The organism is Paenibacillus sp. 7541 (assembly GCF_002276395.1).
GTDB classification, from domain to species: Bacteria; Bacillota; Bacilli; order Paenibacillales; family Paenibacillaceae; genus Paenibacillus_AQ; species Paenibacillus_AQ campinasensis.
In genome coordinates, this window is sequence record NZ_NQLZ01000018.1 from 1 (window position 1) to 57,671 (window position 57,671).

Consider the following 57,671-nt stretch of genomic DNA (forward strand, 5'->3'; position numbering starts at 1 on the left):
CCAGCAGCTGACCTGCGTTATGCGCGACCCCTCCGGCTACGCTCACCCCAATCAGGCTGAAGCTGCTCCTTCCCAGGCGCAGCATCGCAAACATCAACAGGAGGCTGCACAGAGAGCCGAGCAGACTGAACATAAAGGTCGAGAAGGTGCCAAGGATGAAGGCGGTCAGCAGTGTTTTTAGCAAAACAAGCCACAGCGCATCCCTTCCGCCCAGCGTGACCAGACAGGTCAGTACCATAATATTGCCCAGACCGAGCTTCGCTCCCGGAATCGTAACAGCAAAAGGAATGAGCGCTTCAAGCACCCCTAGAACGACGGACAGCGAAGCGCAGATGGCGATGATCGTCAGCCTGCGCAGCCCTTGCGGATCATGAAGCTGTGCCATCGACATCCACTCCTTGCCCGTCCGAAGGCTCAATCTCGATAAACATATGGTTCGGCAGACATACGATCGTGTCGCCCGGCGTATGCACGTGGCCAAAGCCGATGCACAGCTGGTCCGGACAATCCGCCTCGACTATCTCGATCCCGCCCTCGGATATTTTCAACCGATTATAGCCCCGCTCCGTACGAATCTCGATCTCCTGCACCTCTTCTGTCAATTGAACGGTCCGATACAGCTCCCCGTTGACCTGAATGCGGGCTACCGCCGCTTCAGCCGTCTGGGTGCCCCCAAGCAGCCGTGGAACTGCGAACAGGGCAACCGCAGCCAACAGCACAACGCCAATCCATACATCGCCACGTTTCATCGGTCCTCACCACTTTCTCTTTATATGTTCATTATCAACCGCCAAAGATGCGCCAGAAATGATATTTCTCACATGCAGCCGCATCATCGTCTGGTACGCTGGGATCATCAAAACAGATCATCAACCTTGAGCTTAAAAGGAGATGCTGCTATGTTTCGTTATCGCAGATGCTTGGGGATCATCGTGATCATTCTCGCGCTTCTGGGATCCACCGGCTGCGGTGCCCAAGCGGGTTCAATCGAATCCGAGTCCCGGCTGCCGATCTCCGATCACTACTTTATTTTTGATACGATTGTCAACCTCCGCGTATATGATGAGCGCATAACGCCGGAGCATTTTGCCGAGATGAAGGAGCTGCTGGATGGCATCGACGGGAAAATGAACCGTTTGCGGGAGGGCAGCGAGCTGGACCGGGTCAACCAGAACGCCGGGCGAAGCCCGACACCGGTGTCCGATGAAACGTATCGGATTGTAAGCACGGCCCTGCAGTATGCTGCAGCCTCCGGCGGACATTTCGATCCGACCGTCGGCCCCCTGGTCGAGCTCTGGGGGATCGGCAGCGAGTCAGCGGCCGTTCCCGACCAGCAGCAGCTGGCAGACGCCCTGCAGCTGATCGATTACACCTCCATCTCGCTGGATGAGAGCAGCCATTCCATCTCGCTTCCGCAGGCCGGAATGTCGCTGGATCTTGGCGCGATCGCCAAGGGGTACGCCGCCGATGTGCTTGCAGCTTATTTAAAGGAGCAGGGATTCGAGTCCGCCATCATCGATCTCGGCGGCAATATTCTTGCGCTGGGAGCCAAGCCGGACGGCTCCTCCTGGAGCATCGGCGTGCAGGATCCGGAGCAAGCGCGCGGCCAACACCTTGGCGTTCTGAAGGTCAAGGACAAAACGATCGTCACCTCCGGCGTCTACGAGCGCTTTTTCGAAGAGCAGGGAAAGGTGTACCACCATATTCTAAGTCCATTTGACGGGTATCCGGTGGACAATGACCTGCAGAGCGTCACGATTGTCACGGAGGGCTCCATGGATGCGGACGCGATGTCGACCGCAGCCTTCTCGCTCGGGATGCAGGAAGGGCGCAAATTCATTGAGCGTCTGGAGACCGCGGAGGCGATCTTTGTTACGAAGAATCGGGAGATCTATGTTACCTCGGGACTCAAGCAGGGTTTTCAGCTGACGAATGATACTTATCGGCTCATGAACTAAGGCACCCCGGACGCCGCAACATTCATATCCACGGCATCCGGTCAAAGCAGCCCTGCGTGTGCTTCACTCCGTTAATCATTCACGGCATTTATTATGATCATCAGCGAAGCTTGATCTGCCATTCATGTCTTCAGTTCCTTAGTTCCTTATCACGATGCCCATGCCGCACACCGAACACCATCGCTGAAGTACGATTCATGTTGAAGTACAGCTTCGATCGAAGAGAAACATTCAACCTGTATCAGGGAAAGGAGAGCCTATGAAAAAACACGCACAAACACAGACACGCTCGCGCAGAGAAACGCTGCCGCCTGCGGGTGGATCCACGGCCGTGTTCTCCCCGGCGCACCTCCAGACATTGCAAGATATAGCTGAGCCGGTACGGCTGCTTGCCGGGGACTATCTGTACCGGGAGAACGACCCGGCCAATCGCTTGTATCTGGTGAAGAAGGGAAGCTTCAAAGTATCCAAATTGCTTGCGGACGGCGCCGCTGTCACCTTGTCGCTTCATATTCCCGGCGATTTGTTCGGCGAGCCCGATCCCGAGCAGACCGCTGTTCACCGCTTTGAGGCCCGTGCTCTGGAGGACGCCGAAGTGCTGATCGTGCAGCGTGAGGATCTGGACAAGCTGATCGTTACCAGCGGTTCTTTTGCCTTGGAATTCACGAACTGGATGGCACTGCTGCACCGGACGACCCAGGCGAAATTCCGCGATCTGCTGCTGTTCGGTAAATCCGGCGCCCTCTGCTCACTGCTGCTCCGGCTATGCAATATGTACGGGACCTCCAAGGGGGATAGCGATTCCGCCATGATGATCAGCAAACGCATTACCAATGCGGAGATGGCTGAGATGATTGGCTCAACTCGGGAGAGCGTAAACCGGATCTTGAACGATCTGCGCGGGCTCGGCGTCATCACCACCGAGAAAGGGCGCATCATCCTGAAGAATCCCGAGTATTTGCGCAATATATGCCACTGCGAGGACTGTCCCAAGGAAGTCTGCCGCATGTAAAATACGACAGCCCGTCAATAACGAAGCCCCTCTTGGAACATGGATGAAAGATCCACGTTCCCAAGAAGGGCTTCTATTCTGCATTTCTATACCGCCCGGGTCATCCACGAACGGAACTTCTCTATAGGATTGCTCGTCTCTTCCCCTGTCCCGAGGCTCACCATTCCCTTGTTAGCCTTGGGCCTACTGCACAACAGGAGCATGAAGCGAAAGTGCTGTCAGGTACTTACTCGTCCTCGTAGAGTTCGCCCCCCGCCCCTTATCTGCGGACAGCCTGGATGGAAACCTCCTCCGGCCGGTATACCGTCCGGACGCGCCCATCCCCATCCGTCGTAAACATGACGGTGCGTTCACGCTCCAGCGTAAAGGCATACGCCGTTCCCGTCACCGGATCACGAACTTCAAGCTCCGCGCTCGCTCCATACTCGGATACAAAGATATACAGGCTTCCTTCATTAAATGTCAGCTTGCGGCCGTATACTCCTGGTAATCCGGCACCCTTAAGCCATTCCAGCTCCTGCTCCGCTCCGGCAGCCTGGATCGCTTCCTTGTACAGTGCCTGGATCGGCTCCCAGCGTTCGTTAAGCTCGACCGGCAGCGGACACCAGATGAATTGACCCGCGCCAAGCGATACCGTAACCGGCGCCAGTGCGCCTTCAGGGCGGTCAGGTGAGCGATCCACGGCCAGTGTGTTGATCTTCCGCTCCCCGAAGGAGACCGGATAGCTGCCTTCAGCCAGCATCAGCATCTCTTCCCGCACAATATTGCCGTTCACGGTCTCGCCGATCTCCTGCTTCAGCCGCTGCCCGGCATCGCCCCAGTACGCATCTGTACGAAGCGGGCCTGTCCACAGGACCGTGCTGCCCTCCTTCGCCAATGCGATCAGCTGCTCGAAGGCATCGTCATCGAAGTTATGAGCGCTCGGGACAATGATCAGCTTCGCCGGATAACGCTTCAGGTCCTCCAGCTGATATTCGCCGATGCCCCGCGGATGCACGTTCATGCCGAAGGTCAGCGTCCGCATCGCCCGGGTTGTAGCCTCATAGGCGAATTTGCGGCTGGAGAAGTCATTGGAGTACGGGAACACCACCGCGATATCCTCCAGCCTGCGGTCGCCGAACAGCTCCGCCGCCTCCGCCATAAAGCGGCCAAAATCATATGACACATCCGCTTCCGGCTTCTGGGTTCCATCTGCACGCAGCGCACCGATGTTCGATTCGTTGGCATTGTCCATGAAATAGTTAATGTTCCATATCCACTGCACCGCTCCTGCGCCGCCTGTCGAGAAGGCATACGCATATTTCCGTTCCAGAATATTGCGCAGCTCTTCCTCCGTACGCTTGGCGATGCCGTCAGCACGCTGTACATGCATGATGCCCGTCTCCTGAATCAGGTTGGGCTTGTCCGGCGTCTTGGTGAAGATACCGTCCCAGGCCAGATGATCGTTCTGCCACCAGGAGTGCACGGTCGTATAGTCCACGGCAGGGCCATAGAAGGACGGGGACGGACGCTGGGAGCAGATGCCCTCATCCTGCCCGACTGTCACAAGCTGATCCGGATCTGAGCGGCGAATCGTGCCGATCAGTTCCGAGGCCCACCGGTTGTGCATATCCATTGAGAAGAGCGTGAAATCGAGCCAAGGTCCCCATTTCTTCGGTTGAAGCACACTGTTGAACAGCTTGTCGTCCGGACTTGGCGCTTTGGCCGCTTCGAATGTCGGCAGTTCGTCCGGCGTCATGTTCCAGCGCTCCTGGAGCAAGCCGATGTCCCCGTTGTAACGCGCATGCAGCCACTCGGCCCACGCCTTGCGCTCAAAGCGGTCGCCAACCGAGACCGGGCCTTCGAAGATGCGCTTCGGATCAAACAGCGACGGCTCGTTGATCAAATCCCAGTGTACGTTGGTCGTCCCTTTGTGCCGCGTCACAATCGAAGCGATGAAGCGCTTCTGAGCCTCAACCGAACGCGGATCAAGGTACGGATTGACCCCTTCCCAGGCTTCCGGCGCAAACGAGAAGAAGGTAAACGTCACCTCGATTTCATGCCGCTTGGCTGTCAGGATGAAGGCATCAATCGCCCGCATGACATCCTCGGCCGCATGCCCGTCGGCAAACATGATCATGCGATACCCCGTCCAGATTCCCGTACGGATCAGATTGATCCCGGCCCGCTTCATTTCCGCCATATCCGCATCCCAGCGCTGCACGTTCGGCAGATGCAGGAATTTACGCGCCACATCAGAGGTCATATACGTCATGCCAACAATCGGCACCGGCTTTCCGCCCCGATAGAAATAGTCGCGACCGCAAGTAAGCCGTTCACCCGATTGCAGGAGCGGACGATCCACGCCCCAGATCGCCTGGGTCAATATTCTGCGTTCCCCGGCCTCCGACTTCGCTTCGCACACGATCCGGTACAGCCCTGCTTCCAGCGCAACCGGAACGGCCAGACGCAGCTGCTGTAAGTCCCGCTGATGCGGGCCTGCTTCACATTCCACCCGGGTTGACCACGCTGCCTTCGGAGCCCCTTCCTTCAGCACCGTCACCTGGAAATGCCAGGTTGTGGCTGGCGCTGATGTGCGGGACAGCGACTGCAGCTGAATGGTCACGACCGGCTGCTCGCCCGGCTCGTAGGAAGCATAGTTTGGCTTAAGCCATAGCTCTGTCACGCCGGTTGCTGCATACTGCGCCAGCTCCTTCAGCACCGCAGCTCCCTCTTCGTTCCAGAACGGCGCCCCGAGCTGCTGATGGATCAGAATCCAGCGGCCTCCGGCATAATCTCCCTTGTTCTGCTCCAGCATCACCACAGGGGCACTGCGCTCCCGATTGTCCTTGTCCACCCCGATAACAAGCGGAGAGATCACCGCATCCATCGGGCCGCAGGAACCCATCTCTGCCGGAATATCGCTCGATTTGGTCGGATGCAGCGTCAATCCCCAGGTCGGCTCGATCTCGAAGAGATGTTCGCGGCCCTGCAGGATTGGGAATTCGAACGACGCTCTCAAATGTCGAACGCGGGATACATCAACCGCGAGCGCGTCATGAATGTCCATCCGCTGATGATAACCGACCTGCTCCCGTTCGACGAACCACTGACCGTCCACTTTCCGCACCGGTTTCCGGAACGGGACGCCGCCGGCATAGACCAGCCCCCCGCCCTCCTTCAGATACGACTCGATGGCTGTCCAAGCCTGCTTCGGAAAATATGGACCGTGCAGGTGAATGAGCGCATCCCATCCGCCCTCCTGAATTCTCTCGGCAAGCTGCTCCGCATCGGCGAGATCGGCCCAACTCTGAATCTGGTTCAATACTTCTGCAGTCGGGCGCATCCCGTCATATGGAAATTTCTCATCATAAAATAACAGCATTTTCATCGACTATTCATCCCCTTGATTATGTTGTCCGTGATCCTCCTGCGCTGCTCGGACGACGCCGCGGTCATCCCATCAAGCCGCGCAATTCGAGGGCGCGGCTTGGTCTGCTCGTGCCAGATATGCAGCGAGCGCGACATGCGGACTTCCGGAAGCCGCTTGACCGCCCTCCGGCGTCAGCCCCCGTCCCAGTCCCGCTGCGGTTAGGGAGTAGTTATGGGCAAGCTGCCCGGATACACTTACCTCGGCTGTCCATCGACATAGACGGAGGTTCCCCGCGACCGGGCCCAGTCCGCAATTCTGGCCGGGTCTCCCGTCCACAATCGCTCACGTCCCCACTGATTCGTCTCCGGTCTGCCCTCACACTCGATACGGATCACCGGAAACAGCGCGGTAGGCCGCTCCTTCGGCAATCCTTCGATCCACAGCACATCGCCCTCCTGGCGGAATTCGAGCTTCTGCCCTGTCGTAAGCAGCGTAACGCTGCGGACAGGCGTTACCAGATCCGCCAATCGAAGCACAGGTCTGCCATCCCAGAAGCGGATGATCAGATACAGATAATTGTCCTTCATCGTCTGGCGTCCGTACGTGATGAACTCGGTCAGATTCCCGCCGTCAGAGCCATAGATCGCTTCCCCGTGCACCTCCAGCCATTGTCCGATCTGAAGCGCACGCTCCACAAATTCCGGCGGCAGCTGGCCGTCTGGCTGAGGCCCGACGTTCAGCAGAAGATTGCCTCCTGAAGCTCCGCCCTTCTCCGCGCATTCGCACAGCATATCCAGCAGCAGATCAGCCGGACGCCATCGTTCGCCATTCGTATAGCCCCACAGCCGCCAGGTCGTCACCTGGTTGGATTCCCACAAGCGGTGCTGGTCAGGCTCAATCACATGCTCCGGTGATCCGAAATCGCCAAGGACGTCGGAATCTCCGGAGCCTCCGCCGCCATCGGCATGCGCCTTTTCTTCCGGAGAGAGGCCCAGACGATTGTTCACCAGAATGTCCGGCTGAATCTGCTTCATTCGTTCCACCAGTCTGATGCTGTCCAGATCCTCCGCACTTCTTGGCCATACCCCGTCAAAGAAGAAATGGTCAATCCGGCCATAGTTCGTTACCAGCTCCTCAACCTGGGCATGCAGATAGTCCTTCATCACCGCCCAGCCCTCAGGGTCCTTCTCAGGTCCGTCAAAATAGGCCGGTATCCGCCAATCAATCCAGGAATAATAAAGGCCCACCCGCAGTCCTTCCTTCCGGAACGCCTCCGTAAACTCGCGGACAAAATCCCGGCCCGCTGCCTGCTTGGCACTGGAGTAATCGGTTGTCTTCGTATCCCATAGACAATAGCCATCATGATGCCTTGTGGTCAGGCATGCATATTTCATTCCCGCCTTGCGAGCGGTATATGCCCATAACTCTGCGTCGAAAAAAGCAGGGTTCCACTCGCATGCCTGGCGGGCGTATTCCTGCTGGTCCAGGTGCTCCCGGAACAGTACCTGCTCGCCCCGCCCGTACTGGGCATAAGGCCCAAAATGAATAAACATGCCGTAACGGCTGTCTGTGAACCACTTCCATCCCTCTCTGAACGTTCGCTGCTGTTCTGTCATATGTTATCCTCCTTCAGATGCACGCGCGCACCCTTTATGAACTCGCCGCTGACAACAGGGCCGCTATCATCTTCACAAATTTCATTTCCGCTTCGAACCTGCAAACTTCATCCCTTGCATATACAAACCTCATCCCGATCATTACGGGATCTAGGCATGGTTATGCCCATACTCTAGCTTGAACAGGGCCGGTTTGAACAGTTTACTTTTGAGGGAAAACTTCAATTTTGGCAAATCCCCGTAAATGCAACATAATCCCCGATTTTGAAGTCGATTCTGTGCCTGTGCATCCCCTCTTTGCACACGATAAAAAAGGGCGCTTGCCGTTGTAAGAACCGGCAAGCGCCCTTCGTTATGCATTCATCCTGATGCTATCATGTCGTTAAGCTCCAATTATTATTGGCTTGCTTTCCATTCTTCGAACTGGGTTCTGAATTCATCGACCACTTCATCCAGTCCGGCAGCCTTCATTGCCGACATCATTTTATCGTAGTTGTCCTCATAGCTTACAACACCGTGCATAATCGGATATACACTGGTCTTCAGCTCAGCCACAACGTTGGCATATTGAGACGCCACTTGTGTCGGGTCGAAGGTGAAGCCGATCGCCACACTGTTGACAGCATCATCAGCGATCGTCGTTCTGCGCTCCAGACGAGCCTTGTCCATATTGCTTGGATAACGGTTCATCTCAACATGACCAACCAGCCAGTAAGCCAGCTCATAGGCCGGAGATCCATTCTCTGTCTTGGCAAGAATGTCCTTGGTGTTCTTGCCTGTGTCCTCCCAGTGCACGCCCTTTACGCCGCTTTGTACAATATCCATGTTCTCCTGGCTGCTATACACCCAGTTCAGGAACTGGATCGCAGCTTCCGGATGCGGGGACGTTGCCGACACACCGTTCGAGTTGCGGATGGCATAGGATCTGAACTTCGGCTGATCTGCCAGATAGTAAATGTCCAGTTGGGCATTCGGGAACGACTCGCGAACGGTATCGCTAAGTCCCACATCGCCCGGACGGAACAGGTAGCGCCCTGCCAGCTCTTCCTGGTTGATGACCTCGCCCGGTGTTGTCAGCAGGTCGCTCATGATCAATCCGCGGCGATACGCCTCGTTCATGAACGCTGCATCTTGTTTGAACTCCTCGGTTTCCAGCCAAGACTGTACATTGCCCTGCTGGTCAATGTAGATCAGGTTGTCGATTACTGCAAACGGGAACGTATCGTACGTCCGGTGCAGGAAATATGCTGGCTCCTCCAGCACTTTCATGTATACATTCTTGTTGTCCTGAGGCCAATTCTTCTGGATCGCCTCAGCGGCATCCAAGAGCTCTGCCGGCGTAGTTGGCGCTTCAAATCCGTTGTCCTTCAAGAGATCCGTCCGGATGGTGAACATGCCATCGTTAAACGCCGTATCTGCCCAGAAGTTAGGCACATAGCTGATTTTGCCGTTAATCTTCGATGACTCCCAGATCCACTCTGGCATGGAAGCCTTCAGTTCGCTTCCGTATTGATCCAGCAGCTCGTCGATTGGAATAATTCCTCCGTTACCGGCAAGCACCGTTGGTCCTTTGGTATCATGCATGATGGCAATCAACTCAAATTCCTCGCCCGTCGACATCATCAGGTTTGTCTTCTGGTCCCATACATCCCATGGAATGTAGGTTGGCTCATAGGTCAGATTAAGACCGTCCGCCTCGAGCTTCTCGTTAATCGCCTTAACCGCGGTATCCAGATCCTGTGGAGCTGAACCCGGAAGCAAATAGCGAACCGGCAGCTTGGCACCGCCACTGCCATTGTCACCGTTGCCGCCGCTGGCCGAGCTGCCGCTTCCCGCGTCGCCCCCTCCGGAGCATCCTGCAATTACAGTGGCCAACATCAAGACAGCTAACAAAAGTACTGACACTTTCCTTTTTTTCATGCCTGTCTCCCCCTGACTTCAATTTTGTTTGACCTGCGGTACGATTCCTATCATAAGGAGACAACTTTAATTACGTATACTTCAAAATCGTGAATTTCTCGATTTTAAAAACGGCGAATATGTTCACTACTGCGCTTTTTTGGCGGCTATCGCATGTTGGCTTCGGAATTGCGCGGGCGAGATCTGATAGTGCTTTTTAAACAGTGTGTAAAAATAGGTCGTATTCATAATACCGACCTGTTCACTGATCGATTGGACCGATTCCTCTGTCGTGGTGAGCAGCTCCTTCGCCTTCTCCAGACGAACCGCATTCAGGTAATCGTTGAAGGACAGCTCGCAATGCGCTTTAAACAGTTTGCCGACATAGCTTCGGGAGAGCTTGACCTCCCCAGCGACCTGCTCGAGCGACATATCCGGCCGGGAATAGTGTTGCTGCACATAGGCCTGGATGAAATCAACAACCTCCGCATGCCGCACCGCCCCGGATTCCTCGGACAGGCTGCAGATTCGGACAGCAAGCTCCTTCAAGGCAGCTGCCGTCTCCTGCAACGTCTCAAAGCGTGTAATATCCCGGGTAAATTCGAGAAACAGCTCGGCACTCTCCCGGTTTTTTACGGAATGCACATTCAACTGCTTGTACAGACCGCCGATGAACTGATTGATGAAAAACATCACCTCATGGTAGCTGTATCCGCGAATGTCCTTCACCCACAAGTCGATTTCCTTCTCCAGCTTGTCCAGCTGCTGCAGCTTGATCGCCTCGACAATCCGCTTCTCCCGCTTATCCGGATATATCGCCTCGGTCTGACTGTCTTCCTCCACCACCAGCGGGTCACAGTGGAATACCTTGCCCTTTCCTTCAAAAAACCGCTGGCGGAAGCAAGACTGCGCATATCTGAACGATTCGCGGAGCTCATCGTAATTCTCCGCCACCGAACCGATTCCAATCGTGACCGACAGTCCAAGCGTGCGTGCAATTTCCCCTTGCAGATCCTCGAGCATCCCGACCAGATGGATCGGGAGATGCTGATGCTTCAGCGGCAGAATGACAGCAGCCGTGCCTTCTTCCACCGCGGCCACACTGGCCCCTTCGGACTCCAGAACCTGCTGAGCAAGGCGTGATATGGCTGCACAGGAATATGACTTCCGTCCTTCTTCGTCTCCTGCCGGCAAGCCGTCCTCACTATCAAGCAGAATGGCAATGGCCACGAAGCAAACGCCTTGACTGTGCTCCACCAGACGCTGGAACATCCGCTCATCGCCGCCCTTGAGCAGCCGCAGCACCAGCGCTTGTCGGGCGAGGGAGGCTTCCGATTCCATGGACCGCATCTTCTCGGTCAGCTCGGCATAGGTGGTGTCCAATAGATCGAACTCGTTGATCTGGCGGCGAACCCCCTTGGATTTGGATATGGACGTCATTTTCTCAAGCAGCTGACGGATCGGATTATAAGCGTTGTTCGTCAGCCAGAACGACAGCAGAATGCTGATCGCGAAACAAGCGAATGCCAGGCCAAGCGCAGCCTGCTTCAGCGCCTGCATGTTGAACAGCACATTCTGATATTTATTGACACTCATAAAGATCCAGTTTAAATCCTTGGATTTCACATAGGTGACAATGCTTTTGCGCCCGTCAATCGATTTGGTGAAATAGCCGCTCTCCTTATCGGAAGCCAGGATGGTCTGTACATAAGGCTCTTCCGACAGGTTATCGATGGAGGTTTCTTCCGAGTGGGTCATCACGTTGCCGTGATCGTCAATAACGTACAGGGAGCCGATCGCCTCATTTCTGTAGCCCCCGATCAGATCCTGAAGTCCGCTTGTGCTCATGTTGATGACGATGGCGCCTTTGGCAGACAAGGGGGAATAGTAGCTGGGAAGCAGGACAAATGTCAGTACATCCTCTTTTCCTTTGCCCATCGCGGCCATCGATAGCTGACGGCGGAACAGCTGGAAGTACGACGCATTCTTGCTGTTAATCTCCCCGAGCAGCTCTTCCTCCTCCTCAAGCGTGATGCCCTTGGTATTCAAATACGAGTGAGTGGAGCCATTGTATATGCCGATCGAATGAATGAATGGGTACGTGGACTGAATCTGGCCCAGCTTCGTGAATACCCCATACTGCTTCAGCGGTGTAGCTTCCTTGTCCAATAGGGCATTCACGATCTCCTGATCGCTAAGCAGCAAATTGCCGACATTATACACCTGCTCCCGAATGACGCTGGAGACGGCACTGTTCTGTTTCAGCATGGACTCGGAGATCTTTCCTACTTCTTTCGCCGTACTCCAGGAGAACAACACAAACAGGACTACAGTCACAAGAGCAATCATGGCCGCCGTAAGCAATACAAAGCTGAGAAACATGTTTCGGTACACAGCATAACGGAATAATCTCTGTCTGATCATTTTCTCCCCCCCTTGCTATCTTCGTTGAAGTTTATTTGCCGCCACTTTATTCTCTCTATAGTTGACAACAAACGTAAGGTATGAGTTAATTTCATGTAACTTCAATGTAACTACTATCAAAGTGAGATGGAGTATGGATCCGGTTGTGCTTTACTCTCATCTTACAATTGCTTATCCCATTGGGCAATATGAAAACGCATTCTAAAAAATGTCGGATATTGGCGACAAAAACGGGACACTCCCTCAAGAATGCTGTTATATCAAGGTCTTTCGGCCCATATTCAATATGTGAACCCCGTTTTTTGATGCTCAAATTTGAAGTTTTTATCGATTTTTAAAGTGATCTTTCTTCCCTTCCAATCCGCTCAAACCCTATTTTCATAGTTTACTGCTCACGGCAACTCTCTTTACACTGAAAGCAGAAACTTCGACCTGCAGACGACATACTCAAGTGAAAGGAAGTGCCTAGTTCATGAAAAAAAACCGCACCGGCCTTCTGCGGGAACTCCGCAATAATGGCTCAGCCTATCTGTTGGTCATTCCGGCTGCAATCTACACGCTGGTATTCGGTTATTTAACCCTCCCTTACATGCTGATTGCCTTTCAGAAGTTCAACTTCAAGACAGGAATCTTCAATTCAGAATGGGTGGGCCTCGATAACTTCAAGTTCTTCTTCTCGTCCCCCCGGGCGTGGGAGGTTACCTTCAATACGTTGAAGCTGAATTTCCTGTTCATTGTCGTCGGCACGCTGGCCGCGATGGCGCTCGCCATTTTATTTAACGAGCTTCGGAGCCGCTGGTTCTCCAGAGTGACCCAGTCCACCATTTTGTTTCCGCATTTTCTGTCTTGGGTCATCGTCAGTTACATTATTTACAGTCTGCTGTCCACCGATTACGGCATTATCAACCGGGTTCTGGCCATGTTTAACATTTCGCCGGTCAACTGGTACGCTTCTCCGGAATATTGGACCTGGATTCTGACCATTGCCGCTGTATGGAAAGACCTCGGGATGAATCTGGTCATATATTTGGCCGCGATTACCGGCATTGATGACAGCTATTATGAGGCAGGTCGAATCGACGGCGCGACACGCTGGCAGCTTATTCGCCATATTACGATCCCGTTGATGCTGCCGACGATCTCCATCCTCACCTTGCTGGCGCTCGGCAAAATTATGTACGGCAGCTTCGACATGATCTACGCTATCGTCAAGGACAACGGTCTCTTGTATCCGACGGTCGACGTCATCGATACCTATGTGTTCCGCTCCCTCCGTACGATCGGCAACCCGGCCCAGGCAATGGCCGTTGGTCTGTATCAGTCCGTCGTCGGCTTCATCCTGGTATGGGGCAGCAATAAAATCGTGAAGAAAATCAATCCGGATCATGCATTGTTCTAATCGATCCGCAACAGCTCGGAGAGGAGTGAGAACCTGATGACATCCACCAGACCTAAATTATTTGATGCCGTCAATGCGGTTATCATCGGTCTTATATCATTGCTGTGCATATTGCCTATGCTGCTTGTGCTCATGGTTTCCTTCACGGATGAAACCAGCATCCGGCAGTTCGGCTATCAGTTGTTCCCAAGCGAATTTTCACTAGATGCCTACAAGCTGCTCTTGCTCGGAAGCACCCCGCTGTACCGCAGCTATATGATCTCGATCTTTATTACGGTCGTCGGTACGCTCTTGGCTGTCACCATTACGGGGATGGCCGGGTACACGCTGGCCGCCAAGCATATCCGCTATCGCAACGGCCTCGGATTGTTCTTCTTCATTACGATGGTGTTCAACACCGGGCTCGTTCCGTGGTATCTGATCAACTTGAATCTCGGGATTAACAACACGATCTGGGCACTCATTATTCCGTCGTTGGTGTTCAATCCATTCAACCTGTTCCTGGTCCGCAACTACATGTCACAGATCCCGTCAGCGATGACGGAAGCGGCGAAGATTGACGGCGCGAGCGATTTCTATATCGCCTTCCGCATCTTCTTCCCGCTCTGTATGCCCGTACTGGCAACCATTACGCTTTTCTACGGAATCGGCTACTGGAATAACTGGTTTAATGCCATCATGCTCGTCGATAACGAGAAGCTGTATCCGCTGCAATACCTGCTGTTCAAGCTGAACTCCGAAATCAGCATGATTCAGCAAATGCAGAGCAGCGGCGCGCTGGTCGGTGTCGAGGCGCTGCCGCAGGAATCCGTGAAAATGGCCACGGCCATTCTGACCATCGGTCCGGTCGTGCTGTTCTATCCATTCCTGCAAAGATATTTCATCAAGGGACTGCTGATCGGCTCTCTGAAAGAATAGCAGCAATCCCGCAAAAATAGCTTCCTATTATATAATAGGCTCATGACCCCGTGCTTAATTTTCGACGAGATATGTGCCTCTGCGGGAATAAGGGGGGGACTTCCGATGCTCTTGCCCCCATATTTCTTCATTCACCGCCTCAGCGGTTGAAATCCGGGGGCAAAGGCGAACGCTCTGCTTCACGAGTCCCCCTCTTCCCCTCCGCTTCTAATGATGAAGGCACACACGGATGATGAGACTCAAGCTCAATCATAAGGAGAATGGCTCTCCTGTCGTAAAGTCATATTGCAGCTCTCACCCGCCCGGATAAGGTGTCCACCTTTCCTGGCGGGTGTTTTTATGAGAACTTCGCTTCTATCAAGAGTCGAAATTTCCACATGAAAACGGCGCTAATTATCCCGGTATTATTTTGCGCTTAATGCCATTATGCTAAAGTTGCCTATTCTTATTTCTGTCGGGAATGTGACAAGAACCGACAACCTTCTTATATATGATAGCGTTTACAAACAAATACCGCTACACATTTATTGAAGAAATGAGGTTTTCGACGATGAATTATCCTTTTAAAAATCCTGACCTTCCTCTGGAGGAGCGCGTTTCTGACCTGATTTCCCGACTGACCCTCGAAGAAAAAATCGAGCTGATGTGCCAATACCAAACGGACATTCCGCGTCTTGGCATTCACAAATACAAGCACGGTACAGAAGGTGCGCACGGGGTAGCCTGGCTCGGTGAAGCCACTGTATTTCCGCAAAATATCGGGCTTGCCTGCACATGGAACCCTGAACTGATGCACCGTATCGGCTCGGTCATTGCGGATGAAGCCCGCGTCTATTACCAGCGCAACCGGGAGATTAACGGGCTGACGATCTGGTCGCCGACCGTTGATATGGAGCGTGATCCGCGCTGGGGCAGAACCGAGGAGGCTTACGGGGAAGACCCGCATCTGACCGGCGTGCTCTCGACTGAATTGGTAAAGGGAATGCAGGGCGACCATCCTTTCTACTATAAAACGGTAGCCACACTCAAGCATTTCTACGGCAACAACAACGAAGTGGATCGCGGGAGCGCCTCGGTCAGTATCGACCCGCGCAACAAGCGTGAATATTATCTGAAAGCCTTCGAACCCGCCTTCCGCGAAGGCCGCGCCGGGTCCATGATGACTGCCTACAATGGCATTAACGGCACCCCGTGCAACCTGAATCATGAAGTGAACGACATCGTGAAAAAGGAATGGGGCATGGACGGCTTCGTCGTGGGCGATGCGGGCGACGTGCTCGGCACGGTGATGGATCATGGATATACCGCATCCTACGCCGAGGCGGTCGCCGGATCCGTGAAAGCCGGCATCGACAGCATCACCGACGACCAGGAGATTTCCTTCCAGGCTCTTCGGGATGCACTGGCCCAGGGCTTGCTTGCAGAAAGCGACCTTGACCATGCGTTGTCCAACACGTTCCGGGTCCGCATCCGGCTTGGCGAATTTGATCCGGATGACCGGAACCCTTACAGCCATGTGCCGGAAGAGAAGCTGTGCGCACCGGAGCATGCCGCGCTGTCGCTGAGAGCCGCCCGGGAATCGGTGGTGCTCCTGAAGAATGAGGGCTTGCTTCCGCTGAAGCCGGACATCTCCTCTGTTGCTGTGATCGGCCCGCTCGCAGACGAAGCATACACCGACTGGTACAGCGGTACTCCGCCTTACCGTGTAACGCCGCTTGCCGGCATGATGGAGAAAATGGATGGACGCAGCGTTCATTTCCATTCGGGTCTTGACCTTGTCCGTCTTCGCTGTGCAGCCACCCGAAAGTATGTTGTTGTCTCCGGCGATGAGAAGCAGCTGGTAACCGCTGTCGATGATTCTGCGCAGGCTTCGATGTTCGAGCGCTGCGACTGGGGCTGGGGCAGCGAGACGCTGCGGGAAGTCACCTCTCGCCTATATGTGACAGAGAGCGAAGCCGGCCTCCAGGCCACGGCGGAAGAAGCGCGCGGCTGGTTCGTCAAGGAAGCCTTCCGCTTCCAGACGCAGGAAGACGGCACTGCAGCCCTGATGTCGTGGGAAGGCAAACCGGTACTTGCAGACGAGCAAGGACGGCTCCTCGTGGCAGATCACAAGGAAGCCTCTGGCGCTTCGTTCATCGTGGAGCGGGTACAAGACGGCATCGAGCAAGCTGCCGCGGCTGCAGCGACTTCTGAGACCGCTGTTATATTCGCAGGCAACAGCCCGTTCATTAACGGCAAGGAGACCATCGACCGGCCGGACATTACGCTTCCGCCGTCCCAGCAGGCGCTGATTCAGGCTGTATACGCGGCCAATCCGAACACCGTGGTGGTGCTGGTAGGGAGCTATCCATTCGCGGTGAACTGGGAACAAGCGCATGTCCCTTCCATCTTGTACACTTCACACAGTGGTCAGGAACTGGGCCATGCGGTGGCTGACGTGCTGTATGGGGACTACAACCCGGCCGGACGGCTGAACATGACATGGTACAAGTCCGTTGATCAGCTGCCTGACCTGATGGACTACGATATTATTAAGGGCAAGCGGACATATCAATATTTTGACGGAGAGGTGCTCTATCCATTCGGACACGGACTTAGCTATTCCCGTTTCACGTATACCAACCTGCAATTGAGTGCTCCGCGAATCAACGGGGATGCTCACGTAACCGTATCGGTTCAGGTCCGGAATGAAGGTCCGATGGACGGGGACGAGGTTGTTCAGCTCTATGTGAAGGCCCAGCAATCCCGTGTTCCGCGTCCGCTCAAAACATTAAAAGGGTTCCGTCGCCTGCATCTTGCAGCCGGCGCCTCCGAGACCGTCACCTTCGAGCTGCGCGCACAGGAGCTCGCCATATGGGATGTGACACGGGAGAGTTATTGTGTCGAAACGGGCGCGTACACCGTCATGATCGGCTTATCCTCGGAGCAGATCGCGGAAACTGTCGTTCTTCATGTCGATGGCGAGACCATCCCTCCGCGTTTGCTGTCGGAGCCTGTCAGAGCGGTCAATTATGATAACTACAGCGGCGTATTCATTGATGAGTGTCGTGAAGGCGGCGAAAGTATCCGTCTCGCTCAGGACAACGGCTGGATCGCTTTCCATGACGTGAATCTCGGCGACTCCCCGGCAACATTCGAAGCGAGAGTATCCGGCCATATTAAAGGCGGAGAGATCGTCATTACAACCGGCAGCCCGGACGGCCCCGTCGCCGGAACCTGCAAGGTTATCCCAACCGGAGGACGCCAAGCTTGGACCACTGTTCAAGCGGAGCTGACGGGATTATCCGGACAGGCTGACGTCTTCCTCACATTGAAAGGCGAAGTGCAGATCAGCTGGTTCCGCATGGTTTGAGCAGAATACGTTATGCAGAAGTACGTTGACGCCTACGTCGACTTTTAAAAAAGAGTGCAAGATCAAGTTAAGGATGGGGTTCTGTAGCTGTCTTAATTGGTAAATACGTTTTATGATTTGGCTATGTTAAATTCAAATGTTGATTCTGGGTGAAAAATGAACCACCCTCCTTAGAAGGTGGTTCAATCTCATCTCAAATCATTATTCATAAGTTTTTCCCATTCCTCAAAAGACAACTTATCAGTAATTTTTTTAAAGTCATCTGGAACTGGAACATAACATATTAATTCTAAACTGTTACCATCTGGGTCATTAAAATAAACGGAAGCGTTACCTTGATTCGGACGAATAAATGGCTCTACAGATGTTCTTCTGCCAAACGGTACAGCTTCAACTTGAATAGATTCTAACCATTTTAAAGACTTTTTCAAATCTTCATATGATACTCCAAAAGCAATATGTCGTAATGAAGGATGGTAAGGAGTCTTATACTCATCTCCTTGCCATAAACCTAGCCAACTTTTTCCCTCTTCTATCCAAAAGAAAGCAGTGTCATCATCACGCCAAGCAAAATTTAAACCCAATTTTTTATAAAATTCTATCGAAACTTCTAAATTTCTTACTGGTAAATGTGCTTCATATAATCCTTTAATCATTTCACACACACCTTTGTTATTATGAATTTTCACAAGCATCGTCAGTTTATTCAGCAAGATAAAGCCGACAGTCACAGTTTGTTGTTCGTTGCGGTATCCCATAACGATTATTATATTCTATCACAATATGGATATTGGCGACCGATAACAGATTGATATCGTGCCTTATTGTATGAATTGCTATACTCTGAGCGTTTGGAGAACGGTATTCAGGCATGGCAGCCACCGACCCAGGGTACGAGCATGACGATGGCTTCTAAGCCTATCCACAGATCCACAGAACCTCTCTCCTTCTTATACGATGGGCAGAGGTTCTTTTTTGTTAGAATGGAATCAATACATAGCAAGGTATGTGATCCTTCAAAAAAAGATGAACCCTTTTCCGGGGTCAATTGTCTATAAGGCATAACGAAAAAGAAAGGGGTGCCTTGGATTGACGGAACGCGAGTTATTCGATGCCTATAACAAGGATGTGTACCGCACCTGTTATTACATGCTGCGAAATGCGCAGGATGCGGAAGATCTCTGCCACGACGTCTTCGTGACCGTATTTCGTCAGGATTGGAGAAATGTCGGGCATATCCGCGCCTGGATTATGCGGATCACGATGAACCATTGCCTGAACTTGCTTCGAAGGAATCAGACCCAGCGGGAGAAGCAGAGCCAAGTCGAATGGCTGCATGAGCAGACCGCCGCTGCGGTGAAGTCGGTGGATACTGTCGTGCTGGAAAGAGCAGCGGCGGCGGAATGGGAGCATCTGCTGCGGCAATTGCCAGACAAGCTGATGTCTGTCATCACACTCCGCTATATCGGAGAGCTGTCGATTTCAGAAATTGCCGAAACGTTGAACATTCCTGTCGGCACGGTGAAGTCAAGAATTCATAAAGCATTGAAAATTATGCGAAAAAAGCTCGAACGCCATAACCGCTATGGGGTGAAGGGAGAGGAACAATATGGAACGCCTTGAGAACAATCTGAAGCATCAGATGAAAACGGCCAATCATGTGCCGGAACCTGATTTTGACCGGATGTGGAGCAGCATCGAGCAGAACGAATTGAAGGTGGCAGTGGGTGAATCGCTTCCGCCTCGTCTGCGAAATCGCAAACGGATTGCCATCATCACGGGAATCTCCGTCGCCTTGATGGCAACACCTGTCTATGCGGCCTTGAACGTTGACTGGTCCAATATTCTATCCTACAGGGCCGGAATTCAAACTGCACTGGAGAAGGGGCTTGGACAAACGATTGAGCAATCTGTTACGAAGGACGGCATTACCTTAACGGTGCATACGGCGTTTATCGATGAGAACCGAACCTTTCTGCTGTACAGCTTGAATCCAGGTGCACAGACGGATGGTCACGCTGCCTTCGATCACATCGGGCTTAGAGATCAGGATGGGCAGTTTATCGAGGGCCGTTATTTCCATCAATGGAATGAGGAACTGGGCGTATTTCAGGGATATTTCGAAACCGATTGGGTTGCTGATGGACAGATGGCGGATGTGGCCCTTGTGATCGAGAATATCCATTTTACCGATGCTGGGCGGCAGCCGCTCGACTATGACCCTCACAACCCGAATACGCAGGTATTCACTATTCAGAAGGATGGCATTGACAACGTGACCCTGCAGTCATTCGACCAGCCCGATGGACAGGTAATGATTCAATCCGCGGTTACGTTTACCGATGCCAAGATGAAGGACAGAAGCTGGGTACGGATTGAGGTTACGAACGATAAGGAAGGTATCATCAAGGAAACACAGACCTCTGTATTTGGAACACCGGGAGCCTCCGGGGAGTACTTGAGTCAGCAAATATTCAAATCTAAGTCCTTGCAAGCGGAGGGGACAACGTTCCAGCTGACCTATGATCGAACACTCGAAACCGCGGACGGGACCTGGGGATTAAATATGGCCCTTTCCAAGAAACATATGGATAACAGCACCTTTAAGCAGACACTGAATATCCCTGTAGATCAGGTCGCTGATGGGACCATGATTCATGAAATGATCGTGACGCCGACCCAAGTCCGGCTCGTTCTGACGCACAAAGAAAAATATTCGCGTCTTCCGTATATGAACTATCAGCTGGACGTTGGCGGAAACATGCTAAGCGGAGGAATATGGCTTGTGGAGGGGAAAAATTACCAGACGGAGCTGCGCTTTGAAATGGCGGGACTCGATGCCTCCGATCTAGCGGATCAACCGGTATCTCTCGTTGCCAAGCACCGCGTCGATGAATATGCCGGTGACACGAGTCCGATCCGTCTAACCGATATTTCAGCTGAACGTCAAAGCTTCACGTCCAGCATTGCCGGTTATCCGATCACATGGACCTATTACATGAAGGATAATAACCTCTATGTGGAGTCCTTGAGTTCCGACCCCGACTTCGGCGGCGTCAATCAAACCTATTATTTGGACGGCAAAGAACGAAACTATGGCATGCCAGCCATGATCGGTATACTGGGCGATGACAACAATAAGCATATGGATGTCTATGAGAATTTCAACAAAACTGAGCTCGAGATCTATATTTGGAACTATACCACCCATAAACGTGACGATGTTCTGCGCATTCCGATTAAAGCGGAAAAGTAGCTTGTTAACGTTGCAAATAACAAGAACCCTCTTGGAGACCAGGAACGTATCCGGGACCGCACCTGACGGTGCTTTCCTGCTCGGATGTTCCGCTCAGCCTCCTGGGGGGCTCTTTTTTTTCGCTAGCATGTCACAATACGCTCCTGTCGGTTGTCATATGGGTGATCATCCACCATTTTACCGTAAAGGAGACATTACTATGAATCTTCGAATCAATTATCGAAAGCACAGCCCCGAGTCCTTCAAAGCGCTGCTGAGCTTAGAACAGTTCGCTGCGGGCACCGGTCTGGATCACAAGCTGTACGAATTGATCAAGCTGCGGGCCTCGCAGGTGAACGGCTGTTCCTTCTGCGCGGATATGCACGCCAAGGACCTGTTGAATCTGGGCGAAAGCATGGACCGGCTGCTGCTCCTGCCCATGTGGCGGGAGGTGCCGATCTACTCAGATGAAGAGCGAGCCGTGCTGGAGCTGACCGAGTACGTAACCTCCATCTCCGAGGCTGGTGTGCCGGATGAAGTGTATGCAAGGGTGCGTCAGTTTTTCGACGAAAAACAGTATGTTCATCTGATCATGGCCATCATCACGATCAATGCCTGGAACCGAATCGCTATCGCTAACGGTATGTTCCCGGGCTGCTTTGATTAAATTGTCGCAGCTTGTCCGGGTTTAACACCATGTAAATCGTCCGTATGCGGGAGCCTTCGGGCTCCCTCTCTGTGGTGATCACCATGGTGACCACGCCATCATCCCGCCTCGCGATTCCCGGCTCCCCATTGATGGAAACAGCCTCAAATCCTTCGCAGAATACCCCCTTGGCTGCAAGCCCCTCATAAAAGGCTCGCACCCGGTCAATCCCCCGAATCGGATTGAGTGCTGCCCGCACCTTGCCCCCGCCATCTGAGAGGAGTGTCACCTCATCCAGCAGCAGGGACAACAGCGGCTTGAAGTCCCCTGTGTCGCATGCCCTCAAAAATGCCTCAACAAATTGCTCCTGTGATTCCGTCGGCGTATCAGCCATCCGTGTCTGCTCTTCATGCTCCGTCGCTTGTGCTGTCTTCCGCCGCGTTCGGTTCGGCTTGTTATCCGTAGCTTCCAGCAGCTTGTTCCTCGCTCTGCTGAAGATCTTCCTGCAGTTCACCTCTGTCTTGTCGAGCATACCCGCGATATCGCGATACTCGAATCCCAGAGCCTCCCGGGATAAATATACAGCCCGCTCCAACGGACTTAAACGCTGCAAGAGCACAACATAGGCATACCCGATGTTTTCCCTGCGCTCCGCAAAATCATGCGTGCCCGTCCCGACATCAGCAGGCAGCGGCTCTGGAAGCCAGGGCCCCATATAAGCTTCGCGCACGCGTCTTGCCGACTTCAGCAGGTTGAGACAGCGGTTTGTTGTCATTTTGGCAAGGTAGGCTCTATCATTCACAATCCCGTCTCTATCCATCTGCATATATTGCGAGAACACATCCTGAACGATATCTTCTGCGTCTGACACACTCCCCAGCATACGGTAAGCGATATGGAACATGAGCGGTCTATGTGTGATATAAATATGATCGAGCATCAGAATCTCCCATCCTGTTCTTGAATTTGAATGCATGGCTCCAGCTATTCTTCAGACAGATCATGGTCCTATATTGTGACAATAGAGAATCATGCCATCTAAAATTCACTTTACCAAAACCGGAATCATCTTTTATGATATCAGTTATACAAGTTTGTCATGAGCATGTGTTCGCTTTCATCATTTTTTTATGCCTTTCATCCCAAACTTGCAATATAATAGAAGCACCTTGTATAAAAATTCGGGAGGTATTGCATGAATTTATCCAAATCCAAACCATCATCCGGGAGAAACGATCGCTTCTCATCGACCGGCTTTATACTGGCCGCGATCGGAAGCTCCGTGGGCCTGGGGAACATGTGGAAGTTCCCTTATATTACGGGCGCTAACGGCGGAGCCGCCTTCTTCCTGCTCTTCATTATCTGTCTCATCCTGGTGGGACTGCCGCTCCTGCTGGCAGAACTGGCCATCGGACGAGCGGGCCGCGGCAGTGCCGCCACATCGTTCGTGAAGGCTGGGGGTGCGAGAATCTTCGGCAAGCTAGGCTTCCTGCAGGTACTGGCTCCCTTCCTGATCCTGACCTTCTATGTGATCGTGGCGGGATGGACGCTTCATTATGCGGTGCTGTCCTTCAGTGGAACGCTGTACGACAACACCGATTTCAGCGGGCAATTCAACACCTTTGTCGGCGGCTATTTGCCGATAATCTGGCAGGTTATCGCCATTCTGATCACCTCGTTTGTTGTAGCCAAAGGCATTTCCGGCGGGATTGAACGATTCAACAAAGTACTGATTCCCGGGCTTGTCATTCTGTTGATCGTCCTGATGATTCGCGCGGTCACACTTCCGGGCGCAGGCGAAGGGGTATCCTTCTTCCTGAATCCTGACTTTTCAAAATTAAGTCCTGAAGCCGCCCTGGTTGCGCTAGGGCACGCCTTCTTCTCCCTCTCCTTGGGGATGGGGATTCTGCTTACTTATGGCGCATATGTGGACAAGCGTCAGTCCTTGGGTTCGGCTACGCTGGCCATCGGGGCAGGCGACTTGATCTATGCCCTGATCGCCGGGCTGATCATATTCCCGACCATCTTCTCGTTTGGCATTGAGTCGGATGCGGGACCATCTCTTGTCTTTATGGCGCTGCCGGCCGCCTTCTCGGCGATGCCTCTGGGCGCATTCTTCGGCGGACTATTCTTTGTCCTGCTAGCGATTGCGGCACTGACCTCGTCCGTTTCCCTGTTCGAGGTTCCGGTCACCTATGTGATGGACCGCTTCGGATGGGGCCGGGGCAGATCGGTGCTGGTGATCAGCGTCCTGGTGCTTCTGGTCGGCATCCCTTCGGCATTGTCCTTTGGCATCGCTCCTGCACTTACCAGTATGGGCGGCAAAAATTTCTTTGATTGGCTGGACTTCATTACCTCCAACATTCTGCTTCCGCTTGGAGGTCTGATCACAACCATCTTTGCCGGCTACTTCTGGAAAACGGCTGCCGAGGCAGCCGGATTGTCCACCCGCTGGTTCAGCATATGGCTGTTCATGCTGCGGTACGTTGCACCGATCCTGATGCTGCTCGTGCTGCTGCATACATCCGGTTTGATCTCGTTCTAATTCACCTGAAAAAAAGGCAATCTCAAGAGGTTCTATCGACCTTTTCGAGACTGCCTTTTTTTGCGCTCTGCAACCGGAACAATACGGCATAGGAATTACCTGCGTCACCTATATATTCAGATTGTAGCCATTATTGCTATTCCCTTTATCGTAAGTCACATTATATCAGCTTGTGCTCATACCACTTCTTGCCCCGGAAGCGCCACAGGAAGATGGCCCCCCGCACGCCCCATTCACAGTTCATCGCCAGCCATACCCCGAGAATGCCGAGGCCCAGCGTAATGCCAAGCACGTACCCGAGCACCACCCGGAACAGCCACATCGTCAACATGGACGTGATGGAGGTGAATTTGGAATCCCCTGCCGCCCGGAGCGCCGAGGGCAGAATAAAGCTGATAGGCCACAGCGGCACCTGGATTACAGCGTTAATCAGCAGAATCAGAAAAATATCGTCCACAATCTCCGCCGGCGGATCGAACAGGCCGACAAGCAGCTTGAACATCGGCATCAGAATTAAAGCAATGGCAGCAAGCAGAATGGAGCCGAGCCAGAGAAACGACTTGATGAACTTGCGCGCATCCTCGATGTGGCCGCGACCGATGCATTGGCCAACGACCGTCACCACGGTCAAGGAAAGCGCCACGGCTGGAATCTGGAACACCATCGCCAGTGAGCCGCTGATCGCATTCGTTGCGATGGCATAGGTGCCAAGACTGACGATAAATACTTGTGTCAGCAGCTTGCCACCGTTAAAGAACATCTGCTCCGCGGCAAACGGCAGGCCGATAAACATAATCTTACGCAGCATCGACAACGGAAAATGGACCAGATCCCGAATTCTCAAATGCAGTGAGGCATCGATCCGGAACAGATAGTACAAGGCGCATATCGCACCGACAAATCGTGCGATGTTCACCGCCACCGTCATACCGATAACGCCCATATTGAGCAGCGTAATAAATACGATGTTAAGCAGCACGTACAGCAGGTTCATGATCAGGGACAAGGCCAGGGACGCCCGCGTCCTGCCGATGCCCCTAAGCGCGGCGCACACCGCCTGAACAACCGCCAGCCCGACAAAGGAAATGCTACTGCCAAGCAAATAGGTCCGTGCACTGTCCAGCACATCCGGAGAGGCGGAGCCGAACAGAACCTGCAAAATCGGATTGTGGAACCCGATAATCAGAAGACCGATCGCCAGCGACAACAGCGTGACCGAAGTGACGGTTCCGGCCGCAGCGCGAGACACCATCCGATCATTGCCGTTGCCTTTATACTGGGCCACCACCACGGTTCCTCCGGTGGCGACCGCCACAAACACATTGATCAGAAAAATGTTCAGCGCATCCACCATATTCACGGCGCTGACCGCGGCCACCCCCGATGAGCTGATCATCGCGGTGTTCACAAGATTCAAACCGATAATAAATGACTGATCAATCAGGATGGGCAGGAACAAAGCCATAATCTGCCGATAATCCATCGTCTCTCCGGACAAATGCTTCTCCAGAAAGCTGTTCCTCTGCTCTCGCAAGCGAAGCTGCATAACATCATCACATTCTTTTCTGTTATATATTTTCTTTCATATGAAATCTGGGGATAAATCCTCTTCATTATAGACCTATAACCCGATCATGCATAGGCGAATACGTCCTTGCAAAAATAAAAAAACCGGAGGAAGCAAGCTTGTATGCTTGTCCCTTCCGGTTTCGAACCTTTGCTCATCCCAGTAAATGGCTGGTCGTGTTGAGGGGTCTGATCCTGCGAATTCGTGTTCATTCAGCTGACCAGCCACTCCATGTGATGATCCGAGCTTTCCAGTCGTTTACCATTCCAATCGAGCATAATATGCCATCCCTGCTTGTTGGCAATCGTTATCCGCTGTTCACCTTCTTGCTCGCCCGGGGCAATCCGGATATCCAGCTCAGCCTCCCCGATTCGCAGCCCGCTCAGGCTGCAGCTCCTGTCCCGCCACACCTTCGGCAGGCTGGGCTTGATCAGAACACGCTTCCTGTAGGCATCAGGCTTCACACCGAAGAAATGCCTGATCATCGGCACCGCGAACGCATAGATCGTCCAGGCCTGCACCACACAGCCATAATCGGGAGACATCTCGGTGAAGGAGCCTGGCAGCACCTTGGAGAATGTTCCCAGCATCTTTCGGAGCAGCTCCAGCGCTTCGTCCGGGTTCCCGTTAGCCGCCTCGGCAACTGCGTGAACGCCGGTCGATATCGTCATCGTCCCCTGTTGATATATTCCTGCCAGATAGGTGCCGTGCTCCCCAACAAAGGTGCTCGAGCGCATCTCCTGAAGCGCGCGCTTCGCCTTCTCCGGATCAGCAATCCCCGTCTCCATCGGAGTAACAATGACCCAGTTTTTGTTCAGCAGCCAGCCTTGCTCTGCCTCCGGATCCGATGCCGCCTCCAGCATCCGCTCCAGGTATTGGCGGTAGCCTTCAATGCCTCGCTGGTCTGCTAGCAAGACCATGTCATCCACCTTGCCGATCATATCCTGCTTGGATGCAACTGCATCGGCGTACAGCCCTTCCTCTTCACGCCAGAACACATCGTTCACTCCACGTACCGCCCGCCTGGCAAGGCTAGCGTATCGTTTGGCACCATCCTCGTCCCCGAGCTGAAGACTCATATCCACCATCGCCTGAAGCGCCTTTGCCGTATACACGGCACTGTCGATTAGCTCCATGTTCAGCCCGGCGATTTCGATAATGCCGTATCCGGAAGGAAACAGGTCTCCGTCAGGGTCCATTTCGGTCAGTAGCCAATCCATCCCCTTGACGCAGTAGCTGTAATGACGGCGCAGCAGGTCCTCGTCCCCCGTCCACTGGAACAGATCCCACACCATCGCGATATAATGCGCGGTTTCCTGAGTATTGCCTGGATTCGCTACCGCTCCCATCGTTGTGATCTCATGGACCATCCTGCCGTTGCCGTTGACCTCCTCCGACTTGCGAAGCAACAGATCCATTGTATCCTTGGCCAACCTGGCATCGCCGATGGCGAGGACACCCTGCAGGGCGTACGTATTGTCACACCCGAACCACCACGGATAGGTCGGACCTCCCCCGGTGAGCCCCCGGCCGATTCCGTCCACCGACTGCACCAGCCACTGATTGTTCCATTTTGCCCATTTAAACGCTTCGTTCAGTAGATCTTCTCCGTCAATCTCCAGCTTCGCATGGCCTTCAAGCTCGTGATAGAACCTCTGCTTCTCCCCAAACAATGTCTCATGTTCGGAGACAAGTCGGTCATATACCGCACTGCATTCCTCGCCAGAACGATAGGACCCGGCTACAAACAGACGGAAATTCAGTTTCTCATCCGGTGCAAGGAGCACTTCACCCTGGAAAGAAACACCCATTCCGGAGCCTGCCGTAAACTCAGGGCCGTACACCTTGCCCCCGGTCTCCACGATCCGGCCCGGCAGGTCTGAACCGATCTCGACATACCAGTCGTTGCCGCTGTCCTTCACCTTAACCCGCCGCTCGGCAAGGGCAATCACCTCATCCTGCTCCCCGTCCTCAATGCCTAATTGCTCGGAGAACCATACGGGCCTCAGATCGGTCCTCGCCAGCAGCTCCAGCTGCAAACGAACATCATCCCGCCCGTAGTTGCGCAGCGTATAATACACGATGAGGCCCTTTTCCTGCTCGGGTGCGAATTGAATACGCTCGAGCTCCACCGGAATATGGCCAAGGCCATGGTCATAGTGAAACCGACTCCCCCACGCCTCGTTCGTAAATCCGTCCGCTCTGGACCAAACCGCTATTTTTCGGTCTACATCGGTTATTTTCAGCCAAAATCCGTCCAGCAGCTTGATCGGGTGCAGCCAGACTCCCCCCATCTCATTGGGAACGTGATGGCCAAAATCAGGGAAGTAGCCATCCTGTGCTCCGCAGATTTTAATATATTCGCCAGCATTGTAATACAGATTGAACGGATGTCTGCTTGTTATTCCTGCCATATGGGCCTCCTATCTTTCTCTTTCCACCCCGTCAGCCTTTGATGGCCGAGGAAATCGAAATACCTTCAATAAAGTATTTTTGGGCTACAAAAAACACAACCAGCGCCGGCAGCATAATGAGAATGGTCGCCGCCATCAGCATGTTCCATTCAACATTGTACAGCCCTTTAAACATGGACAGCCCCAGTGCAAGCGTGTATTTGTCGTTGGAATTCAAATAAATGAGCGGGCCTTGGAAATCGTTCCATACCCCCATAAACGTAAAGATCGACACCGCAATGAGCGGCGGCATCGACAGCGGAAGAATGATGCGGCTAAAAATTTGAAACCGGCTCGCTCCATCCACGAATGCCGATTCATCCAGGTCACGCGGAATGCCGCGCATAAACTGCCGGATCAGAAAGATGTTAAAGGCTCCGCCTCCGAAAAACGCCGGCACGATCAACGGGAGGAACGTATCCACCCAGCCCGCTTCCTTAAACATAATGAACATCGGAATCATCGTTACCTGCGAGGGCAGCATCATTGTGGATAACAGCAGCAGAAACAAGGTGCGTTTGCCCTTGAACTGGAATCTGGCAAATCCATACGCGCACAGAGCAGAGGAGAACACGGTCCCGATCATGACCGGAATGAGAATAATGACCGTGTTTTTCAAAAATGTAAAGAAAGGCACCGCCTGCACTGCATCGCTATAATTCGTCCAGCGCCACACTTCCGGAACGAAATTGTCCTTGAACACTTCGGCCGGACTCTTCAGCGACGTGAAAAACGTCCAGAGCAGCGGGACGATCACGATGGCGGCACCCAGGATCAGAACAGCCATGGACAGCATATGCGGCACATTCCATCTCCGTCGTTTGACCGATTGATTCATCCTAATCCCTCCTTCTTAGTCCTTGTCGTCATCGCCTTGATAGTACACCCACATGGAGGAACTCCGGATCACGATCAGTGTAAAAACGAGGATAATGACGAACAGAATCCAGGACAGGGCTGATGCATAGCCCATTTCATAATCTTGGAACGCCTTGTTGTACAGATACAGGTTATAGAATAAAGTGGAGTTGAGCGGCCCGCCGTTGGTCATGACAAACGCCTGCGTGAAGTATTGAAATCCTCCAATGATGCCCATGATCAGATTAAAAAAAATCGTTGGTGAAATCATGGGAAGCGTGATGCTGACAAAACGGCGGAACCGGCCAGCCCCATCCAGTTCAGCCGCTTCATGCATCTCCTCCGGAACGCTCTGAAGACCGGACAGGTAAATAATAATTGTGTTTCCGACACCCCAGATCCCCATCACAATGAGCGCCCCCAGGGCATACGACGGGTCCTGCAGCCAGGCCGGCCCTTGGATGCCGAACCAGGACAAAGCCTGGTTCAAAATACCGTATTCCGGGTTGAAGATCATCACCCACATCATCGAAACTGCGACGACCGGAATGACCGATGGCATGAAATAGATCAGGCGGAACAGCTTCATGCCCCTGCTGCGCATATTAAGCAGCAATGCGATCAACAGGGATACGATTTGATACAGCGGCACGGAAACAAGGGCAAAAATAAACGTGACTTTCAGGGACTGGTAAAACAACTCATCCTTCAGAATCGCTTGGAAATTGTCCAGACCAACCCACTCGATGGACTGAACGCCAGTAATAATGTCCCACTTGCTGAATGCCAGAATGAATGAAAACAGCATCGGTCCGATCGTGAACAACAACAGGCCCAGAAGCCATGGCATGATGTACAGGTAGCCGGTCCAATCCGATTTCGTTTTTTGCATAACAGCCTCCTTGATGAAGCGGGTGAAGCACAGGAGCGCTTCACCCGGAAGTTTTACTTGATTTTGCTATCCACGTTCTTCGCCGCTTCATCCAGAGCGCTCTTAACGTCCTGCTGATCCAGCAAGATCTTCTCCATCGCCTTGGAAAATTCCTCGACAAAAATCGGGCCATGGGCTGAACGCAGCGTCACCGGCTTGCGGGCGTAATCCATCATGGCAATGACCGGCTGGTCCGACACTTCATTCGCTTTGACTTCCTCCAGTTCGGCAACGGTCGCTGGCAGCACCTTGTTGTTATCCGAACGCAGCTTCTGTGCCTCCGTGCCGGACAGCCACTTCACAAGCTCATAAGCCTCCTCCTTATTCTTGCTTGCGGCATTGATCGCCCAGCCTGCACTGGCGATAATGCTCGTCCGGGTCCCATCCTCCCCTGCAGGGATCAGTGCAGAGCCATACTCCACATCCGATTTATCCAGGTCGCTCTTGATCCAGCGGCCGGTAACCATCATCGCGAGCTTGTCCGTCATGAACATCGATGCGTCGCCGCCCAGCGTCTCGGTGTCCATCGGCGTTGGAGATACCCGTTCTTCTCCTTTGGACAACGCGACATATTTTTCAATGGCAGCCACCGTCTTCTCGCCGTTCATATAGCCCTCGGCCTGTGTGCCGTCTTCATTCGCAATATCGGTGCCGTGATCCCACAGGAACGTGTAGATCGGATACTCCCATTTGCCGGCATTGAAGCCAAACTGGGTATATTTATTACCTTCTTTATGGGTCAGCTGTTTCGCGGCCTCGATGAGATCATCCCAGGTCCAGTCATCCGATGGATAGGCGATTCCCGCCTCGTCAAACATCCGCTTGTTGTACCATAGTGCGAGCGGATTGAAGTCCTTGGGCAGGTAATACTGTTTGCCGTTGATATTCATGCTGTCAATCAAGTCCTTCTGGAAAATATCCAGGCTGAAAGAGCTATCGTTGCTCAAATAGTCATCCAGCGGCTCGACCACACCCTTATCCACATATTTGTAGTAGTCGCCCTCGCCGATCAGGAAGACGTCCGGTGCTTGTCCGGCCGCCAGAGAAGTCGTTAATTTGGTTCCGTACCCGTCGCTTGGAATCGGCTCGAACTTCACCTGAATGTTCGGGTGGGCCTTGTTGAACTCGTCAGCCAGCTGCTGTTCGTTCGCCCCCGTGTTTACGTCTCCCCAGACAGTGAAGGTTAAATGGACCTTTTGGCCTTCATTGCTGGTGTCGTTTGCGCTGCTGCTGTTTCCGCCGCCTCCCCCGCAGGCTGTTAATACAAGCGGAATCATGACGACTAAGTTAATCATTTTTGACCATATCCAATTTCGTTTCATTAAAAATATCCTCCTGTCATCTTAATAAGATAGCTGAAGCGCTCCGGTCAGCTTCACAGGATTGCCCCCGATGATAAGGGTGAGCTCCTCCTCAGAGTCGGTGTTAAGTGAAATGCGGGTCCGGTCCAGATGGACCTCAATTCGGTGCCCGCGCCAATACAGCGGGAAGGATACTTCCTCCCAGGCCTCTGGAAGGCGCGGATTCATATGAAGCGCTCCGCCCAGCATCCGCACACCGGCAAAGCCCATCACGATGCATTTCCAGATTCCGCCCAAGGAAGCGGAGTGCACACCGGCATCGGAAGAATGCATGTACGGCCCCAAATCAATTTCAGCGGCTCTCCTGAACAAGCGGTAAGCCAATTCCCTGTCGCCGAGATCATTGGCCAGAATACAGTGCGTGGACAGAGACAAGGAAGAGTCATGCAATGTTTTCTCTTCGTAGTAGTCATAGTTAGCTTTCTTCACATCCAGCGGGAATTGATCCTCCAGCAAGAAGAACAGCATCATGATGTCCGCTTGCTTGGATACTTGCATCTCCCCGACCTGATCCAGGTTGTAATCATCGAATATGCTACCGACCTTCGCCTGGGATTTGTACGGTGTCAGGTCGACGAGCTTCTTCTGCAAATACGTGTCGTCCTGCGGGATAATACCATCCTGATTGGGCTTTGGCAGATAGATCCTCCCGATCTTGTCCGACCACTCGTCCATCGCCGCTTCCACGCCTAGCTTCGAGTTCAGCCTATCGAACAGGGCAGGCTTCTGGACACGGAGCTCCTCGGCATACGTCATCGCCAGCCGAATGTTGAAATGCGCCATGTAGTTCGTAAAAGCGTTATTGTTGACATGCTCCTTGTATTCATCAGGACCTACCACATTGTTGATATGATAGGTTTGCTGTTCCTCATTCCACTCTAGACGGCTGGCCCAGAACTTCGCCGTATCCAGAATCATCTCGTAGCCGAAGCTGTCCATGAATTCCTGATCCCCGGTCGCCATGTAATAATGCCATACAGCATAAGCGATATCCGATGTAATATGCTGCTCGATCACCCCGGACCAGATCCGGGTCTGCTTGCCGGTGACAATATCCACTTGTCCCCATTCCGGCGTTACCTCGCCATCGCTTGGCCAGGCTGCCTCCCAAGGATACATTGCGCCGGAATAACCATTCTGCAGCGCCTTGGATCTCGCCCCCTCCAGCCCCAGGTATCGATACTCAAGCAACGAGCGGGCAACCGGAGGATTGGTATAGATATAGAATGGAAGAATGAATATTTCGGTGTCCCAGAAAGAATGCCCCTTGTATCCTTCCCCCGTCAGTCCCTTCGCTCCGATGCCCATCCGACGGTCATGAGACGGCGTCATAATGACAAGGTGGTAGATCGCAAACCGGACCGCAAGCTGGTCGAACGGTTCTGCCGACTTGATGGATACCCGGTACTGGTCCCATACCTTCTCCCACGCCCGGCGGTGGTCTTCAAATCGCCGCTCGTAACCGGCTGCATGCTGCTCCTTCAGCGCTGCCAGCATCATCTCGCGGATGTCGTCAAGCCGGGGACCTTCGGCAAACTCGAGGTCGCGGCTCGTGAATACGGCCGCGGCCTTCTCGAATTCCAGCGTCTGTCCTTGTTCCAGATCGACGGTATAGGTCACGGCTACCCTGCGTCGGTCGATGTCCATCTTCGGTTCAAGGTTGGCCTCCGTGCCGCCAATGAATAACCGGTGAGCCGCGCCCAGTACAAAGTCGATCTTCGATTCGGTCGTCGTCTGAATCAGTTCAATGTACGTTTTATCGTAGATTCGCTTCTCACCCTCGTGAAAGTGCTGGCTGCCGCTGTTGCTGACCTGCCCGTCGATGCCGGAGGTTACAGACAACGATATGCGGCCGTTTAGAGGCGTCACGGTCATCCTCATGCCAATTTCATGCTTGTGAGCAAGCGAAACATAGCGGCGGAATTCAAATCGGATCCGCTTCCCCTGGTACTCCCACACAAAACCACGCACCAGCTCGGCATCCCGAAGGTTCAGCAGCCGCCTGTACTCTCGCACCTCCCCGCGCTCCAAAGAGAAGCGCACGCCGTCTATGCGTATGTCCAGCCGAGTGATATCCGCTGCGTTGGGTAGCTCGGTCACCTCGTATTGATCAAATTTATTAAAGGTTCCATTAATGAATAAATTTCGCTTCTCTCCGATGTAAGACTCTTCTGCCGCGGAGCGCAGTCCCATATATCCGTTGCCCAGTGACATGATGGATTCGCACTTTGCAAGTGCCAGCGGGTCAAATTCCGTTTCGGAAAAAGACCAGTGCTTCAGTTCTTCCGGCTCTGTCGTGTTGTAATGCATCATGGATTCTTTCTTTCCCTCCTACCCTTGTAAGCGTAACCTAAATCGTTTTCGAAAAGGATATAAAACGATTTCGATTACAGTAAAAAATAAAAGACGATGCTTCGAAAACGTTTTCGATCTCATTATTGCATCTTTATCGTCTCCCTGTCAACAATTTCGAATGACAGCAGTTTATGATAGCCGTGATTGCGGTTCTCCAGCATGCGCACCACCTCTTCAAAAGCTGTGTAGCCGATTCGGTTAAAATCCTGCTTGACGGTCGACAATTTTGGGGTCGTATAATTCGACAGCACAATATCGTCAAATCCCATAATCGACAGATCCTCCGGTATGCGGATATTCATCTCCCTGCAGCGGGCCATGAAGCCAATCGCCATCAGATCACTAGCAAAAAATACCGCCGTGACATCCGGGTGTTGTTCTAGATAAGGAACCGCCAGACTGTACGCCTCCTGCTCGCTAAAGTTCGCCTCCATCACACGGCTGCTGTCATAGTGGAGGCCCGCCGTCTCCAAAGCTTCCCTATAGCCTTGGTGGCGGAGAATGCTAACCGTAGCGAAACCATGACCGTTAATCATTCCGATATTGCGGTGTCCCTTGGAGATCAAATACTCCACCGCTTGTCTGGCTGCCGTCACGTTATCCGTGATCACCGAACCGGTATGGGGACCGACGATATCTGCATCGACCACCATGCAAGGAAGCTCGCTGTTAACCAGCTCCTGAAAGTACGGGTCCGTCGTCCGGAGACCGGAGATGACGACACCGGCAATTTTATTCTCCTGGCAAAACTGCCAGTACGACTTGTCCTGTTGCTCCGACAAGCTCCGTGTATAGATGACAACCTCGTACTGAAAATTCTGGGCAGCGGCATACACCCCGCTCATAATCTCAAACATCACCCCATCCTTCCCGCTCGTCTGCTCGAAGTTAGAGAAGATCAGCGCGACCGTTTTGGTAACTTTATGCTTGAGATTCTTAGCCAGCTTGTTCGGAAAATAGTTCAACTCCTGTGCAGCTTTCAGCACTTTCTTCCTGGTGGACTCGCTCACATCCGTATAACCGTTCAGCGTCTTGGAAACTGCCGACACCGATACGTTCGCGAGCTTGGCCACATCTTTAATCGATACCACTTCTAATCACCACTATGTTTTAGATTTACTTCCTATTGTAACAAAACCTTCTAGGATGAAAAGGTCTATACCTTCCCCCGCGGAAGCTTATCCGCATACCGGGCCCGCAGCTCGCCCAAATAGTCGAGCTTGTTAAGCACCTCTTCGCGGCTCATCAATCCGATGCTGAGGATCAGCTGCTCCACCAGCAGCAGTGGGGTTACCATCGAATGAAATTCGCCCATATCACCCCGGCTGACGCAGAAGGACACCTCAGCCGAAGTACCGTACCGCAGATCTTCCCGGTCCGTAATCATCAACGCCGGGCAGCCGACTCGGCTGGCACAGTCCAGAATGACCTCCGTTTCAGGCAGCATACGGGTGAAGCTGAAGACCAGCACAGCATCCCTTTTCTCCAGATTGACCAGCGATTCGAGGAGCTCGTGGCCGCTGCCAGCCATCATCCGGACCGAGATGCCAAAGCGGGACAGCCGGTAAGCGATCAGATCGCCGAGCGATAGCGAAGGGCCTGGAGCATACACATACAGCCTTCTCGCGCCGGCGATGATACCTGCCGCCTGCTCCACTTCATCCGGCCGGGTCTTCTCCGCGGTCGTCTGCAGGTGCTCCATGACCTGCTCCAGCATGACAAGCGGCAGACTCGACGCATCCATGCGCGACATCGTATTCTCGAGCTTGAGTGCCGGCGTAATGTCCGAAGCGTTCCGGAGCTTTAACTTGAATGCTTTGGCATTGTCATAGCCAACGACTCGCCAGAACCGGGACACGGTAGCGATGCTCATCCCCAGCCGATCCGCAATTTCCTGCTCGGTCATAAACAGCATTTCTTCAGGGTAACGCTCTATAAAATCGGCGATTTTAAGCTGACTGGGGGACAGCGCGGATTTATCCGGAAACAGGTTGATCACAGCAATTGCACTCCTTTGGAATGTAGATTCTGGTTTGATAAGAGACAATGAGAAGGATACTTCATGTGTAAATTTTATTTCATTTATATCATAATGTAAAATTTATTACAGTACGTTGACATACTCCAGCGTCTGTTTTAATAAAGGGCCTCTATACTGAGAGCAAATTCCTATTCAAGGAGGCTGTTCTCTCAAATGGCTAATCAATCGAATCTGTACACCCTTACGTCCTCGCAGAAAATGATGATTTTTGTCCTGTCCATGTCCCTGTACGGCTTATCGAACATGTTCACCGAACTGATTCCTGCACTTCAACTGGGGCCTATTGAGCTGTCTGTTGAGTATTTCGCTTTTATTCCCCTGACCTTGTGCATGCTGTTCCACCCTGTCTACGCTGCGGTGGGCGCATCGGTCGGCGAAGTGATCTTCGGCGAGCTGATGCTCGGTCAATTCGGCGGACTGGGCGAGCTTGAAAAATTCCTTACCTTCTCCTTCGCCATGTATGTCGCCGGCCGCATGGTCAGAGACCCGCTTAACCGCAGACAAGTCGGCATCGCAGCGATGACCGGCGTGATCATTCACCAGCTGTGCAGTGCGCTCGTCGATATCGGCAAAGTGTGGATAGGCGTCGAGGAATTCGAAGCCGTGCCCGGCCTCGCTCCGAGTGTCGTCATTGTGGAGGGCGTAAGCTTCCTGAATGACGTGCTGTTCTCCGGCACACTGTTTGCCCTGCTGCCTACATTATATCTGGTTCCGAGACTCTATGGAAAAATTGAACCGCTGCTCGGGATCAAACCACGTGTAAAATCTACCAAATACGAGTCCGCAGGTGTGATCACACCGAAAGTTGTTATCACCGGGATCGTCCTGGCTGTCGTCGCCTTTGTTGCGGAGTCGCTGTCCGAGACCGACTGGAACTTCGGCGAATGGGATAGCGGATTCGAGGACCGCTTCGGGGTTGGCGCGATCTGGCTTAGCCTTGCCGCAGCGGCTGTTATTGCTGCCATTACCATCATCATCATGCGCGCCCGCGCCGAGAAACGCAGCCGCAACTCCGGAGATGCGCCGCATGCATAACACAGCTACGGAATCGGATCTGGCTGTTCGTTTAACAGATGTGACCTTTGTGTACCCCGGCTCGGAGGAGCCGGTGCTGAAGGGAGCATCCCTTGCGATTGAACGCGGGAGCTTCACTGCGATCATTGGCGGCAACGGCTGTGGCAAGTCCACCCTCTGCAAACTGTTTAACGGGTTAATCCCCCACTATTATGTCGGCGATTTCTCCGGGGAAGTAGAAATCTGCGGGCAGCCTGCAAACACCCAAAATGTAGCAGAGCTGTCCCGCATGGTCGGATACGTCTATCAGGACTTTGACAATCAGCTGGTGCGTCCGACGGTGCTGGATGAAGCCATGTTCGCCCCGCTCAATTACGGGCTGCCCGATTACCGCGTGATGGGCCTGCAGGCGCTTGAGATGTGCGGGCTGACTCACCTGCAGGATCGTTACATCTGGGAGCTGAGCGGCGGTCAGAAGCATCTGCTCGCCCTCGCCGGAGCGCTGTCCCTGTCGCCCGACATCCTTGTCGTGGATGAGCCGGTGTCCCAGCTGGACCCGCAGCATGCGCGCCAGGTGTACGAGGTGCTGCGGAGCCTGAACGAGCACTATGGCAAAACAGTTATCGTCATCGAGCATCATACCGAGTTCATTGCCGACTACTGCAAGGAAGTATGCTTGATGGAGAACGGGCAGGTGCTCTGGCAGCTGCCCGTTGCCGATGGGCTGAACCGCCTGGACGATCTCGCGCGGCTGTCCATCCAGCCGCCGGAAGTAACGCAGGCCGCTGTCCATCTCTCCTCGCTGCTGCGGAAGGAGAATGGAGCTGCTTCTCCCGACCAGCAGGATTGGCCGGAGGATGCGGACGGACGAGGCTTATCGAGTCCTCCGGAATCCGCCAAATGCATGCCTGGGCTTCATCCCGATAACGCCCCGCGCCTTGGCCAAGGTGAGGTCCGCTATCCCGTCACGACCGATGAAGCGGTCATTTACTTCAGCGGCATGCTGGGCGGGCGTGCCGATCTGCCGGGGGCTCATAACTCCTCCGAAGCAAGCGGGGGACATTCCCGCCCTGGCAGCAGATTGACTGAAAGCGGGCCGGAGGATGCCCAAGCCCGTCCTGTTGTTGAATTCAAGCAGGCCCGTCTAAGCTACCGGACGATTCGCCGGGCCGAGCGTGAAGTGCTGCGCGGAATCAATCTGAGCTTGTATGAAGGGGAGCGCATTGCGCTTGTCGGGAACAACGGTGCGGGGAAATCCTCCCTCTTGCGGCTTATTGCCGGGATTGCCAAGCCTTCGGCTGGCGCGGTAGAGGTCATGGGCGAAGATACGAAGCACCAGTCCATCGAGCAGCTGTCCTCTCATGTGTCGTATGTATTCCAGAACCCGGAGGATATGTTCATCGAGGACAATGTCTATAAAGAGGTGGCGCACTGCCTCAAGAGCAGAGCCTATCCCGATGCCGAGCAGCGGATCAGCCAGATGCTCGAAAGCTTCCGGCTGGAGTCCCTGAAAGACCGGGATGCGCGGCTTCTCAGCGGCGGGCAACAGCGCCGAGTCTCCCTTGCGATCGGTGCAGCGGTGCTGCCCCATCTCATTTTGCTGGACGAACCGACAGCCAATCTCGATTTGGCGACCCGTGAAGAATTGCTCGGCACTCTGCAGGATCTGGAAGGATTCGTGCGGACGGTCGTCATCGCCACCCATGATATGCAGCTCGTCCAGCAGTGGGCCACTCGGGTCATCGTGCTCACCGACGGTACAGTTGCCGGAGACGGCTCCGCCGCCGACATTTTTGCCGATCATCATCTGATCAGCCGCGCCGGACTGGCACCCACTCAGATCATGGACACAGCCGCCCGGCTGGATCTTCGTCTGACGGGCAGCACGCCTGCCGAGTTCGCACAGCTCGTCCATGCCATATTGACTGGAAAGGAGGTGCCGCATCATGCAGCTTGTCCGCAGCTGGCTTAACAAAATCACGATCGAACGGATTCAGCTGGAGCTGATGAATACCGCCTATGGCAGCGGGCACGCGTCCCTGTCCCGGCTTGATCCTCGCTGTCTGTTGATATGGTATCTGTTCTTTGCGATTGTGCCGTGGTTCATTTCGGATCTGACCGTTCTGGCAGGCATGTTCCTGATGATGGTGGTCACCACCATTTTGTCGCGGGTTACCCCGTTTATTATCCTGGTCTTGTGCCTTGGGCTTATCGGGCAGGTCGGATGGCTGTTTATTCTGTCGCTCTTCTTCGGCGGAGATATCAGCTCTGCGCTGCCGCTGCTGAAGCTGACTTTAAAGCTGTCCGTTGTTTCCCTGGCAAGCATCACGGTCTTCTCTGGCATGGACCCTGAGAAGATAAGCGACGGTCTGCTCGCCCTAGGCATGCCCGCCGCCTTCTCATTCAGCCTGTCTTACGGTTATCGCATACTTCCGGTGCTGTTCGAGGAATTCCGGAATGTCCTGCTCTCCTACCGGCTCCGGGGCAAAGCACCGGAGGAACCCGGAGTCATGTATTGGAGAATGGCAGCGTATTATTTAAAACTGCTGGTGTTGTCCTTCTTCCCGCTTATGCTTGCAACTGCCAAGCGATCCCGAACGACAGTGGAGGCTTTGGAAACGAGAGGCTTCTCCTACGGCATGAAGAATCCGGCGGCCAAAAAACTGAAACTGGCCCATCTGAAAGTATCGACCCGCGATATTATGTTTCTGTCCGGATCGGCTGTCTATGTATCGTTATTATTCTGGATCAGCGGCAGACTGTAAACCGCAGGCGTCACCTGCTCCGGCAACCTATAGATGATGAAGGAGTGTTGAACCTATGAAAATTGACCTGCATACCCATGCCAAGTTGTCGAAGGCGTCTGACTTTTCACCGGAATATTATGAGGAGATGCTGCGTGAGGCCAAAGATAGCGGGCTGGATGCGCTGGCGCTGACCGAGCATTTTAATACCCGCAACTTCTACGAGGTGTATTCGGAGCTGGATCGCCTGTTTCCGTACCAAGGGGACTATTATGAGGCGTATGGGCTGAAGATTTTCCCCGGGATGGAGGTGGATATATTAGAGAACGGGCATATTCTGCTGATCGGCAGCAAGTGGTCCATTCTTGAGGTGCGCCGTAAGCTTGACGGGTATACCGATAAGGGCGCCTTTATCCCCTTTGATCAGCTGATGGATATCGCTGAAGCGTATCCTTTGCTCAAGATCGGTGCACATCCATTCCGTGATAGCACGCCGCTGCATCATCTCAGCCCACGTCAATTGGCACGGCTGGACGCCTTTGATCTCAATGCCAAAGATATGTACCAGTACGGCTGCGACAGCAATCAGGAACGGGTACAGCGCTTTGCTTCCGAGCTGGGCAAGCCGGTCACCGCTGGCAGCGATACGCATCAATGCCTGCAATTCGGCAGCATCTTCAACGAGCTGGATACCCCATGCGAATCGGCGGTTGAGCTTAAGGAGGCTATCCTGCAAGGGAAATACAAGCTTCATGTTTCGACTGATCTCGAAATCAAAGTAAAAGCCTCCGTCATGCTGAAAAAGCTGATGAAGCGAATGGTCCGGCTGGAGCAAGCACTTTCCACCGGCATGAGCTCCAGCTGACTTCCGTGCGCTGACAATTCACCCTTGTCTGCTGGAGCTTGCGTCAGCAAGGCGCCATCTGCCCGGCACTGGCCCCGATCCTCCACACGGACGGGGCCGGTGCTACGTCAAGGGGCAGCTGCATAGCTGCCTATTGACTTTCGTGTTATATCCCGCTGCGCTGTGACATATTTCCGCATACGTCCCCTCCTTTCGCACCGACACTATTTTTCGACAATACGCTCCCTTAATTATTCAAGTTAAAAGTGAAAAGTGAGGTTGCTTTCCCCATCGGATTGCAATAAGATTAAACATTATAATGATATAACGTTTTGATGATCGATAAAGGATGTGGATAGGAATGAAGCTGCGTTTCGAAGGGGATATACAGGAGCTGTTAGCAGGGATCCAGCAGCTGTTGCCTGAACTGGACGTACAATTCAGCGAGGACGGTATCCCGGTGCTTGTAGAAGGACCCCTGGATACCCAGGACGATGCACTCGAGGTCAGTTATGAGCGCGGACAAGGCATGATCAGGTTTAGCAAAAAACATCAGTTTTTCAGGGGGCTTGGGCTGCTGGTCCAGCATCTTCGTACCGGCGATGATTTCCGCGTCCTGGAGAAGCAGCAGTTCGATCAAATCGGTCCGATGTTCGATCTGTCCCGCAATGCGGTATTGACGGTGGACGGGTTCAAGGCCATTCTGAACAAACTCGCCCTGATGGGCATGAACACGGTCATGCTCTATATGGAGGACACGTATGAAATCGAAGGAGAACCGTACTTCGGTTATATGCGGGGCCGTTACACCGAGGAGGAGCTTAAAGAAATCGATGATTATGCCGACAGCTTCGGCATTGAAGCATTCCCGAGCATCCAGACGCTTGCTCATCTGGAGGAATTCCTGAAGTGGGAGCCTGTGAAGTCCTACCGCGATACCAAAGGGGCGCTGCTGGTTGGCAGCGAGCAGACAGACAAGCTGATCGAGAAAATGATCGAGTCGGCTACCGCACCGTTTCGCAGCCGCAAAATCCATATCGGCATGGACGAAGCCGAAGAGCTTGGGCGTGGAAAATACCTGGATCTGAACGGGTACCAGGACCGCTTTGACATTATGGTCTCGCATCTGGACAACGTGCTGGCGGCAGTGCGCGCCTGCGGGTTGAAACCGATGATGTGGAGCGACATGTTCCTGAAGCTTGCCTCCGGCAAAGGCGATGATTATTACGACAAAGAGACGACGATCCCGGAGGATATGGCTCGTCGAATCCCGAAGGATGTCGACATGGTGTATTGGGATTACACCCATACCGAGCCTGAGGACTATACGAAGGTCATCGACAATCATCGCCCGCTGGGCTGCAACCTCGTGTTCGCGGGCGCCGTATGGATATTTAATACGTTCGGCGTGAACTACGGTCTATCCTTGAACGCCTCGGATGTGGCCCTCCAAGTGTGCAAGCAGGAAGGCATTCGTGAAGTATACGCCACCATGTGGGGAGACGACGGCAACGAGGGCAACCCGTTTGCAGCCCTCCTCGGTCTCCAGCTGTACGCAGAGCATGCCTACACAGAGGGGACGCCGAGTCAGGCGCAGCTTGCGCAGCGGGTGAAGCTGTGCACTGGCGTGGAGATGGAAGCTTTCCTGCTGCTCAAGGATCTGGACGAGATTCCGGGGCAAGAGCCGAACAACGCCAAGCAGAGCAATCCGTCCAAGTTCTTGCTGTACCAGGATGTGCTTCTCGGTCTGTTCGACAAGCAGATCGAGGGGCTAGCGCTAAACGACCACTACGCCAAGCTGGAGCTGGCTATTCAGAACAAGCGAGACAAGAATGCGGCACTGGATTATCTGTTCGAAATGCCGGAGAAGCTGAGCGCTGTGCTGAAGCGCAAAAGCGAAATCGGCATCCGGCTGAAGCAGGCTTATGACACGCAAGACCATGCCACTCTTCGGCATATCGCCGAAGTGGAGCTGCCCGCCATTGCCGCGGCCGTCACGGAGCTTCGCCTCGCCCACCGGACACAGTGGCTTCGCATGTTCAAGCCGTTCGGTTGGGAAGTGATCGATATTCGCTATGGCGGCGTGCTGACCCGGCTCGATACGGCCGCAATGCGCATCCTCGATTACGCCGAAGGACGTATTCCTCGCATCGAGGAGCTGGAGCAGGAGCGGCTCGTCTACAGCACCACCAATCGTTGGAACCATAAAGGTGTCGGCTGGTGCAGCCATTATTACCGGATGGCATCGCCAAACGTGTTTTATCATGTGCTAAATCCTTTTTAAGCTTCATCATTCTAACAGAGTCAGCTTCTGTTAGTGTTCATGCCTTGAGGCCTAGGCCTATTCTCCATGCAGAGTAGCCCAACCTGAACTTGTCAGGTTGGGCTACCTCTATATAAAGACACTATTCCATGCTGTCCCACAGCGCATTAAAGACGGCATCCTCCACCTGAAGGAAAACAGGGGTATGGCCGTATTTGGCATAGTTCCCGCTCCCCAGCTTGAACAAGCGCAGCTCTACCTCTGTCTCATCCTCCAGTTTCAAATACAGGAACTTCTGCTCGCTGCTCGCATACGGCTCCTCTCCCAGCGCCTCTTCCGCCACCGGACTGGCTGTATGCAGCGCGGTCACGAAAGACGAGAGGGCATCTGCCGCCTGAACCGCCTGCAGGCGATTCTCGCCCATGTTCCAGCTGTCAAAGCTCTGCCACTGTGCGGTCTGAATCCGATCCTTAACGTTCAGCTTCCCGATCAAGTCTTCCCCTGTTGCAATCGTAATGCCATTCAGGTGGTCGTAGAACTCGGCATAGACCTGACCGTCAATGACCTGGTATGACATAATACGGAAATCGGTATCGTAGCCTTTGACAGCGTAAATATCGGTCTCGCCAATCGTAGAAGCCAATTCGGTATAATCCGAAGCATCGCTCCACTCCGTAATGCCCGACTTGGATCTGCCGAGCTTATCTCCGAGCAGCTGCTCAGCTGCCTCCGGTGTAATGCGTGTACTCGACTGAGTGTAGATATTCCCTTGGTACACCACAAGCCCGATCATGTTCGCTTGAATCCCGCTGTCCCCAGGCAGCTCAACCTGCGGAATGGTTACCGGCTCCGTAGCCACCTCAGATGGATTAGCCGAACCGTGCTGCCCGGTCCCTTCGGGCTTAACGGCTGTAAGCGCCTGATCGTCTGCACCGCGCTCCCACGTGAACGTGACAACCGCACCGAGGCCCAATACCGCTGCCAGGCTGACCATCGCGACCGCCCTGCGGCTCCATCTTGTCGACTGCACTTTTCCTTTATTCATTCGTTCCATCATCCGTTTCTTCACTCCTTCATCCGGTTCTATATGATCCATCAATTTTTTGTACGCATTCCTGTTCATGCCTCATTCTCCCCTTCCAGTTCCATTCGCAGCAGCTCCCTGCCCCGCGCAAGCCGCATTTTGACCGCAGATTCGCCGATCTGCAATATATGGGCGATTTGCTTCACCGAATAACCTTCATAGTAATACAGGTGAATCACCGTCTTATATTTAAAAGGCAGACTCATCACCTCATCGATGAGCGCCCGGTCAGAAGGCTCCGCAAAATACGCCTGCACATCATCCAGCCTCGTCACCCGCTTTCGCCACAGGCTGCCGCGCATATTTTTGCATTGATTCGTAAGGACGCGGATCAGCCACGCCTTCTGATGCTCGCTGTCATTGAAATGCGGCGCTTTGTCTATCAGCTTGAAGAAGGTTTCCTGGAGGGCTTCCTCCACATCCTGCTTATTCCCAAGATGAATCATCGCGATTTTGAAAAGCATGCTTCCATACAATTCGTAAATCTCGCCAATATCTCCGCCCGGCCGGAGCGAATCGCTTTGCATCGTGTTGTGCCTCCTTTTACCTATAACACAATGCTGGACGTGTATTGGTCACATTTGGTTGCTATTTTTTTCATTAGATAAAAAAAACAGCCCCGGCCCGAGATCATCTCAGGCCAAGACTGCTGCTTCGATCCAAACCCTATTTCGAATACGTCAGCTTCCCGATCATGCGATTCAGCACAGCCGCGCTCTCCGCACGGGTACTGCTGGACTTAGGCATCAATCGATTCCGCTCGTCTCCGTTCATAATCCCCATGCTGCCTAAATGCTGTACTGCTTCTGCTGCCCAGGCACCGATCCGTTCCTGATCCGCAAAGCGCAGGGAGGAACCTCCGCTTGCCTCATATCCGGTCGCCTCCAATGCCTTGAACACCATGAGCGCCATCTCTTCCCGCGTAATCGTCTGATTCGGCCGGAAAGTGCCGTCAGCATATCCACTGACAATGCCCGCTCTGACCGCCGCTTTGATATACCCGGCATGCCAGTCGGATGCAGCGACATCCTTGAAGACAGCTCCCTGTCCTGGCACCTGTCCCTGATCTGCGCCCTGACCGCTCGGATGGCCAGCCAGCCCCAATGCCCGTGTCAGCAGTGCTGCGAATTCGGCACGGGTGACCTCATCGTCAGGAGCATATCGAGTTGCCGTACGCCCGGTTACAATGCGTTTGGCTGCAAGCGACTCGACGTCCCCTCTGGACCAATGCGTCGCGATATCTTCAAAGGTTACCGGATTGTGAAGCGCCAGATAGGTGCTATTGGTCTTGCTGTAGATTACAATGGCATCTCCTTCAGTCATAAATGGAACGGGGGTATAAGCAGCGCTCGTCCCCTCATCACCATCGATCCGCACGACAGCAAGGCTTGAGGTCGAGTGAGGCCGCCCTGCCTTCATCGTCCGCTTCACATAGGAATCGAACGATTCCAGCATGACGCTCTCGTCCGCGGTCCGGACTGCTACGGTATAATCCACCGCCTGAAGCCCACTGTAGCCCCTCGCTGCAGCTGACTCTAGCGCATCTTGGTTCAGCGCAAGGGTGAACACAAGCGCAAGACCGCCCCCCTCTGAGCCCAGCTTCTGTGCTAACGACGGGAGATGAATCTCCTTCTTCGGAAGCTCATAGCTGGCATATGGCGTCACAATCGCCAGTACACCGGCCCCAGCCTGGGCAAGCCATGCTTGCAAGGCCCCGCTGCTGATCGTAACCGCTGCAGAAGTGAGCGGCTGGCTACCTGGGCTTGTCACCTCAATCCTCACGGTTCCGTTATGCGGCTCTTTCAACGCTTGCTGCATCGCAGCTTCGGTAACGGTGGCTGCTGCCTCGCCATTTACTGCTTGCACTTCAAGCCGGACCGTGCCCGGAGCGGCAGGTGTACCCGTGCCCGGCGTACCCGGTGCAGGTCCAGGCACTGGCGGCGTCCCTGGCCCAGGAGCTCCAGGGGTACCAGGGGAGCCCGGTGTGCCTGGTGTGCCCGGTGAACCAGGGGTTCCGGGTGCTCCCGGCTCTCCAGGCGTTCCAGGCCCCGGAACCTCTGGCAGCGGCGCTCCCTTCAGATCGGTGATCCGCCCCTCAACCGCAGCGGTGTCGGCTGTGATCGTGCCTACTTTTTCAATATAATTGGAGAAAACCTCATAGTCCGGCAAATACAACAGATTCACACGGCCTTCGAGATAAGCCTGCTTCAACGACTCATAGAAGTCTCCGCCCTGGGCAGTAAAGACGTTGGTCGCCATCACATACGACTGACTCAGATCGATCGGCTCATAGCCGTCCGCTCCCCTTACCTCCATCCGCAGCACGCGCTCGCCTGCCGGCTTCGTGGAATCATAGATGAATCTCATGCCCGAGACATGCGGGAAGCGCCCATCAGCACTCGGTATGCGGGAGACGCCGTTCTCCAGCGCCTCCTTGATCTCCTGACCGGTCAGCGTCATCGTCACGAGATCGTTATTAAACGGCAGCACCGTCAGCACGTCCCCCATCGTGATCGGCCCGGCTTCAATCGACGCCCGGATGCCCCCGCTGTTCTGCAAGGCCATTACAGCACCCGTACCAGCCGCCCTCGCCGCATCCAGCATTCCGTCGGCAATCAAGTTGCCAAGGTTCGTCTCCTTGGTGCGCACATCGGCACGCTCGCCGTTCAGCAGCACCTGCGTCCGTCCGACCTGTGTTCCTTTCAGCTCCTCAACGCCCGGTTTGTATTTGGTATTAAGTAGGTGAAGCGCCTCCGGGTCAGGGGCAATGACATACTGGTCATGGCCGTCCTTCTCATCGACCGAGATGAGGCGTCCGTCCCACTCCTTAAGCACACCCTCCTCATCAAATACCACTTCAAGCCGGCCGAGGTACTGCCCCTTCTCCCCGGCCTGCACAATCAGCTTCGGCTCGCTGTCCGAGCGATCCACAACAGGCTCATCCAGCTTCGTATGGCTGTGACCGCCTACGATAATGTCGATGCCCTCAACCTCTCGCGCCAGATTGGCGTCAGCGTCATAGCCGAGATGGGAAAGCACGATGATTTTGTTAATCCCTTCGCGTTGCAGCATTGCAACCGTATCTCGCGTTTTCGCTACCGCATCCTCAAACGTGACAAGGCCCGGAGAGGAGATGCTCGCTGTATCCTCTGTCGTCAGTCCAATCAGGCCCACCTGCTCCCCGTCCATATCCATGATGATCGCCGGATATACAGAACCCGCCTGAGCATCGCGCGTCACCTCATCCTTGAATTTGGAGCTGAGCACCGGATCGGCCGAGAAGTCCACGTTCGAAGAGACAAAAGGAAACTGTGCCTGCTCGATATAATCACGCAATACCTCGGATCCTTTATCAAACTCGTGGTTGCCGAAGGTCATCGCGTCGTAACCTACAAGATTCATGAACTCCAGATCAGCCAATCCCGAATATTTATTAAAATAGAGCGTACCCGAGAACACATCCCCGGCGTCCACAAGCAGCGGGTTCACCGAAGCTGCCCGCGCTTCCTTGATCGCGGTCACCCGGCGCGCGATGTTGTCCGGCGAGCTTGTGGTATCCAGATTCGCATGCGTATCATTGGTATGCAGAATCGTCAGCGGGAAGCCGCCCTCGGCGCTTCCTCCAAGATCAATCGCGGCAACGACCGGATCATGGTCTGACACGCGGCCTCGGGAAGGCGGAAAGTCCGCATTCAGATGGACGACATCGATTTGGGCGGTGCGCGTTAAATTTTTGCTGACCAGAATATGATCGAGCACCTGCGAATTGCCGTCATAGGTATACGTATATTGCTCTCCGAGCGGCAGCTTCTCAATCAGATTGTCCAGCTCGCTGCCTTTGAGGATCGCTGCGGTTTCCGTGAATTGGAAATCATTCAAATCGCCTAGCACAACCACGTTGGCCTCCGGATTGCCCGACACAACCTCCTTCACAAATCCGTTCACAACCGCCGCGATTTGATGACGCTGCAATTCACTTGACAGCGCAGGCGGCTGGGCAGCCCCGAAAGGCCCCTGATCCCCCGACTTGGAGTTGAAGTGATTGACAATCACAATCACCTTCTCGCCCCGGAATTCGAACTGGGCCGCCAGCGGCTTGCGGGAGGATGCAAACGCCGGGTTCAGCGGATCGATCCTGCCCGGATTGTAGGTAAGCTGATCCACGGACGCATCATACTGCGTCGCTTCGGTGGACGAGCCCTTGCGCTGATGCACGCTATCCGCCAGCTTCACCCGCTCCGGATTATAGAGGAACCCTACCCGGATATTCGCTCCCGGCGCGCCGCCGTCGCTGTTGTTCACCGGCTCGACATCGGTATAGCTGTATACGGGTCCCCCGGCTGCTTGAATGGCATCGACGAGAACCTGATAGCTGCGATCTGCAGCGGTCGTGCCGTCATTGCGCTCGCCGTTATTGTCCTGCACTTCGACCAGGCCAATAATATCCGGGGATTTCAGATGGTCTGCAATCGATTCGGCCAGCTTGTTGATCTTGGCAGCACCGACACCCGGATAGAAATTCTCAATATTGTACGTCGCCACCGTCAACTGATCCTCGCCGGCCCGGATCGTGGATACTTCCTGCTCGAACGGGCTGCTGATCAGGCTCGGCAAACCGTCCTTGGGCGGAATCACCTTGAAGTTGCCGCTGTTGTATCCGATGACACCGATCACATCCTCGGTGAACACGTCCCCTGTACCGACTTCCTCGCCCGGATTCCCGTACGCAATCAACAGGCGCTGCGGGTTGAGATTGCCTTGTTCCTTCAGCACAAGCCCGCCTGGCGGCGTCAGTACATCCTCCACATCGTTCTCCACGCGAACCGGAATGTTATACGTTCCGGCGCTGGTCCAGTACGGACTAATAATTGTCGGCTGCGGCAGTCGAACCCGCATGCCCTCCAGCGACTCATAGAAGTCGATCGCGTCTTCCTCCGGATCGAATTCAGCGAAGCTATCATTATCAATGATTGCTGCCTGGAGCGGCAGCCCTTCCTTGCCCAGCGTAACCGGCTCCGGCAGCGCGTCAGCCGGCCCCAGACGCTCGTAGCGTTGAAGCTCGATCTGCGTGGTGGTCAGATTGCTGGCACTGCCCTCGTTATATTCCGAGACTCTGCCCGTCACGGACACGGTCTCGCCGATATCCGGCAACGTGGCATTCGGAGCGTAGACGAATATGGCATCCGATGTTCTCGGATTGTCATCCGGCTCAGGGTCCTGAATATAGAAACCTTTATCATTGCCGTTAGAAAACGTATATCCGTACTGAGTTACGACTCCCTCAATATCTTGAACCGTCTGTCCGTTGTATGGTGAAACGTGCGTCTCACCCTGGATATCTCCGATCCGCGGCTGCAGGGCGGCCCGGTAGTCAAACGCAAATACCCGGCTCTGCTCCCCACCCGCAACCACAATCGCTTTGATCGTGATATCCCGGTCAATCGGGATCGGGGTGCTGTACAACGCACTGGATACCGTAGGTTCCGTGCCGTCCGTCGTGTAATAGATGCTGCCCCCTTCGGCAGGCGTCGTCAAGGTCACCTTTCCTCCCGGCACGATCGGCCCCGGGCCTGGGCTGGCGATGACGGACAGCCGCTCCTCCACCAGGGAAGCCTCATTCAGCGGAATCAGCTCATAGATATCTCTGTACTGCTTGACTACGCCGGTAACGCGGCTGAACACTTTGCCGACTTCAAGCTTTGGCAGGCTTGAGTAAATGATAAATTCATGGCCATCCTGAACCGCCGTATACTCGCCCGGCCGATTCTGGGCCGTAATAGCCACATCCTCCATATAGACAAGCCTTGCTTCGTATGCCTCCCCTTGATCCGGTGCCAGATCAGCTCCGCTGATGCGGATCGGCTGCGGCACACCCGCATTCCTCTCCGTCACCTCATAAGGCAGCAGCGGATGCGGCTTCAGCTCCTGAAGGTTGTTGTAGATATCCATGACACCGGCCGCACTGACCCTATCGCCCACGCTCGCATCCAGCGGATAGTCATAAAGCACGATGCCGGCCGTATCATCCTGAATGTAAATCTCTCTGCCCTCAATATGCGTAATAATTCCTTCAGTCCATGCATGCTCCGATCGTTCCTTTGTGCGAGCTTCGGCTACCGGAACCGGAGACAAAATATCATACACAAACGAAACGGTCGGTCCGTTATCAAGGCCTTCCATGGCAGCATAGGCTTCGATACGAATCGGCTCCTGCAGTTCAATCGGCCCATCGATCAGACGAAACCCTGAACCGTTGTTCGTGCCCGAAGCGTACACATCCGCATAGACAGAAGCCCCGACGACAGGCGGCGCCAGCGTAATGGCCGTTCCGGCCGGCCAAGCATTCGGCTCCGGCGCGGCCGTTACTTCCCCAAGCTGACTCCCCGGTTGCTCCGGAGCGCCTGTGAAGGCCGTATTGCGCGGATCCGGCGCTGTGACGGTGAAATCATTCGCATTGTTATCCGTATCCAGCCCCCGATTGCCTGCCGGACCTCCAGGCAGCTCCTTGCGGATGGCTGCGGTTGCATTTGACAGCGAACGCGTCGGCTGACCCTCGGCTGCCGATGCCGTACTGCCATACCCTACAAAATCAACGACCGCCCCAGTGGCATCCACCAAATCGACCTTGCCATTCGTCCCGCTCAGATCGATGTTTCCGGTCAGATCAGCTGCCGGTAAAGCATTCCCGTTCCCTGATTGTCCCCCTCTCTGCTGAATTAAATAATACTGGTGAGGTCCGAGTCTCCCGCTCAGCTCCGTCACGTTGTTGAACGTGCCCGTTGCACTGGCATAGCGCACCTTCCAGCCTGCAAGGTCAACATAGGAGTTCGTAGGATTATAGAGCTCGATAAAATCATGCGTATACACTGCGCCACTGTTGCCACCCCCGCCATAGACCTGGCTGATCACAACCTGGTCATTGCTCGGAGAAGCCTCCGCAAGCCGGACAAAGCCGGAAGGAAGAATCATCGTGACAACCAACATGATGGCAAGAAACACACTTCCTAGCTGTTTGCACCTATGCAACCCCGACAACATCTTAACTTTCACTCTCCTTTTCTATTAAATTCTGCACTCATTAACTATATATACCAGAATTGTTTTGAGAGAGCTAATCCAAAGGGGGTTTTATGTAAAAAAACCTCTGAGCAGATCAGAGCCCGATCTTACGGGACTGACCACTCAGAGGCTGTCATGTGAAGGAGAGCGCGATCTCTATCTCAGATCAGCACATCCCTATCTATCATGCTATGAATCTTATCGTTTGCCGGAATCAAACGGCTCCCCAACCGCTCTTGGTGCATGCGAAGACTTCGAGAATATAACAAGCGCGATCAAGGTCACGACATAAGGGAAAATCTTCAGCAGCACCGGCGGAATGACCGCAAGCGACGGAATGACCTGCGATACGTTGGCAATCGTGCTTGCAAAGCCGAAGAAGAAGGTTGCTGCCAGAATTCCGAGCGGCTTCCACTGGCCAAAGATCAAGGAAGCCAGCGCCAGGAAGCCAAGACCGGCTACATTGCCGTTGAACTCACCGGAATAGGTGAGCAGAATTGCCGCTCCGCCAAGACCCGAGAACGCACCGGAAATGAGGACGCCCACATAACGGACTCTTCTCACCCGGATGCCCGCGGCCTCCGCCGCATGCGGATGCTCACCGCAGGAGCGCAGGCGCAGCCCGAATGGCGTCTTATAGAGCATAAACGTGCTGATCAAGAGCAGCGCAATAATAAACAAGGTCGTCGGATACATTCGGGTAAAGAACAGATCCCCGATGACCGGGATCTTTGACAATACCGGAAAATCAAATGACTTGAACCCGCTGGTCACCCGGATATTTCCGCTGCCCGTAATGTTGCGGGCGAGGAAGATCGTTAGTGCGCCAGCGATCATATTAATTGCCGTACCGCTTATAATCTGGTTGGCATTCAGGTTAATGCTTGCAAAAGCATGCAGCAGGGAGAACAAGGCGCTCGCTGCTGCCGCGGCCAGAAGACCGACCCACAGCACCCACCAGGATCCCAAATATTGCTCCTGAAGCTTGGATACTACAAAAGCTCCGATAAAGGAACCGACAATCATCAGCCCGTCCAGACCGATGTTCACAACCCCGCTTCGCTCACTGAACAGCGCGCCCAAGGCGGTAATCAAAAGCGGAATCGTGAAAACGATGGCATACGGGAATATCTGTTCAATCGTTGTCCACATGTTCTCAGTCCTCCTGCTTTTTGTTTGCCGAACGGCGCAGCCGCAACTTTCGGATCAAACGCTCAATCAGTATGCTTGTCGCCGCAAAATAGATAATGATGGCGATAATTGTATCCGCAATTTCCGGCGGAATGTCGGTCATCGCGTTCATGAACCCTCTTCCGGAATACAGCAGTCCGAAGAACAGGGCCGAAGCCAGTACGCCAAGCGGCGCGTTGGCACCGAGAAGCGCAACCGCGATGCCGTCGAAGCCCTGGCTTGGCAGAATCCCGATCTGAATGCTGGAAGCATTGCCCGTATACTGGGCAACCCCGGCAAGACCCGCGATGCCGCCAGCGATAAACATCGACAGCACGATGCTGCGGTTCACGCCAATGCCGGCATATTCGGAAGCGTGGCGGTTGAAGCCCACCGCCTTCAGCTCGTAGCCCAGCGTTGTTTTATTGATCAGGAAAGCCACGATGATGACCGTTAGCACCGCAATGAAGAATCCAAGATTGATGTAAGAGCCCTGGAACATATCGCTAAGCCATGACTCGCGGAGCATCGCATTGGCCGGAAGCTGCCGCGACTCTGTCTCCACGCTGTCCCCTTTGAAATACGCCGGGATCACATAGTAAACCGTCCAGTAGGCAATCCAGTTCATCATAATGGTCGATACCACTTCGTGCACATTATAACGTGCCTTCAAGAAGCCGGGGACGACCGCCCACAGCGCGCCGCCGATAAATCCGGCCAGCACCATCAGCGGCAGCAGCATACCGCGCGGAAGATCCAGTGACAGACCGACCGCTGTCGCGCAGAAGCCGCCAACCAGCATCTGTCCAGCCGCTCCGATATTAAACAACCCGGTGCGGAATGCAAAAGCGACAGACAGTCCCGTCAGAATGAGCGGCGTTGCGGTCGCGAGTGTATTCCCGATCCGCTCCGGATTTTTCAACCCACCTTGAACGAGATATTGATAGCCTTCAATCGGATTATGGCCGGTCAGCATCATCAGCACGGCCCCCGCCAGCAGTCCGAAGAGGACGGCGAGTAACGATTTCACACTGTTATTCATGACGTGCCCTCCTCCTTATGAATCCCGGCCATCATAAGCCCGAGCTCCTGCTCGTTCGTCTCGGAGGCGTTCACAATGCCTACCAGTTCGCCGTTGTTAATGACCGCAATACGATCCGACAGGTTCATCACTTCATCAAGCTCAAGCGAAACGAGCAGCACGGCCTTTCCTTTATCACGCTGCTCCACGAGACGCTTGTGAATGTATTCAATCGAACCCACATCAAGACCCCGCGTCGGCTGGACCGCAATGAGCAGATCCGGATCGCGCTCGACCTCGCGGCCAATAATGGCCTTCTGCTGATTGCCGCCGGACATGGAGCGCACAACCGACCTGGCGCCGGTGCCTGAACGGACATCAAAGCTCTGGATAATCTGCTCCGCATGCTTGCGAATGACAGCGGGCTGAAGAATTCCATGCTTCGAGTAAGGCTGCTTGTTATACACCTGAAGGATAATGTTCTCCTCCAATGTGTAATCCAGCACCAGCCCCCGCTTTTGCCGATCCTCAGGGATATGGCCGATTCCGTTCTCATTGCGCTCTCGCACAGACAATCCGGAAATCTCTTGACCATTCAGGCGGATGCTTCCGCTCTCGGCCTTCATAAGTCCGGTTATCGTCTCCACCAATTCGGACTGACCGTTCCCATCCACACCAGCGATGCCAACGATTTCGCCTGCCCGCACATCCAGCGTGAACGCTTTGAGCGCATCCACCTTCTTGCTGTTCTTGACCGTAAGGGACTGAATCTCCAGCACCGGTTCACCCGGCTTGCTCTCGACCTTGTCCACTTTAAAGGAAATGCTGCGGCCGACCATCATCTCCGCCATTTCCTCGCGGCTCGTCTCCGCCACATCGACCGTGCCGATCGTCTTGCCGCGGCGAATGACGGTGCAGCGATCCGCTACCGCCTTGATCTCCTTCAGCTTGTGCGTAATCAGAATAATCGACTTGCCTTCCTTGACAAGGTTCTTCATAATGTTCTGCAAATCTTCAATTTCCTGAGGTGTCAGCACAGCTGTCGGCTCGTCAAAAATCAGCACCTCGGCATCGCGATACAGCATCTTCAAAATCTCGACACGCTGCTGCATCCCCACCGAAATATCCTCAATTTTCGCATAAGGATCCACATTCAGCCCATATTTCTTGGACAGCTCTTCGACCCGCTTGGCAGCGGTTCTTACATCGAGCATAAAGCCAAGCCTGCGCGTCTCGCTGCCGAGAATAATGTTCTCGGTCACGGTAAACGGCTCTACCAGCTTGAAATGCTGATGCACCATACCGATGCCAAGCCTGCTCGCCACGTTCGGGTTCGTAATGCGCACCTCTTTGCCACTCACCTTGATCGTTCCACGGTCAGGTTGATACATGCCAAACAAAATGCTCATGAGCGTGGACTTACCGGCCCCGTTCTCGCCAAGCAATGCGTGGATTTCTCCCTTTTTCAGCCTGAGTGTAATGTCGTCATTTGCCACAATACCCGGAAATTCCTTGCGGATGCCCACCATCTCGACAACATAGTCCATGGTCTTATAGGGTCCTCACTTTCTATGGATTAAATGCCTCACTTGAGCCTTACTCATAAAAAGAAGACGGATGGCATCCGTCTCTTCTTAGCAAACACGTCTTTCTCTACTGTCGAAGCACCCCAAGGGATCTTCCTCTTACTTGATCAGATCGCCTTGTTCTGCACTCACGGTCACTTCGCCGGACTTGATCTTGTTAAATACTTCGTCCACCTGGCTCAGCACTTCCTCGCTCAGGTTCGGGTTCTCTTCCGGAAGGCCTACACCGTCACTCTTCGCATCCAATGTGATCGTTTGTCCGCCAGGGAAGTTGCCGTCGAGTTCAGCTTTGATCATATCGTAAGCTGCAGCGTCGATTTTCTTCACCGCGGAAGTCAGAACAACCGACTTGTCCCCGTCATAGATTCCGTCGCTGTATTGGTCAACGTCAACGCCGATGATCCAGATGTCTTCGCCTTGCTCCGCACGGCTCTTCGCTTCGGTAATTGCACCGACGCCTACGCCGCCAGCAGCTGCAAAGATAACGTCCACACCGTTGTTATACATTTGGGCAGCCAGTTGGCCACCTGCCGCTACGTTGTCAAAGGAGCCCTGATACACCACGTTCTCCTTGTTGATGACAAGATTCGTGCCCAGATTCTCATTCGCGTAATTCACGCCTTGCTGGAAGCCCCAGTTAAACTTCTGTACTGGTGGAATTTCCAATCCGCCGATGAAGCCAGCTTGTCCTTCCTTCACGTGAAGGGCAGCAGCTACACCCGCAAGGAAGCCGGATTCATGCTCTGCGAAGAAGATGGATACCGTGTTCTCCTTCACCACAGGCTCTGCTCCAGGCTCGCCGGAGTTCGGCGCTCCGTCAATCAGTACAAATTTGGCATCTGTATATCTGTCTTGTGCCTTGAAGATCGCTGTCTCGAACTTGAAGCCCGGTGTTACGATAAACTTGAAGCCCGCATCATACAGGTTCGTGATTTCTTTCGTATAATCCGCTTCTGTCTCGCCGCCCGGCTTCAGATATTTGTGCTCCAGACCAAAATCCTCGCTGGCCTTCACAATCCCTTCGAACGTGCCTTGGTTGAAGGATTTATCGTCAATGGTGCCCGCATCCGTAACCATTCCGACTTTGAAGTTTGCTTTCGGTGTCTCTTCGCCTGCACTGCCGCTGCCGCTCGGCTCTGTTCCTGTATTCGAAGAACCGCAGCCTGCCAGCATCGTAACAGACAATGCCAGACTTATTAATGATATGACCCCTTTTTTCATTTCAGGATAACCCTCCTAGGAATAATACTGATTGCTATTTTTACAGACTCTTTACTATAACAATATATTAATAAAACTGACCCTTTTCAACAAAAATTTAGCCCATTTCAACCAGCTGCTTCTGTAGCGCGGTAAAACAATTAAGTGGAATATTCCTCCTTGGAAAGGGGATGAAAGGTTTACAGAAATGGACATGCATTGATAGATCAACAATAATAAGTAACACAAGCATTACAGCGGGTGTGAAATTAGGGGTGGTATGTCGGCGGAGCCTTATTTTCCGTGGAAAAAATAACATTCATTTTCCCTTTACATATGTCAAATGAATGTTAAGTTCGAGCAGTTTTAGCCAGCTGTGCAAGCTGTTGAAACTCGTATTTTATTTTCTTTTTCGATTTTGGCTCGTGAATCGGCCATATGTGACAAAGGCAGCAATGATCATCGCGATAAAGCCAATATCGCTCGCGGTATTCTGCGCCAAGCCGAGCAACAGACACACATTCGTCACCAGATTGTTCGTTAGCAGCGCGATGGCAATGAGCAGTATCGGTCGCCATATGTTATATCGTCTCATATTCTAGCAACACTCCTGACCGGTTCTTCCTTGAATCTCTAAGGATAAGGTTAGATGCATTATATCATGAAATTGAAGCGCATACATTGAAAAGTTATAAAAAGAAACAGCCTGTTCGGAATAATTTCCTCCCGATCCAGGCTGCTTCATCCCCGTCTTGCGGGTCCGTTCGTCCTTGCAGACAAGCGCGCTTCTGCTGTCTTTAACCTTTATCCCAGCTTCTGACCACAATTCGGACAGAAGTTGGCGCCTTCGTTCTTCGTCCCGCAGTTCGGGCAGAAGTTCGGCTTTTGTCCGCCGCCGGAGGCTGCACCGCCGCTCGGCGGTTGCGGTGTATTCGAGCCGGAAGACGATGACCCGCCATTCTGGTTCATATTCTTCATCATTTCATTCGCCAGATTCATGCCCATCATCATGCCTGCCATGTCGGAGGCGGCGCCGCCGCCCTGAACCTTGCCGGAAGCAATGCCGTCGGTCATGCTCACCTGCTGGTATTTCTGCAGGTTGCCGATCATCTCATGCGATGCGGTCTTCGTAATCATATCCTGAATTTCCTTCGGGTAATTGAAGCTCATCACCTGGAAGCCTGTAATGGAGATGCCGTTGTCCATCACCTGCATATCCAGATCATCGCGGATGCCTCGGGCGATATCGTCCGCATTGGCCTGAAGGTTGAACATGTCCTTGCCTTCCCGGCTGATCCACTTCATAAGCAGCTGATCCAGCACGGACGTGATGCGAATCTTCACATCCTCGACCAGATAGCTGTTCTTGATGCCGGCGATCTTGTCAATCAGCGTGACGTAGTCGCTCACTTTGAAATTGAAGGTGCCGTTGGCACGTATCGGCATGCCGCCTGGCAGTTGCGGCGTCGGGATCAGAACCGGGTTCTGCGTGCCCCAGCGCACGGTGAACTCCTTCGTGTTCACGAACAGCACTTCGACCCGCATGCCGCTGTTGAACCCGAATTTAAAGCCTTTTAACGTTGACAGAAACGGGATGATCTCCGAGTCGATGTTGTACACGCCCTCATCCTTGAAAATGCCCTCGATTTTGCCATTATTCACAAACACAGCGTCCTGTCCGGCCCGGATGACAAGCTTGCTGCCCTTCTTAATTTCCTTATTGCTCCACTTCCAAAAAATCATGTCGTCCCGAAATTCATCCCA

General features: G+C 53.7%; 39 protein-coding genes (1 of these 39 running past the window's edge). 14 read left to right on the forward strand and 25 right to left on the reverse strand.

Annotation, left to right across the window (positions count from 1 at the left end):
- Positions 1–385, reverse strand: a 385-nt coding sequence (locus CHH75_RS12165) for a Gx transporter family protein (RefSeq protein ID WP_141235836.1), incomplete at its 3' end; no start/stop codon positions are given.
- Positions 369–749, reverse strand: coding sequence for a NusG domain II-containing protein (locus CHH75_RS12170; protein WP_095264307.1), 381 nt, complete (start codon positions 747–749; stop codon positions 369–371). The genes CHH75_RS12170 and CHH75_RS12165, both read right to left, overlap by 17 nt.
- Before the next feature lie 150 nt (positions 750–899).
- Between CHH75_RS12170 and CHH75_RS12175 the strand changes: the two genes are divergently transcribed.
- Together CHH75_RS12175 and CHH75_RS12180 are read left to right on the forward strand one after the other, a co-directional pair.
- The gene (locus CHH75_RS12175; RefSeq protein WP_095264306.1) at positions 900–1,958 is read left to right on the forward strand and encodes an FAD:protein FMN transferase; all 1,059 of its coding nucleotides are present in this window, start codon (positions 900–902) and stop codon (positions 1,956–1,958) included.
- A 259-nt stretch (positions 1,959–2,217) separates the two neighbouring features.
- Positions 2,218–2,970 carry a Crp/Fnr family transcriptional regulator gene (locus tag CHH75_RS12180; protein WP_095264305.1) on the forward strand — a complete coding sequence of 251 codons (753 nt, stop codon included), beginning with the start codon at positions 2,218–2,220 and terminating at the stop codon, positions 2,968–2,970.
- A 259-nt stretch (positions 2,971–3,229) separates the two neighbouring features.
- Here the strand turns inward: CHH75_RS12180 and CHH75_RS12185 are convergent, their stop codons facing one another.
- The 4 genes from CHH75_RS12185 to CHH75_RS12200 form a co-directional block, all read right to left on the reverse strand.
- On the reverse strand, positions 3,230–6,340 hold the full coding sequence (locus CHH75_RS12185) for a beta-galactosidase (RefSeq protein ID WP_095398278.1): 3,111 nt from the start codon (positions 6,338–6,340) through the stop codon (positions 3,230–3,232).
- 236 nt (positions 6,341–6,576) lie between these two features.
- Positions 6,577–7,938, reverse strand: coding sequence for an alpha-L-fucosidase (locus CHH75_RS12190; protein WP_095398279.1), 1,362 nt, complete (start codon positions 7,936–7,938; stop codon positions 6,577–6,579).
- Between the two features lie 396 nt (positions 7,939–8,334).
- Positions 8,335–9,816: a DUF3502 domain-containing protein gene (locus tag CHH75_RS12195; protein ID WP_244908112.1), complete on the reverse strand. Its 1,482-nt coding sequence runs from the start codon at positions 9,814–9,816 to the stop codon at positions 8,335–8,337.
- 168 nt (positions 9,817–9,984) lie between these two features.
- Positions 9,985–12,261 (reverse strand): helix-turn-helix domain-containing protein, encoded by a 2,277-nt coding sequence (locus CHH75_RS12200; protein WP_095398280.1) that lies wholly within the window; start codon positions 12,259–12,261, stop codon positions 9,985–9,987.
- Between the two features lie 472 nt (positions 12,262–12,733).
- Between CHH75_RS12200 and CHH75_RS12205 the strand changes: the two genes are divergently transcribed.
- The 3 genes from CHH75_RS12205 (at position 12,734) to CHH75_RS12215 (ending at position 17,930) form a co-directional block, all read left to right on the forward strand.
- Positions 12,734–13,660 (forward strand): ABC transporter permease, encoded by a 927-nt coding sequence (locus CHH75_RS12205; RefSeq protein WP_095264299.1) that lies wholly within the window; start codon positions 12,734–12,736, stop codon positions 13,658–13,660.
- Between the two features lie 36 nt (positions 13,661–13,696).
- Positions 13,697–14,578: a carbohydrate ABC transporter permease gene (locus CHH75_RS12210; protein WP_095264298.1), complete on the forward strand. Its 882-nt coding sequence runs from the start codon at positions 13,697–13,699 to the stop codon at positions 14,576–14,578.
- Between the two features lie 550 nt (positions 14,579–15,128).
- Positions 15,129–17,930 carry a glycoside hydrolase family 3 protein gene (locus tag CHH75_RS12215; RefSeq protein ID WP_095398281.1) on the forward strand — a complete coding sequence of 934 codons (2,802 nt, stop codon included), beginning with the start codon at positions 15,129–15,131 and terminating at the stop codon, positions 17,928–17,930.
- Between the two features lie 188 nt (positions 17,931–18,118).
- Here the strand turns inward: CHH75_RS12215 and CHH75_RS12220 are convergent, their stop codons facing one another.
- Positions 18,119–18,586, reverse strand: a complete 468-nt coding sequence (locus tag CHH75_RS12220; RefSeq protein ID WP_095398338.1) for a VOC family protein — start codon at positions 18,584–18,586, stop codon at positions 18,119–18,121.
- Between the two features lie 433 nt (positions 18,587–19,019).
- Between CHH75_RS12220 and CHH75_RS12225 the strand changes: the two genes are divergently transcribed.
- From CHH75_RS12225 to CHH75_RS12235, 3 genes are all read left to right on the forward strand, one after another.
- On the forward strand, positions 19,020–19,553 hold the full coding sequence (locus tag CHH75_RS12225; protein ID WP_095398282.1) for an RNA polymerase sigma factor: 534 nt from the start codon (positions 19,020–19,022) through the stop codon (positions 19,551–19,553).
- Complete coding sequence (locus CHH75_RS12230; protein ID WP_095398283.1) at positions 19,540–21,186, forward strand: DUF4179 domain-containing protein; 1,647 nt, start codon at positions 19,540–19,542, stop codon at positions 21,184–21,186. Before CHH75_RS12225 ends, CHH75_RS12230 begins: the two co-directional genes overlap by 14 nt.
- A gap of 199 nt (positions 21,187–21,385) precedes the next feature.
- Positions 21,386–21,832, forward strand: coding sequence for a carboxymuconolactone decarboxylase family protein (locus CHH75_RS12235; RefSeq protein ID WP_095398284.1), 447 nt, complete (start codon positions 21,386–21,388; stop codon positions 21,830–21,832).
- Here the strand turns inward: CHH75_RS12235 and CHH75_RS12240 are convergent.
- Positions 21,801–22,754: a sigma-70 family RNA polymerase sigma factor gene (locus CHH75_RS12240; RefSeq protein WP_095398339.1), complete on the reverse strand. Its 954-nt coding sequence runs from the start codon at positions 22,752–22,754 to the stop codon at positions 21,801–21,803. The genes CHH75_RS12235 and CHH75_RS12240 overlap by 32 nt on opposite strands.
- A gap of 252 nt (positions 22,755–23,006) precedes the next feature.
- On the opposite strand from CHH75_RS12240, the gene CHH75_RS12245 reads away from it, so the two are divergent.
- Positions 23,007–24,356 (forward strand): sodium-dependent transporter, encoded by a 1,350-nt coding sequence (locus CHH75_RS12245; protein ID WP_095264293.1) that lies wholly within the window; start codon positions 23,007–23,009, stop codon positions 24,354–24,356.
- 160 nt (positions 24,357–24,516) lie between these two features.
- On the opposite strand, the gene CHH75_RS12250 is transcribed toward CHH75_RS12245, so the two are convergent.
- The 8 genes from CHH75_RS12250 to CHH75_RS12285 form a co-directional block, all read right to left on the reverse strand.
- Complete coding sequence (locus tag CHH75_RS12250) at positions 24,517–25,902, reverse strand: MATE family efflux transporter (protein WP_095264292.1); 1,386 nt, start codon at positions 25,900–25,902, stop codon at positions 24,517–24,519.
- 233 nt (positions 25,903–26,135) lie between these two features.
- Positions 26,136–28,337 carry an alpha-L-rhamnosidase-related protein gene (locus CHH75_RS12255; RefSeq protein WP_095398285.1) on the reverse strand — a complete coding sequence of 734 codons (2,202 nt, stop codon included), beginning with the start codon at positions 28,335–28,337 and terminating at the stop codon, positions 26,136–26,138.
- 31 nt (positions 28,338–28,368) lie between these two features.
- A complete protein-coding gene (locus CHH75_RS12260) occupies positions 28,369–29,214 on the reverse strand; it encodes a carbohydrate ABC transporter permease (protein ID WP_095398286.1) in 846 nt (281 codons plus the stop codon).
- 15 nt (positions 29,215–29,229) lie between these two features.
- A complete protein-coding gene (locus CHH75_RS12265; RefSeq protein WP_095398287.1) occupies positions 29,230–30,126 on the reverse strand; it encodes a carbohydrate ABC transporter permease in 897 nt (298 codons plus the stop codon).
- 53 nt (positions 30,127–30,179) lie between these two features.
- Complete coding sequence (locus tag CHH75_RS12270) at positions 30,180–31,487, reverse strand: ABC transporter substrate-binding protein (RefSeq protein WP_095398288.1); 1,308 nt, start codon at positions 31,485–31,487, stop codon at positions 30,180–30,182.
- Between the two features lie 21 nt (positions 31,488–31,508).
- Entirely contained in the window at positions 31,509–33,839 is a 2,331-nt protein-coding gene (locus CHH75_RS12275) for a glycoside hydrolase family 65 protein (protein ID WP_095398289.1), read from the reverse strand.
- 122 nt (positions 33,840–33,961) lie between these two features.
- Positions 33,962–34,972, reverse strand: coding sequence for a LacI family DNA-binding transcriptional regulator (locus CHH75_RS12280; protein ID WP_095398290.1), 1,011 nt, complete (start codon positions 34,970–34,972; stop codon positions 33,962–33,964).
- A gap of 65 nt (positions 34,973–35,037) precedes the next feature.
- Positions 35,038–35,880 carry a MurR/RpiR family transcriptional regulator gene (locus CHH75_RS12285; RefSeq protein WP_095398291.1) on the reverse strand — a complete coding sequence of 281 codons (843 nt, stop codon included), beginning with the start codon at positions 35,878–35,880 and terminating at the stop codon, positions 35,038–35,040.
- Positions 35,881–36,075: 195 nt separating this feature from the next.
- On the opposite strand from CHH75_RS12285, the gene CHH75_RS12290 reads away from it, so the two are divergent.
- The 5 genes from CHH75_RS12290 to CHH75_RS12310 all read left to right on the forward strand — a co-directional run bounded on the left by CHH75_RS12290 (position 36,076) and on the right by CHH75_RS12310 (position 42,808).
- Positions 36,076–36,957, forward strand: coding sequence for a DUF8171 family membrane protein (locus CHH75_RS12290; RefSeq protein ID WP_095264290.1), 882 nt, complete (start codon positions 36,076–36,078; stop codon positions 36,955–36,957).
- Positions 36,950–38,908 (forward strand): ABC transporter ATP-binding protein, encoded by a 1,959-nt coding sequence (locus CHH75_RS12295; protein ID WP_095398292.1) that lies wholly within the window; start codon positions 36,950–36,952, stop codon positions 38,906–38,908. Before CHH75_RS12290 ends, CHH75_RS12295 begins: the two co-directional genes overlap by 8 nt.
- Positions 38,883–39,701, forward strand: a complete 819-nt coding sequence (locus CHH75_RS12300) for an energy-coupling factor transporter transmembrane component T family protein (protein ID WP_095398293.1) — start codon at positions 38,883–38,885, stop codon at positions 39,699–39,701. The genes CHH75_RS12295 and CHH75_RS12300 overlap by 26 nt, the downstream gene beginning before the upstream one ends.
- 55 nt (positions 39,702–39,756) lie before the next feature.
- Complete coding sequence (locus tag CHH75_RS12305) at positions 39,757–40,545, forward strand: PHP domain-containing protein (RefSeq protein WP_095398294.1); 789 nt, start codon at positions 39,757–39,759, stop codon at positions 40,543–40,545.
- 340 nt (positions 40,546–40,885) lie between these two features.
- Complete coding sequence (locus CHH75_RS12310) at positions 40,886–42,808, forward strand: beta-N-acetylhexosaminidase (RefSeq protein ID WP_095398295.1); 1,923 nt, start codon at positions 40,886–40,888, stop codon at positions 42,806–42,808.
- Between the two features lie 121 nt (positions 42,809–42,929).
- Here the strand turns inward: CHH75_RS12310 and CHH75_RS12315 are convergent, their stop codons facing one another.
- The 9 genes from CHH75_RS12315 to CHH75_RS12355 all read right to left on the reverse strand — a co-directional run.
- Positions 42,930–43,910 carry a hypothetical protein gene (locus CHH75_RS12315; RefSeq protein WP_095398296.1) on the reverse strand — a complete coding sequence of 327 codons (981 nt, stop codon included), beginning with the start codon at positions 43,908–43,910 and terminating at the stop codon, positions 42,930–42,932.
- Complete coding sequence (locus CHH75_RS12320; RefSeq protein WP_095264284.1) at positions 43,907–44,398, reverse strand: RNA polymerase sigma factor; 492 nt, start codon at positions 44,396–44,398, stop codon at positions 43,907–43,909. The genes CHH75_RS12315 and CHH75_RS12320 overlap by 4 nt, the downstream gene beginning before the upstream one ends.
- A gap of 139 nt (positions 44,399–44,537) precedes the next feature.
- On the reverse strand, positions 44,538–50,855 hold the full coding sequence (locus CHH75_RS12325) for a 5'-nucleotidase C-terminal domain-containing protein (RefSeq protein ID WP_255223024.1): 6,318 nt from the start codon (positions 50,853–50,855) through the stop codon (positions 44,538–44,540).
- Positions 50,856–51,128: 273 nt separating this feature from the next.
- Complete coding sequence (locus CHH75_RS12330) at positions 51,129–52,082, reverse strand: ABC transporter permease (RefSeq protein ID WP_095264282.1); 954 nt, start codon at positions 52,080–52,082, stop codon at positions 51,129–51,131.
- Positions 52,083–52,086: 4 nt separating this feature from the next.
- Entirely contained in the window at positions 52,087–53,142 is a 1,056-nt protein-coding gene (locus CHH75_RS12335) for an ABC transporter permease (protein ID WP_095264281.1), read from the reverse strand.
- On the reverse strand, positions 53,139–54,668 hold the full coding sequence (locus tag CHH75_RS12340; RefSeq protein WP_095398298.1) for an ABC transporter ATP-binding protein: 1,530 nt from the start codon (positions 54,666–54,668) through the stop codon (positions 53,139–53,141). Before CHH75_RS12340 ends, CHH75_RS12335 begins: the two co-directional genes overlap by 4 nt.
- 138 nt (positions 54,669–54,806) lie before the next feature.
- A complete protein-coding gene (locus CHH75_RS12345) occupies positions 54,807–55,928 on the reverse strand; it encodes a BMP family lipoprotein (protein ID WP_095264279.1) in 1,122 nt (373 codons plus the stop codon).
- A 379-nt stretch (positions 55,929–56,307) separates the two neighbouring features.
- A complete protein-coding gene (locus CHH75_RS12350) occupies positions 56,308–56,502 on the reverse strand; it encodes a hypothetical protein (RefSeq protein WP_095264278.1) in 195 nt (64 codons plus the stop codon).
- Positions 56,503–56,711: 209 nt separating this feature from the next.
- Positions 56,712–57,671, reverse strand: partial view of an SPFH domain-containing protein gene (locus CHH75_RS12355; RefSeq protein ID WP_095264277.1) — the 3' portion only. It continues 39 nt past the right edge of the window; only the last 960 of its 999 coding nucleotides appear in the window; its start codon lies beyond the right edge, outside the window — the gene reads right to left on this strand; its stop codon occupies positions 56,712–56,714.

Excerpts from the sequence above, each read along its gene's own strand:
- CHH75_RS12230 (WP_095398283.1), top strand. The coding sequence starts at position 19,540 with ATGGAACGCCTTGAGAACAATCTGAAGCATCAGATGAAAACGGCCAAT.
- CHH75_RS12300 (WP_095398293.1), top strand. The coding sequence starts at position 38,883 with ATGCAGCTTGTCCGCAGCTGGCTTAACAAAATCACGATCGAACGGATT.
- CHH75_RS12320 (WP_095264284.1), bottom strand. The coding sequence starts at position 44,398 with ATGCAAAGCGATTCGCTCCGGCCGGGCGGAGATATTGGCGAGATTTAC.
- CHH75_RS12290 (WP_095264290.1), top strand. The coding sequence starts at position 36,076 with ATGGCTAATCAATCGAATCTGTACACCCTTACGTCCTCGCAGAAAATG.
- CHH75_RS12270 (WP_095398288.1), bottom strand. The coding sequence starts at position 31,487 with ATGAAACGAAATTGGATATGGTCAAAAATGATTAACTTAGTCGTCATG.
- CHH75_RS12250 (WP_095264292.1), bottom strand. The coding sequence starts at position 25,902 with ATGCAGCTTCGCTTGCGAGAGCAGAGGAACAGCTTTCTGGAGAAGCAT.
- CHH75_RS12275 (WP_095398289.1), bottom strand. The coding sequence starts at position 33,839 with ATGATGCATTACAACACGACAGAGCCGGAAGAACTGAAGCACTGGTCT.
- CHH75_RS12180 (WP_095264305.1), top strand. The coding sequence starts at position 2,218 with ATGAAAAAACACGCACAAACACAGACACGCTCGCGCAGAGAAACGCTG.
- CHH75_RS12310 (WP_095398295.1), top strand. The coding sequence starts at position 40,886 with ATGAAGCTGCGTTTCGAAGGGGATATACAGGAGCTGTTAGCAGGGATC.
- CHH75_RS12260 (WP_095398286.1), bottom strand. The coding sequence starts at position 29,214 with ATGAATCAATCGGTCAAACGACGGAGATGGAATGTGCCGCATATGCTG.
- CHH75_RS12190 (WP_095398279.1), bottom strand. The coding sequence starts at position 7,938 with ATGACAGAACAGCAGCGAACGTTCAGAGAGGGATGGAAGTGGTTCACA.
- CHH75_RS12215 (WP_095398281.1), top strand. The coding sequence starts at position 15,129 with ATGAATTATCCTTTTAAAAATCCTGACCTTCCTCTGGAGGAGCGCGTT.
- CHH75_RS12340 (WP_095398298.1), bottom strand. The coding sequence starts at position 54,668 with ATGGACTATGTTGTCGAGATGGTGGGCATCCGCAAGGAATTTCCGGGT.
- CHH75_RS12185 (WP_095398278.1), bottom strand. The coding sequence starts at position 6,340 with ATGAAAATGCTGTTATTTTATGATGAGAAATTTCCATATGACGGGATG.
- CHH75_RS12220 (WP_095398338.1), bottom strand. The coding sequence starts at position 18,586 with ATGATTAAAGGATTATATGAAGCACATTTACCAGTAAGAAATTTAGAA.
- CHH75_RS12335 (WP_095264281.1), bottom strand. The coding sequence starts at position 53,142 with ATGAATAACAGTGTGAAATCGTTACTCGCCGTCCTCTTCGGACTGCTG.
- CHH75_RS12330 (WP_095264282.1), bottom strand. The coding sequence starts at position 52,082 with ATGTGGACAACGATTGAACAGATATTCCCGTATGCCATCGTTTTCACG.
- CHH75_RS12235 (WP_095398284.1), top strand. The coding sequence starts at position 21,386 with ATGAATCTTCGAATCAATTATCGAAAGCACAGCCCCGAGTCCTTCAAA.
- CHH75_RS12325 (WP_255223024.1), bottom strand. The coding sequence starts at position 50,855 with ATGTTGGTTGTCACGATGATTCTTCCTTCCGGCTTTGTCCGGCTTGCG.
- CHH75_RS12350 (WP_095264278.1), bottom strand. The coding sequence starts at position 56,502 with ATGAGACGATATAACATATGGCGACCGATACTGCTCATTGCCATCGCG.
- CHH75_RS12345 (WP_095264279.1), bottom strand. The coding sequence starts at position 55,928 with ATGAAAAAAGGGGTCATATCATTAATAAGTCTGGCATTGTCTGTTACG.
- CHH75_RS12210 (WP_095264298.1), top strand. The coding sequence starts at position 13,697 with ATGACATCCACCAGACCTAAATTATTTGATGCCGTCAATGCGGTTATC.
- CHH75_RS12195 (WP_244908112.1), bottom strand. The coding sequence starts at position 9,816 with ATGTTGGCCACTGTAATTGCAGGATGCTCCGGAGGGGGCGACGCGGGA.
- CHH75_RS12295 (WP_095398292.1), top strand. The coding sequence starts at position 36,950 with ATGCATAACACAGCTACGGAATCGGATCTGGCTGTTCGTTTAACAGAT.
- CHH75_RS12175 (WP_095264306.1), top strand. The coding sequence starts at position 900 with ATGTTTCGTTATCGCAGATGCTTGGGGATCATCGTGATCATTCTCGCG.
- CHH75_RS12265 (WP_095398287.1), bottom strand. The coding sequence starts at position 30,126 with ATGCAAAAAACGAAATCGGATTGGACCGGCTACCTGTACATCATGCCA.
- CHH75_RS12170 (WP_095264307.1), bottom strand. The coding sequence starts at position 749 with ATGAAACGTGGCGATGTATGGATTGGCGTTGTGCTGTTGGCTGCGGTT.
- CHH75_RS12200 (WP_095398280.1), bottom strand. The coding sequence starts at position 12,261 with ATGATCAGACAGAGATTATTCCGTTATGCTGTGTACCGAAACATGTTT.
- CHH75_RS12255 (WP_095398285.1), bottom strand. The coding sequence starts at position 28,337 with ATGGCAGGAATAACAAGCAGACATCCGTTCAATCTGTATTACAATGCT.
- CHH75_RS12315 (WP_095398296.1), bottom strand. The coding sequence starts at position 43,910 with ATGAACAGGAATGCGTACAAAAAATTGATGGATCATATAGAACCGGAT.
- CHH75_RS12245 (WP_095264293.1), top strand. The coding sequence starts at position 23,007 with ATGAATTTATCCAAATCCAAACCATCATCCGGGAGAAACGATCGCTTC.
- CHH75_RS12205 (WP_095264299.1), top strand. The coding sequence starts at position 12,734 with ATGAAAAAAAACCGCACCGGCCTTCTGCGGGAACTCCGCAATAATGGC.
- CHH75_RS12305 (WP_095398294.1), top strand. The coding sequence starts at position 39,757 with ATGAAAATTGACCTGCATACCCATGCCAAGTTGTCGAAGGCGTCTGAC.